General features: G+C 65.8%; 48 protein-coding genes, 1 tRNA gene and 1 pseudogene (1 of these 50 running past the window's edge). 10 read left to right on the top strand and 40 right to left on the bottom strand.

What is annotated here, in order from left to right:
- Window positions 1–120: 120 nt before the first annotated feature.
- The 5 genes and pseudogenes from KBZ14_RS10245 to KBZ14_RS10225 form a co-directional block, all read right to left on the bottom strand.
- Window positions 121–408, bottom strand: coding sequence for a transposase (locus tag KBZ14_RS10245; protein WP_255118230.1), 288 nt, complete (start codon window positions 406–408; stop codon window positions 121–123).
- Between the two features lie 77 nt (window positions 409–485).
- Window positions 486–1,061 carry a hypothetical protein gene (locus tag KBZ14_RS10240; protein WP_255118229.1) on the bottom strand — a complete coding sequence of 192 codons (576 nt, stop codon included), beginning with the start codon at window positions 1,059–1,061 and terminating at the stop codon, window positions 486–488.
- A gap of 103 nt (window positions 1,062–1,164) precedes the next feature.
- Window positions 1,165–1,404: pseudogene (locus KBZ14_RS15990) on the bottom strand (transposase); the annotation flags it as partial.
- A gap of 494 nt (window positions 1,405–1,898) precedes the next feature.
- Complete coding sequence (locus tag KBZ14_RS10230; RefSeq protein ID WP_255118227.1) at window positions 1,899–2,072, bottom strand: DUF1651 domain-containing protein; 174 nt, start codon at window positions 2,070–2,072, stop codon at window positions 1,899–1,901.
- 9 nt (window positions 2,073–2,081) lie between these two features.
- Window positions 2,082–2,375: a galactose oxidase gene (locus KBZ14_RS10225; RefSeq protein ID WP_255118226.1), complete on the bottom strand. Its 294-nt coding sequence runs from the start codon at window positions 2,373–2,375 to the stop codon at window positions 2,082–2,084.
- A 96-nt stretch (window positions 2,376–2,471) separates the two neighbouring features.
- Here KBZ14_RS10225 and KBZ14_RS10220 point away from each other — a divergent pair, with 96 nt between their 5' ends.
- The gene (locus KBZ14_RS10220) at window positions 2,472–2,798 is read left to right on the top strand and encodes a hypothetical protein (RefSeq protein WP_255118225.1); all 327 of its coding nucleotides are present in this window, start codon (window positions 2,472–2,474) and stop codon (window positions 2,796–2,798) included.
- A gap of 35 nt (window positions 2,799–2,833) precedes the next feature.
- Here KBZ14_RS10220 and KBZ14_RS10215 read toward each other — a convergent pair whose 3' ends face one another.
- From KBZ14_RS10215 to KBZ14_RS10180, 8 genes are all read right to left on the bottom strand, one after another.
- A complete protein-coding gene (locus tag KBZ14_RS10215; RefSeq protein ID WP_255118224.1) occupies window positions 2,834–3,628 on the bottom strand; it encodes a site-specific integrase in 795 nt (264 codons plus the stop codon).
- Window positions 3,629–4,147: 519 nt separating this feature from the next.
- Window positions 4,148–4,221: transfer RNA gene (locus tag KBZ14_RS10210), tRNA-Met, on the bottom strand.
- Window positions 4,222–4,281: 60 nt separating this feature from the next.
- Complete coding sequence (locus KBZ14_RS10205; protein ID WP_315856141.1) at window positions 4,282–5,322, bottom strand: M23 family metallopeptidase; 1,041 nt, start codon at window positions 5,320–5,322, stop codon at window positions 4,282–4,284.
- 201 nt (window positions 5,323–5,523) lie between these two features.
- Window positions 5,524–5,997, bottom strand: a complete 474-nt coding sequence (locus tag KBZ14_RS10200; RefSeq protein WP_255118222.1) for a tRNA (cytidine(34)-2'-O)-methyltransferase — start codon at window positions 5,995–5,997, stop codon at window positions 5,524–5,526.
- A gap of 4 nt (window positions 5,998–6,001) precedes the next feature.
- Entirely contained in the window at window positions 6,002–6,565 is a 564-nt protein-coding gene (gene cobU, locus KBZ14_RS10195) for a bifunctional adenosylcobinamide kinase/adenosylcobinamide-phosphate guanylyltransferase (RefSeq protein WP_255118221.1), read from the bottom strand.
- A gap of 4 nt (window positions 6,566–6,569) precedes the next feature.
- Window positions 6,570–7,712, bottom strand: coding sequence for a proton extrusion protein PcxA (pxcA, locus tag KBZ14_RS10190; protein WP_255118220.1), 1,143 nt, complete (start codon window positions 7,710–7,712; stop codon window positions 6,570–6,572).
- Between the two features lie 7 nt (window positions 7,713–7,719).
- Window positions 7,720–8,394, bottom strand: a complete 675-nt coding sequence (gene psb32 / locus KBZ14_RS10185) for a photosystem II repair protein Psb32 (protein WP_261349012.1) — start codon at window positions 8,392–8,394, stop codon at window positions 7,720–7,722.
- A gap of 32 nt (window positions 8,395–8,426) precedes the next feature.
- Window positions 8,427–8,858 carry a tellurite resistance TerB family protein gene (locus KBZ14_RS10180; protein ID WP_255118219.1) on the bottom strand — a complete coding sequence of 144 codons (432 nt, stop codon included), beginning with the start codon at window positions 8,856–8,858 and terminating at the stop codon, window positions 8,427–8,429.
- A 96-nt stretch (window positions 8,859–8,954) separates the two neighbouring features.
- On the opposite strand from KBZ14_RS10180, the gene KBZ14_RS10175 reads away from it, so the two are divergent.
- The gene (locus KBZ14_RS10175; protein WP_255118218.1) at window positions 8,955–9,614 is read left to right on the top strand and encodes a cofactor assembly of complex C subunit B; all 660 of its coding nucleotides are present in this window, start codon (window positions 8,955–8,957) and stop codon (window positions 9,612–9,614) included.
- Here the strand turns inward: KBZ14_RS10175 and lptC are convergent.
- Window positions 9,550–10,707, bottom strand: coding sequence for an LPS export ABC transporter periplasmic protein LptC (gene lptC, locus KBZ14_RS10170; RefSeq protein ID WP_255118217.1), 1,158 nt, complete (start codon window positions 10,705–10,707; stop codon window positions 9,550–9,552). The genes KBZ14_RS10175 and lptC overlap by 65 nt on opposite strands.
- The gene (gene metG / locus KBZ14_RS10165; RefSeq protein ID WP_255118216.1) at window positions 10,704–12,272 is read right to left on the bottom strand and encodes a methionine--tRNA ligase; all 1,569 of its coding nucleotides are present in this window, start codon (window positions 12,270–12,272) and stop codon (window positions 10,704–10,706) included. The genes lptC and metG overlap by 4 nt, the downstream gene beginning before the upstream one ends.
- 64 nt (window positions 12,273–12,336) lie before the next feature.
- On the opposite strand from metG, the gene KBZ14_RS10160 reads away from it, so the two are divergent.
- Window positions 12,337–14,151, top strand: a complete 1,815-nt coding sequence (locus KBZ14_RS10160; RefSeq protein ID WP_255118215.1) for an FAD-dependent oxidoreductase — start codon at window positions 12,337–12,339, stop codon at window positions 14,149–14,151.
- On the opposite strand, the gene KBZ14_RS10155 is transcribed toward KBZ14_RS10160, so the two are convergent.
- Genes KBZ14_RS10155 through rpmG form a run of 3 tightly spaced genes read right to left on the bottom strand, consistent with a single transcriptional unit; the run spans window position 14,134 to window position 16,648 of the window.
- Complete coding sequence (locus tag KBZ14_RS10155) at window positions 14,134–16,164, bottom strand: ribonuclease catalytic domain-containing protein (RefSeq protein WP_255118214.1); 2,031 nt, start codon at window positions 16,162–16,164, stop codon at window positions 14,134–14,136. The two genes, KBZ14_RS10160 and KBZ14_RS10155, sit on opposite strands and share 18 nt — an antisense overlap.
- 17 nt (window positions 16,165–16,181) lie before the next feature.
- Window positions 16,182–16,403 (bottom strand): 30S ribosomal protein S18, encoded by a 222-nt coding sequence (gene rpsR, locus KBZ14_RS10150; RefSeq protein WP_006041316.1) that lies wholly within the window; start codon window positions 16,401–16,403, stop codon window positions 16,182–16,184.
- Between the two features lie 50 nt (window positions 16,404–16,453).
- Complete coding sequence (gene rpmG / locus KBZ14_RS10145; protein WP_094591577.1) at window positions 16,454–16,648, bottom strand: 50S ribosomal protein L33; 195 nt, start codon at window positions 16,646–16,648, stop codon at window positions 16,454–16,456.
- Window positions 16,649–16,766: 118 nt separating this feature from the next.
- Here rpmG and pheT point away from each other — a divergent pair, with 118 nt between their 5' ends.
- The gene (gene pheT / locus KBZ14_RS10140) at window positions 16,767–19,232 is read left to right on the top strand and encodes a phenylalanine--tRNA ligase subunit beta (RefSeq protein ID WP_255118213.1); all 2,466 of its coding nucleotides are present in this window, start codon (window positions 16,767–16,769) and stop codon (window positions 19,230–19,232) included.
- A gap of 3 nt (window positions 19,233–19,235) precedes the next feature.
- Here the strand turns inward: pheT and rlmD are convergent, their stop codons facing one another.
- Complete coding sequence (gene rlmD, locus KBZ14_RS10135; RefSeq protein WP_255118212.1) at window positions 19,236–20,597, bottom strand: 23S rRNA (uracil(1939)-C(5))-methyltransferase RlmD; 1,362 nt, start codon at window positions 20,595–20,597, stop codon at window positions 19,236–19,238.
- Between the two features lie 113 nt (window positions 20,598–20,710).
- Here rlmD and KBZ14_RS10130 point away from each other — a divergent pair, with 113 nt between their 5' ends.
- Complete coding sequence (locus KBZ14_RS10130) at window positions 20,711–21,205, top strand: allophycocyanin subunit alpha-B (RefSeq protein ID WP_255118211.1); 495 nt, start codon at window positions 20,711–20,713, stop codon at window positions 21,203–21,205.
- A gap of 818 nt (window positions 21,206–22,023) precedes the next feature.
- Here the strand turns inward: KBZ14_RS10130 and KBZ14_RS10125 are convergent.
- The gene (locus tag KBZ14_RS10125) at window positions 22,024–23,091 is read right to left on the bottom strand and encodes a J domain-containing protein (protein WP_255118210.1); all 1,068 of its coding nucleotides are present in this window, start codon (window positions 23,089–23,091) and stop codon (window positions 22,024–22,026) included.
- A gap of 24 nt (window positions 23,092–23,115) precedes the next feature.
- A complete protein-coding gene (locus KBZ14_RS10120) occupies window positions 23,116–24,696 on the bottom strand; it encodes a DUF3370 family protein (protein WP_255118209.1) in 1,581 nt (526 codons plus the stop codon).
- Between the two features lie 240 nt (window positions 24,697–24,936).
- Between KBZ14_RS10120 and KBZ14_RS10115 the strand changes: the two genes are divergently transcribed.
- On the top strand, window positions 24,937–25,119 hold the full coding sequence (locus KBZ14_RS10115; RefSeq protein WP_255118208.1) for a tektin family protein: 183 nt from the start codon (window positions 24,937–24,939) through the stop codon (window positions 25,117–25,119).
- On the opposite strand, the gene KBZ14_RS10110 is transcribed toward KBZ14_RS10115, so the two are convergent.
- From KBZ14_RS10110 to KBZ14_RS10085, 6 genes are all read right to left on the bottom strand, one after another.
- A complete protein-coding gene (locus KBZ14_RS10110; protein ID WP_255118207.1) occupies window positions 25,076–25,765 on the bottom strand; it encodes a sigma-70 family RNA polymerase sigma factor in 690 nt (229 codons plus the stop codon). The two genes, KBZ14_RS10115 and KBZ14_RS10110, sit on opposite strands and share 44 nt — an antisense overlap.
- Window positions 25,766–25,858: 93 nt before the next feature.
- Window positions 25,859–26,734 carry an ATP adenylyltransferase family protein gene (locus KBZ14_RS10105; protein ID WP_255118206.1) on the bottom strand — a complete coding sequence of 292 codons (876 nt, stop codon included), beginning with the start codon at window positions 26,732–26,734 and terminating at the stop codon, window positions 25,859–25,861.
- Window positions 26,735–26,737: 3 nt separating this feature from the next.
- A complete protein-coding gene (locus tag KBZ14_RS10100) occupies window positions 26,738–27,616 on the bottom strand; it encodes a SpoIID/LytB domain-containing protein (protein WP_255118205.1) in 879 nt (292 codons plus the stop codon).
- 56 nt (window positions 27,617–27,672) lie between these two features.
- Window positions 27,673–28,569: a PhzF family phenazine biosynthesis protein gene (locus KBZ14_RS10095; protein WP_255118204.1), complete on the bottom strand. Its 897-nt coding sequence runs from the start codon at window positions 28,567–28,569 to the stop codon at window positions 27,673–27,675.
- Window positions 28,566–29,513: an NAD(P)H-dependent glycerol-3-phosphate dehydrogenase gene (locus KBZ14_RS10090; protein ID WP_255118203.1), complete on the bottom strand. Its 948-nt coding sequence runs from the start codon at window positions 29,511–29,513 to the stop codon at window positions 28,566–28,568. Before KBZ14_RS10090 ends, KBZ14_RS10095 begins: the two co-directional genes overlap by 4 nt.
- A gap of 7 nt (window positions 29,514–29,520) precedes the next feature.
- A complete protein-coding gene (locus KBZ14_RS10085; RefSeq protein WP_261349008.1) occupies window positions 29,521–29,835 on the bottom strand; it encodes a DUF2237 family protein in 315 nt (104 codons plus the stop codon).
- Between the two features lie 175 nt (window positions 29,836–30,010).
- Between KBZ14_RS10085 and KBZ14_RS10080 the strand changes: the two genes are divergently transcribed.
- The gene (locus KBZ14_RS10080; RefSeq protein ID WP_255118202.1) at window positions 30,011–30,238 is read left to right on the top strand and encodes a DUF8667 family protein; all 228 of its coding nucleotides are present in this window, start codon (window positions 30,011–30,013) and stop codon (window positions 30,236–30,238) included.
- A 3-nt stretch (window positions 30,239–30,241) separates the two neighbouring features.
- Here KBZ14_RS10080 and KBZ14_RS10075 read toward each other — a convergent pair whose 3' ends face one another.
- The 3 genes from KBZ14_RS10075 to KBZ14_RS10065 are packed head-to-tail and all read right to left on the bottom strand — an operon-like array spanning window position 30,242 to window position 35,188.
- Window positions 30,242–30,514 (bottom strand): small RNA NsiR4-regulated ssr1528 family protein, encoded by a 273-nt coding sequence (locus tag KBZ14_RS10075; protein WP_255118201.1) that lies wholly within the window; start codon window positions 30,512–30,514, stop codon window positions 30,242–30,244.
- 43 nt (window positions 30,515–30,557) lie between these two features.
- Complete coding sequence (metH, locus tag KBZ14_RS10070; RefSeq protein ID WP_255118200.1) at window positions 30,558–34,271, bottom strand: methionine synthase; 3,714 nt, start codon at window positions 34,269–34,271, stop codon at window positions 30,558–30,560.
- Window positions 34,271–35,188, bottom strand: coding sequence for a branched-chain amino acid transaminase (locus KBZ14_RS10065; protein ID WP_255118199.1), 918 nt, complete (start codon window positions 35,186–35,188; stop codon window positions 34,271–34,273). Before KBZ14_RS10065 ends, metH begins: the two co-directional genes overlap by 1 nt.
- A gap of 103 nt (window positions 35,189–35,291) precedes the next feature.
- Between KBZ14_RS10065 and cobN the strand changes: the two genes are divergently transcribed.
- Window positions 35,292–38,987 (top strand): cobaltochelatase subunit CobN, encoded by a 3,696-nt coding sequence (cobN, locus tag KBZ14_RS10060; protein WP_255118198.1) that lies wholly within the window; start codon window positions 35,292–35,294, stop codon window positions 38,985–38,987.
- A 15-nt stretch (window positions 38,988–39,002) separates the two neighbouring features.
- Here the strand turns inward: cobN and KBZ14_RS10055 are convergent, their stop codons facing one another.
- The 6 genes from KBZ14_RS10055 to KBZ14_RS10030 form a co-directional block, all read right to left on the bottom strand.
- On the bottom strand, window positions 39,003–39,533 hold the full coding sequence (locus KBZ14_RS10055; protein WP_255118197.1) for a hypothetical protein: 531 nt from the start codon (window positions 39,531–39,533) through the stop codon (window positions 39,003–39,005).
- A gap of 29 nt (window positions 39,534–39,562) precedes the next feature.
- Complete coding sequence (locus tag KBZ14_RS10050) at window positions 39,563–40,258, bottom strand: PHP domain-containing protein (protein ID WP_261348993.1); 696 nt, start codon at window positions 40,256–40,258, stop codon at window positions 39,563–39,565.
- Window positions 40,203–40,793, bottom strand: coding sequence for a protoporphyrinogen oxidase HemJ (hemJ, locus tag KBZ14_RS10045; RefSeq protein ID WP_255118195.1), 591 nt, complete (start codon window positions 40,791–40,793; stop codon window positions 40,203–40,205). Before hemJ ends, KBZ14_RS10050 begins: the two co-directional genes overlap by 56 nt.
- 54 nt (window positions 40,794–40,847) lie before the next feature.
- On the bottom strand, window positions 40,848–42,398 hold the full coding sequence (locus tag KBZ14_RS10040) for a cryptochrome/photolyase family protein (RefSeq protein ID WP_255118194.1): 1,551 nt from the start codon (window positions 42,396–42,398) through the stop codon (window positions 40,848–40,850).
- 347 nt (window positions 42,399–42,745) lie between these two features.
- On the bottom strand, window positions 42,746–44,827 hold the full coding sequence (uvrC, locus tag KBZ14_RS10035; protein WP_255118193.1) for an excinuclease ABC subunit UvrC: 2,082 nt from the start codon (window positions 44,825–44,827) through the stop codon (window positions 42,746–42,748).
- On the bottom strand, window positions 44,828–45,310 hold the full coding sequence (locus tag KBZ14_RS10030; RefSeq protein ID WP_255118192.1) for a flavin reductase family protein: 483 nt from the start codon (window positions 45,308–45,310) through the stop codon (window positions 44,828–44,830).
- Window positions 45,311–45,414: 104 nt separating this feature from the next.
- On the opposite strand from KBZ14_RS10030, the gene coaD reads away from it, so the two are divergent.
- Both coaD and KBZ14_RS10020 read left to right on the top strand, forming a co-directional pair.
- Window positions 45,415–45,909 (top strand): pantetheine-phosphate adenylyltransferase, encoded by a 495-nt coding sequence (gene coaD, locus KBZ14_RS10025; protein WP_255118191.1) that lies wholly within the window; start codon window positions 45,415–45,417, stop codon window positions 45,907–45,909.
- The gene (locus KBZ14_RS10020) at window positions 45,909–46,850 is read left to right on the top strand and encodes a coiled-coil domain-containing protein (RefSeq protein WP_255118190.1); all 942 of its coding nucleotides are present in this window, start codon (window positions 45,909–45,911) and stop codon (window positions 46,848–46,850) included. The genes coaD and KBZ14_RS10020 overlap by 1 nt, the downstream gene beginning before the upstream one ends.
- On the opposite strand, the gene KBZ14_RS10015 is transcribed toward KBZ14_RS10020, so the two are convergent.
- The 4 genes in view from KBZ14_RS10015 to KBZ14_RS10000 are tightly spaced (at most 55 nt apart) and all read right to left on the bottom strand, a layout consistent with a single transcriptional unit that may run on beyond the window.
- Complete coding sequence (locus KBZ14_RS10015; RefSeq protein WP_255118189.1) at window positions 46,851–48,149, bottom strand: D-alanyl-D-alanine carboxypeptidase/D-alanyl-D-alanine-endopeptidase; 1,299 nt, start codon at window positions 48,147–48,149, stop codon at window positions 46,851–46,853.
- 1 nt (window position 48,150) lies between these two features.
- Entirely contained in the window at window positions 48,151–48,666 is a 516-nt protein-coding gene (locus KBZ14_RS10010; RefSeq protein ID WP_255118188.1) for a DUF4330 domain-containing protein, read from the bottom strand.
- Between the two features lie 55 nt (window positions 48,667–48,721).
- Window positions 48,722–49,414: a DUF1995 family protein gene (locus tag KBZ14_RS10005; RefSeq protein WP_255118187.1), complete on the bottom strand. Its 693-nt coding sequence runs from the start codon at window positions 49,412–49,414 to the stop codon at window positions 48,722–48,724.
- Between the two features lie 48 nt (window positions 49,415–49,462).
- A protein-coding gene (locus tag KBZ14_RS10000) for a cysteine desulfurase family protein (protein ID WP_255118186.1) crosses the window boundary here: on the bottom strand, window positions 49,463–50,155 show its 3' portion. The gene runs 519 nt beyond the window's last position; 693 of the gene's 1,212 nt are visible here — the last part of the coding sequence; its start codon lies beyond the right edge, outside the window; it ends in the stop codon at window positions 49,463–49,465.

Below are 50,155 nucleotides of genomic sequence, written 5' to 3'. Positions count from 1 at the left end.
TCACGCACCGCTGTCGGTCGGTAGTAGAGCGTGGATCTGGGCAGGCCGAGCAGCGCACATTGGCGGTTGATGCTGAGCTCAGGGTGGTCGTGATCGACCAGCTTGCGTCGTTCACGGGCATCAGAGCCGCTGAGATTTTTTTTTGAGCCACTCCAGCTCCATCTGCAGCTTGCCGATCTGTTGGAACAGCTCAGCCTCCTTGACCTGACCCTCCTCCTTGTCCTTGGTTTTCTTGCCCCTGGTGAACAGCTCGCTGGCGCCATCCAAGAGCTGTCTCTTCCACTGGCTCACCTGGATCGGGTGGATGGCGTGGTCGGCAGCGATCTCCTGGATCGTCTTGCGGCCACTGATCGCCTCCATGGCGACCCTGGCCTTGAATTCGGGACTGTGGGTGCGGCGCTTACTCATTGACGGGAGCCCCGATCAGGGGCGGTACCCCGCCTCAGAGACTAACGATGGGGCCTGTCCAGAAAAACCAGTCCACCTCAGATCAGGGGGTTGAACAGCGGGGAATGATTAGGCCCAACGGGCCGGGGCCTCACGCCATAGCCAAGCACCAGCGCGGTGGTGAACCAGCTGTGCTCATCAGGGCTCGGCAGATCAACACGCGCCAGATAGCGGGAGGAGAAGTCGGCCAGAAGGGCGATCGGCGGACCCTCGTTCTGCACGATCCCGGGGAGGAGTTCAAAGAACCGGGCAACGCTCGCGCAGGCACGTCCGTTTTGATCCCACTGGAGGCCAAGGAAGGCAAGACCCTGGAACTCAGCTGCGAGATCAAGGCCGTCGCTGAGGGGAAGGGAGAAGCCATTGACCGGATCGAACGCCAGCACATGGGCAATACCTGCTGAGCGGAGCAGCTCCGCGAGATAGTTCTGCAGAGCCAGAGGTCGGGCCCGCCCCTGCTCCACCTGCAGTGGATAGCGATCACGCACATTCCCACTCAGCAAAAATTGGCTCTTGAGGGGCAGAAAGCGCACTAGATCCCTGCTCCAGCGCGGCTGTTGCTCGCCTAGCACCAGCTCTCCTTGCGTTCCAAGATCAACGTGTGGGGTTGCGGCCATCACGGTCTATGTCGTTGCTGCGAAGCCTGGATCGAGCAATCCCCCTTTAGCAAGAAGCAAGAGCGGCGTCCCAGGGCTTGGTGTAGGTATCTAGGACGCGGGCCGGGAGAGGGAAGTGGCGGAAGGCCAGCACGTCCTCGCGGGCCTTCGTCATGAGCTCAGCCACTCTGGGGAACTTGGCGGCGAGCGCGGCGAGCATGGTGCTCACCTGATCCCACTGCTCCAGCACCGCGTCCTTGCTTTGTTGCGCAAACACCGAGCGCAGGGCGGCAACCACCATCTCCTGATGGGCTTTGGGAACGGTCTGGAGCAGGTTCCTGGCGATATGAAACCTGCAGCGCTGGCAGCAGCTGTGGCCTGGGCCCTGCTGTTTGCACCGCAGGATCCCCGTTGGAGTGAAATTGCAACCAAAAACCCCCGAGCAGCGCCCGAGGGTCATGGATCAATCACGAACATTCCCATAACAGTGGAGCGAAGCTGCTGGCGTTGGCGCCTGGGGCCGAACGTTCCAGGTGTGGGTTGTTTTGTCTCCTGGGGCACCTATGGCGGTGCAAACGGAGTGTCGACGGTTCAGACGAACATTCGGTGTCCGAACTGACGACCCGCCCACGGTTGGGTGAAGACTGTTGGAGCAGGGGCCTGCAGTCAGCGGTGCTTCTACTGCCGCTGGGGTGGGGTATCAGCCATCGGTGGCGCCTCCCTGGGTTGGTGCACACAGATTCGCTCCGCCGAGCGCCCTGAGCAATCCGTTGTTTCACGCATTGCCTTGCCCGCTGAGCAGGAGCAGCGTGGTTGGTTTGGCCTTGTTTCTCAGCGCCAGTACTCCATGCGCGGTGGCTAGGGTGGCTGCCATTGCGGGGCGCAGGGTGTCCAGCCCTCAGCGCGGCGTTGGCGCCACAGCTCAACGGCCTTGTCACGGCTGAGCCGCTGGCGGCGCTCCAGCAACGGCGCGGCCTGATCACTCAGCCAGGCCTCAGCCGGAGAGGAAGGGATTCGCTGTCCCTGGTGCACCCACACGGGTCAGCCCGCCTCCGGTGCCCAACCCCGCTGGCGGGCCATGGCATCGGTCCAGCCCTGGCAGCGACTGATGAGGTGCTCGCCCTGGGCGACCAGGCCCTGGTGCAGCTGGCAGGTGAGCACCGGGATGCACTGGGCTCCGGCGTGATGCCTGAACCAGTGGCAGGTCATGCAGACCTTGCGGCTGCGGCTGGCTAGCAGCACGCCCTCATCCAGATACGGCCAGGCCTCGCAGTCGTCTGCGGCCTCAGCCGCTGCCGCCACAGAGCGGGCTGACCTTGAACGGGAGAGCGCCATGACCGAACCCCTGCGATGCGTACACCTGTACTAGCAGGGATTGGGGTGGCTGGCCCGTGGAGTGTCGGAACCCTTTAGGGCCTTACGCACGCTCCCTTGCTTCTCTTCCTTCAGCGCATCACGGCCCACCTCCGTTCGCTCGTTCAGCGCCAGAGCGCCTGCTCCTCGCATCTCGGCGTCCTTCCCGACCAACAGCACCACGCCCTTGCTGCCTTGGAGCAGGGCGACTGGCTGGCGGAGCTCGATCTCCTGCAGCTCGCCAATGCCCTGCAGCGCACCGCCCTCGTCCGCGGCGGCTACGACGGCCGCTCCTTTGATCTGATGTTCGCCATCGCCGACGTTCTGGAGGCCGATCACGGCTGGAGCTTTGAGCAGTCCGATGCTTGGCTCGAGCGCATGGGGCTCTGGGAGGAGGAGGTCTGAGGGTTAGGCCTATCCCTGATGCTTGCGGCCGAGCCTCAACCGAGGCCGGCCGCTTTCAATGTGAGGGCCATCTCAAGCAGCTCTGGCGTGATCCCCTCAGGCAGAGCCATGGGTGGCTCCGACGCCTGGCCAGGGGTGAACGGTTGGATCCGGTTCAAAGCAGCCCCGCCACCACGCCGTCTCTGCAGCGATTCCTTGCGCCGGCTGGAGCTGAGCCACCGGAGGTAGATCCGGCGGTGCACATCCAGCCCATGGCCCATCCAGGTGGCCATATCGTCGTCAAAGGCGTCCGCTGTCTCAGCTGAGGTGGCGCAGCGAATCGCGTAGGCGTGCCGGAGGTCGTAAGGGCGTACCCAGTCCATCCCCTCGCCATCGGCCACCGGCGCCCAGAGCTTCTGCAGGCCTTTGCGCCGGAATTCCTTGTACAGCGAATTCGACACCGCCACGTTGTTGACGGCGATCTTGACGCCCGAGACATCCACAAATCGAACGGTCCAACGGGCATTCAGCTGCCCGTGGAATTGCTCCCAGTTCTGGCGCAAGCCATAACGCTCCACCCAGGCCTCCGGGACTGGCGGCGCGACGTGCTCGCCGGTCTTGGTCTTCATGTCGCCCGGGATGCTGATCCAGCCCTGGCTGTCGATCCCCTCGGCGTGCCAGAGCTCATGGGGCCGGAGCCCATAGGTGGCGAGGCAGCCAAACACCCACTGATGGAAAGGCTCGAGGCGGTCCAGCCAGTGCTGCAGGTCTTCATGGGTCGGAATCACCCGCACCCGCATGGAGGACGCCTTACGGATCTTCTCGGCTGCTCCCTTGGGGCGCATGGTCACGGAGGCGTTGCAGCTCAGCGGTCAGGTCCATCTGGCCACTGCGATGGATCTGGCTGAGCGTCTCGATCCGTCGGTTGAAGCTCTTGAGCTCCAGACGTGGGTCGTGTTCCAGCACCCAGGCCTGAAGGCGCTTGGCGTCGACAGATCCTTAGAAGTGGGCAATCCGCTTGCGCAGATCGTTGATGGCGTGGGCCCGGCTGCCCTCTTTGCACCCAGGGCCTGTCGCCCCTGTTTCCGCAGACTGAGGTGCCGGCCAGGTGCCTTGCCGGTGGCCCTGGATGCAGAGATCAGCGTCGCACCTTGAGCTCCTGCACGCACTGATCCCAGAACGGAAGGCTTGGTGTAGCTGTCTCAGGCATGGGATCCGAGAGCGGCGGGACCCTGTCAGTGTTCCCCAAAAACATGCAAAGCACTTGTCACGTTTGGGCTACAAGTGGCTCACACTGGTCTCAGTTGTGGAATCCCCGACAACCCAGGCCCAGACAGCAAAAAACCCCGCCGAAGCAGGGCACAAAGCAGTGGCTCGGGGGAGACTTGAACTCCCGACCTTGGGGTTATGAATCCCACGCTCTAACCAGCTGAGCTACCGAGCCGCGTCTTGAGGATTGTAGACGATGACTGGGCTGTGACCGGTTCGCCCACCGCGGAGCCGCTCAGGCTCGGGCTGGAAGGAACTGGAGGGGGTTAACGGCCCCACTCCCAGCGGGAAGAATCTCAAAGTGCAGGTGTGGGCCCGTGCTGCGCCCGGTGCTGCCCATGTGGGAGATCATGGTCCCCTGAGCCACCAGGTCGCCGGGGCGCACCAGGATCCGGCTGTTGTGGGCGTAGCGGCTCAGGGAGCCGTCGTCGTGGCGGATCTCCACCATGTAGCCGTAGCCGCCATCATTCCAACCCGCAGTCACCACCTGGCCGCCCTTGGCCGCATAGATCGGGGTGCCCACATTGTTGGCCACATCGATGCCCTTGTGCATGCGCCCCCATCGCCATCCGTAGCCGGAACTGAACACGCCGGTGGTTGGCCAAATCCAGCCCGTGGTGCTGGTGGGCTGGCGGAAGCTGGGCGAGTCTTGGCCATCACCAAAACTGGGGGTATCCGGCCAACTGAGGCCACCGCTGCCCGTGGGCTTGAGCCCGAGCACCATGCGACTGCGACCAGGAGCTGACTGGGCGAGCCGGATCTGAGTGCCCACCACCAGTCGGGCGGCCTCGAGGCCGGGATTGAGCTTGAGGAGCTCCGAGATGGTGAGGTTGTAGCGCTGGGCGATCTTCACCAGGCTGTCCCCGAATTTCACCCGGGCGGCGTCCTCCACCGCCGGAGGACCGGACACAGGAGGGGAACGACGCAACTCACTGGTGTCAATGGCAGCCAGCTGCTTGGCCCGCTTGCTCGACTGGCTCGGCAGCACCAACCAGTCGCCCTGGCGGAACTGGTGATCCTCGTTCACGTCATTGAGCTTGGCCAGCCGTGTTTCATCGAGGGACAGCTGGCTCGCCAGCTGTTCGATATCGGTCTCGGCCCGCACCCTCACCCAGAGGCGATCGCTGAAGGTGGGCAGAGAGGCCACCAGGGGCTCAGAGGGGGAGGCCTCAGGGGATGTCTCCGCTAAGTCGAAGGAGGGCCTGGAATCGGCCAGACCTGGAATGGTCACGCTGGCGACGCCGCCAAGGGCCGTCGCGCTCGCCAGCGTGGTCAATAAGAAGTGGTAAGGCTTCATGCAGGTTCACCCGTCGGACAAAACCCGGCGGAGAAGCCAACATCCCCGGGTCGGGCAGAGAGTAACGGCTGGAACCTTCCTCGGCAAGTCGCCGTGGTCACTGTTTTGGTCGGTTCAAGGCAAAAAAAGGGTGTTAAGGCAGTGCTGGCAGGGATTCAGCCTGATTGGCCGCCATGGCGCTTAACGGGGCTCCAGCTGCCTCAGGGCCTCAAACAGCACCACCCCAACCGCCACGGAGAGGTTGAGACTGCGCACCCCGCCACCGTGGCGCACGGACCCCGGCATCGGGATCGTGAGACAGGTCTGGGCCTCCTCCACCAGCGCCGCGGGCAAGCCATCGGTTTCCCGGCCAAACAGCAGCCAATCCTCGGGCTCGTACTGGATCTGGTGATAGCCCTGCTCGCCGTGGCTGCTGAGGGCCAGCAGCCGGCCACCGCGCGCGAGGCGGTGCGTCTGAAAAGCCGCCCAGTCATGGTGGCGCTGCAGTTGAACCCAGGGCCAGTAGTCCAGGCCCGCTCGCTTCACAGTGCGATCGGAGATCTCAAATCCAAGCGGCTCGATCAGGTGGAGCTCGCAATCCGTCGCGGCGCAGGTGCGCGCCACATTGCCGGTGTTGGGTGGGATCTGGGGCTGAAACAGAACAATGCGGGGCATGGCGTCAGCGCAGCGGAACGGCATGGCCCAGGGCATGGAGGTCTAGGGCTCGGCCCTGAACCACCAGCCAGGCGGCGGCACTCTGCGCCATCAGGCGCTGTTGCAGAGCTCCGAGGCGATCACGGAACAGCCCTCCAATGGCCGTGGCCGGCACCACACCCCACCCCACTTCCTCGCACACCAGCACCACGGGCAGCCGCAGGTTGGCCAAGGTGTGCAGGAGGCTCTGGCACTCCCGTTCCCAGGCCGGCTCGGAGAGATCGAGATGATGGGCTAGCCAGGTGCCCAAGGCGTCCACCAGCAGCAGCGGCTGGGGCTGCGGGGGGGCTTCCAGCAGCTGGGCCAGGGCAGAGCTCAGGTTGCCGCCCACCTCGAGGGTGGTCCAGTGGTCCGGCCGGCGTTGGCGGTGCAGGGCCAGCCTCTGCTGCCAACTGGCGTCATCGGGCCGCAATGCACCTGTGGCCACGTACACCACAGGCTGGCCGCTGTTGGCGGCCAGGTGCTCCGCCCAGCGGCTCTTGCCACTGCGGCTAGGCCCACTCACCAGCACAAGGCCAGCCTGGACCATGGGCTCAACCACCACCGTTCATGTTGCGCAGGGTCGCCACGGAGGAGGGAGAAACGCGGTTGAGATAGCGGAAGATCCAGTACTTGAAGATCGTTGCCAACACCACCGGGAAGGTGGCAATGAACAACATGATGAAGTTCTCCTGGTGGGGCAGACCGAAGTGGTCTTCGATGCCCTCGAGAAGCACGGTCCAGCCCTCAGGGCTGTGAAAGCCCACGAAGATGTCCGTGAACAGGATGATCGTGAAGGCCTTGGCGCTGTCACTCAGGCCATAGATCGCCTCATCAAGGAACCCCCGCAGCACCTGGATATCCCTGCGCCCCACCAGGCACACCAACAGGAAGCCCACCAACCCAGCCACGTCGGCGAGGATGTTCTTCACCGCCTCTAAGCCTTCACCATCGGAGTCCTGCTGGAGCTCCTTGGCCTTCTGGGCCAGGGCCTCATGCATGACATCCCGGCTTGGGGGATCTTTCCCCTCCAGCAGGGCCTGGAATTCCACCTCCTGTTGGAACAGCCGCAATTTCTCAACGGCCTTCTCCTGAAGGTGGGGTTTCGGATAACTGAGGAAGGGAACCTCGGGGGCAAAGCGATTCACCAGTGGGGAAATCACCACGGTGCGGCTCACCTGCTGCACGATCAGCGGCACCAGGATCATCAGCAGCAGAATCCGCAGCGACACCAGCGTGGAATCACGGCGACGGCGGAAGCCGGCCACGAGGGAAGCCTCAGCTTCAGGGTCCAGCTGGCGACGCACCCCATCGAACACACCCAGCAGGCTGCGCGGCAACATCTCCGGCGACCGGCTGATGCTGGGCAAACTGCGGCGACGGCTGTAGCGGCTGGTCACAGTTTCCACCAGCTGCAGCTGGCGGAGTTCCTGGCTGTCGAGCTCGCTGCGGTGCGCCTCGATCGATTCAATCGTCTGCCGGCAGATCTCCAGAGCAGTCCGAAAACGGCGCAGCATCTGAGCCTGGGCCTGACGCGGAATACTCAGCTCGAGTTCCGGGCGCACGGGGCGATCGTTGTAGTACTCGAGTTCAAAGCTCTGGATCAACAGAGCCGACTCGTAGGCCTTTTCGAGGTTCAGGCTCACATCAGTCGTGCTGGCACGGTCGAACGTGCCCATCCAGTCGGTCAACCCCATGGCGTGCTCAGCGGGAGAAGACCCACCAGGTGATCATCGGCACCAGTGTGCCAACCACAAGCAACACGACAACCCAGGTGAAGGCATTGCTGGAGGCTGTTTCCTCCTTGGTGGGGATGTTGGTCTCCAGGGGCAGACGCTCGAGCAGTTGCGGGGGACCGGGGTCTTCACCCCCCTGCAACACCACCTCCAGGCGATCCATGGCATCCACGCTGGCCTGGCGGTAGCGAGCCCCTTCCCGCAGCGGCAAGCCCATGGTGCTGATGGCTGTACTGGAGAGGAGTGTCTGGGGCAGCTGCTCCAGCAGGTCTGGGGAGGCCACCACCGCGGCGCTGTTGTTCTGGGACTCGATCAAGAACAGCAGCTGGGAGCGGTTGGGATCCGCGGGGCTCCAGCGATCAATCAGCTGCTGGCCCAGAGCGTCGAGGCTGACGCCGTAGTCCAGTCGCCGCAAGGTGACCAATCGGGCCTCGATGTGGTCGGCAGCGAAGGCCTGCAGTCGATTGTCCAGATCCGCGCTGGCGGATCGACTGAGCAGGTCCGCCGTATCCAGCACCTGGGTCGCGGGGGGATCGGCAGGGAAATCCTTGAGGCCAGTGGCCAGGGCCGCTGGGGGCAGCGCCAGGCCGAGCACCAAGAGCAGAGCAACCAGCAGAGTGCGAAGCGAACGCAGCAGCACCAGAATCCCGGGGAAAGCTGCTTCCCAGTTTGCCGTTAGCTGGCCAGGCTGTCGCGATTGAGTACGGCGATCACCTCGAGGATCTGCTCCGCGCGACCCGCCTCCAACTCCATCAACTGTCCCAGCTGCTCAAGAAAGCTGGATTCCAGGGGGCTCAGCTGCTGATCAGCCCGGGTGAGCTGGGCGGCCATGGCCAGGGCCGTTTCCCGTTGTGGCAGGGAGAGCACCGGAACCGCGGACCGCATCAGGGCGCCACAGCCCTGGCCGCGTATGAGCTCCAGTAACTGATCCAGCAGGTCGCCCATGGCCTCCTCGGAGAGGTCGCCATAGGGCGTGCGGTTCTCCAGTTGTTGCCGCAGGCCCTGGGCCTCGCGGCGCTCCAGTTCACCGTCACAGGCCACGGCCGCCAGGGCAATGGCGGCAAAGGCCTGCATGGGTGTGAGCCCTGTGGCGATTGCACTGCTCAAGGCTGATAAGGCATCTGCGTGCATTTCAGCAAGCACAACCTCCAGGCGGGGCAATGGTGTGGCTGTGAGAACGTGACGGCACTTCCGACATGGACCATGGGCCGCTCTGCACAGCTCTGCCTCACGGCCGGCGTGCTGGGCCTGGTGCTGTGCGTAGCCAATCAGTGGACGGCGCCCGCGTTGACGCCCGCGCTTGAGCGGGCCGGGGTGCTCGCCAGTTTTCTGGCGGTGGGGCTGATGTTGGTGGCCATTCTCTGGACCAGGGCCATGCCCCTCGCCCCCGAGCGGGTGGCCCTCACAGGTGAACAGGGACTGGTGCTCGATGGGACCCTGCCAGGGGATCTGCGGCAGGAACTGGCCTGGGGCTCCCAGATGCTGCTCACGGCCACCCCGGCCGCCAGTGTGCTGCTGCACTGGCGGGGCAGAACCCTGCTGCAACGGGGGGTGCTCGGCGAGCAGCCGTTCACGCCCGCGGCGATCACAGCCCGGGCTCAGCAGAGCGGCAAGGCGGTGTCGCTGGTGAACCTGGTGCTCTATCCCGGCCGGGATGAGTTCGTCGGGCTGCCGCCGGGCATCCCCGCCGTGATCGTTCAGCCGATCGGCAGTGAGGGGGTGCTGCTGGTGGGGGGCTGGTCGCCGCGCTGCTTCAGCCGCAGTGATGAAACCTGGGTGGCTGGCTGGGCCGCCAAAATCAGAACTGCACTGGAGTCGCTGGCTTGCGACGCCCCTGTCCCTGGGAGTTCGGGGGAAGCGTGAACAGCGATTGCACCCGGGCGCCCGGCGACGTGAACACGGCCACACCCTCCTCCCCGAGCCGTCCCTGCAGCAGCGCCGATCGGGTGATCTGCTTGTAGGCCTTGCGCTGCAACTCCACGTTGCCCTTGGCCTCGAAACGCCCATCGGGCCAATGCCACAGGCAGCTCTGGGCCCTGAGGCGCTGATCGGGTTGCTGCAGGGAACAGGCCTGGGGGATCACCACCGTTTCGGCCTTGAGGTCGATGTCGAACAGGGCCCCCTCAACGGCGAGCTTGTTGATCTGGCCCCGGAAGGGCTGGTCGCTGCGCAATCGCTCGTCGTTGATCAGCCAGCGGGTGCGCTCAGCCTGGATCCAGCCCTTGCCACCCCTGTCATCGACGCGGACCGGCGCGAGCAGGTCCACATACCCCTCCCGCAGGTTGCCATTGAGGCCGCTGGCCGTGAGCAGCTGGCCGCTGGCGGGCTGTCCGTTGCGCCGCTCGCCCCGCACGGGGCCCTGGGCCACAAAACCACCGGCTGCGGGCTTCCAGTTCACGCTGGTGGTGGTGATCACCACAGCGGCGGGCCCCTTGTCCCGCTGGCCGTCCCACTGCTGCAGGCTGGGGCTGCCCCGGAGCTCGATGCGGTCGTCCTGAATCAGAAAGCGGGCCGTGCGGGCACTGAGGCGGGAGCGGCGATCCGTGGCTGTGGGGCGCCGATCGATCAGCATCAGGTCCTGCCGCGGCAGCCAACGCACCTGATCTCCGCTGATGCGCACCGAGTCCTTGCCCAGCAAGGTGATGGCCACGGCCCCTTCAAGCTGAATCGCCTCGCCATCGCCCAGCACCGTGCCGCTCTGGGCCGCGATGGAGTACCGGGGCTTGCCGCGCAGATAGATCACCCCGCGGGGTTGGCGCACCTGGGCCAGGCGCCGGTTGATGTCGTACCGGGCCTCCGGACTGGTGAGTTCCCAGGCCGGTGCCCCGAGCTTGTCCTGTTGGCGCAAGTTGAGGGAACGGAACACGAAGGGTTCCGGAGCCTCCTGCCTGATGGGCTGACTGGCGCATCCCGCCAGCAGGAGCGTGGCGCCGCAGAGCAGGAGCCGCAGTCTCACAGGGGCGCATCCAGCTCAAGCCGGGCCATCACAGGGGAAGGCTCCGGAAGCAGGGCTCCAGGCTCCAGTCCCCCCCATTCCAGCTGCTCCAGCCAGGGGCGCTCGTTGTGGCCAGCAGCACCGGAGTCCAGGGGCACCTGTCCCAGTTGCAGCAACATGCGGCTGGAGAGATCGGGCAGCAGGGGAGCCATCAGCACAGCCACGATCCGCGCCGCTTCCAACACCGCATAGAGCTGGTCGGCCACCTGCTCCCGCGTGCCCTCCTGCTTCATCAGGCTCCAGGGGGCCTGCTCATTCAGAAAGCCATTGGCGCTGATGGCCAGCTGCAGGGTGGCCTCCGCTGCGCTGCGGAAGTCCAGGCCGTCGAGGGAGCCGATCACCGTGCTGCGGGCTGCCTCGGCGGCGAGAGCCAAGGGGTGGCTGGCAGCGGCGGCAGTGGTGCGCGCTGGCACACAGTCCTCGAACCAGCGCCGGGCCATGGAGCTGGTGCGGTTGAGCAGGTTGCCGATGGTGTTGGCCAGGTCGTTGTTCACCAGGTCGCTGAAGCGCTGCTGCTGAAAATCGCCGTCCTCCCCAAAGGGAATGTCACGCAACAGATACCAGCGCACGGCATCACGGCCGCAACGCTCGAGCAGATCGACGGGATCGAGCACGTTGCCCAACGACTTGCCCATCTTCTGGCCCTCGCGGGTGAGGAAGCCGTGGCCAAACACCTTGCCGGGAAGATCAAGGCCTGCCGAGAGCAGCATGGCGGGCCAGTACACCGCATGGAAACGCAGGATGTCCTTGCCGATCACATGCACCGAGGCCGGCCAACCGTGGCTGAGGGCAACGGCGAGATCCGGCGCTTCATCGGGTTCCAGCAGGGCCGTGATGTAGCCGAGCAGGGCATCGAACCACACGTAGAAGGTGTGACCCTCGTGGCCTGGCACCGGGATGCCCCAGGGCAGGTTCACCCGGGAAATAGAGAAATCCCTCAGGCCCTGCTTCACAAAATTCTCCACCTCCCGGCGGCGACTAGCGGGCTGAATGAAACCGGGCTGGGCGATCAACGCCTCGATCTGCTGCTGATACCGCGAGAGGCGGAAGAACAGGTTCACCTCATCGCGCCATTCCAGGGGCCTCTGATGAATGGGGCAATGGGGCGCCGTGGCCTCGGCGGGATCATCCTTGAATTCCTCACAGGCCACGCAGTACCACCCCTGCTGGCGGCCCTCCACCACATCGCCATTGGCTTCCACCCGGGCGAAGAACTGGGCCACGATCTGATGGTGGCGCGGATCGGTGGTGCGGATCAGCCGGTCGTTGCTGATCTGCCACCGCTCCCACAGATCGCGGTATTGGGCGCTCACCGCATCGCAGTGGGCCTGCGGACTCAGCCCGGCCGCCTCGGCCGTGCGCTGAATCTTCTGGCCATGTTCGTCGCAGCCGGTGATGAAGATCACCCCCTCCCCCTTCAGCCGCTGGTAGCGGGCCAACGCGTCGCAGGCCAGCGTGGTGTAGGCGCTGCCCAGATGCGGCTTGTCGTTGACGTAATAGAGGGGGGTGGTGAGGGTGTAGGTCATCGGCGGGATCCTACGCAGCGCTTCCCCTGGCAGCCTGGGTTGCCACAGAGGAGCAAGCGGGTCCATGCCGAGCAACAGCGCCCAGGCCCAGGTGGTGGTGTGGGGTGGCGGCACCGGCGGTGTGGCGGCTGCGCTGCAGGCCGCCCGCGGTGGTGCCGACACCCTGCTGCTCACGCCCGGGCCCTGGCTGGGCGGCATGGTGAGCGCGGCGGGGGTGTGTTGCCCCGATGGCAACGAACTCAGCCCCTGGCAGACCGGGCTGTGGGGTGCCTTTCTACGGGAGCTGCAGCGGCGCGAACCCGACGGCTTGGACCAGAACTGGGTGAGCTGTTTTGGCTACGCCCCAGCCACCGCTGAAGCGCTGTTGCGGGAGTGGTGCCATCAGGAATCGCGTCTGCGCTGGTGGCCCGATGTGCAGCTGCGCGCGATCGCGCGGCGCGCCGATCGGCTCGAAGCCGTGGAGATCGAGCGCCAGGGCGAAACCATCCGGGTGGCCCTGCAGGTGCTGGTGGATGGCAGTGATCGCGGCGATTGCTTTCCCCTGGCGGAGGCCCCCTACCGGCTGGGCTGGGAAGCCCAGGAGCAGTGGCAGGAGCCCAGTGCCCCGGGGGCCCAGGCCCTGGCCACCGATCCCTTCTTCCAGCGCCAGCCCGTGCAGTCCCCCACCTGGGTGGTGATGGGCCAACTGGCGGATGGCATCCTCCCTCCCGCCGCCAAGGGCCAAGGGGTGTTGCCAGCGCCGTTTGAGGCGGCCAGCGACGCCTTTGGGCTGGAACGCACGATCACCTACGGCCGCTTACCGGGCGGGCTGGTGATGCTCAACTGGCCCCTGCACGGCAACGACTGGCACGGTGAGCTGCAGCGTGCCTTCGACCCTGACGCGGCTGTGCGTGCCGCTCTCTACGCCGATATGCAGGCCCATAGCCAGCGCTTTGCCTCGGCCCTGGAGGAGGCCACGGGGGGGTGGTTGCAACGGGGGCGCTGTTTTCCGGCCCATGGCGCCGAGGCCTCCAGCGGTGCGCTGCACGGCGGCGAAAACCTGGCTCTGATGCCCTACTGGCGTGAGGGACGGCGGCTGGTGGGACACGAGCTGGTGATCGAACAGCAGCTGCTGCCCCAGGCTCCCGGGGAATCGGTGGCACCGCTGCCCCTCGATGGGGCCGGTGCGCTGCAATCGGTGGCCGTTGGCAACTACGCCAATGACCATCACTACCCAGGCGAGGACTGGGCCTTGGCCCCCAAAAGCACCCGCTGGGGAGGGCGTTGGAGCGGCACGCCCTTCTGCATTCCCTATGGCGCTTTGGTGTGCAACGGCGTTGAGAATCTGTTGGCGGCCGACAAGTGCTTCAGCTGCAGCCACATGGCCAACGGGGCCACGCGGCTGCAGCCCCTGATCTTCAACATCGGCCAGGCCGCTGGAGCCGCTGCAGCCCTGTGTGCCATGCGGGGCCTCAACCCCGGCGACCTTCCCGTGCGGGAGGTTCAGAACCAGCTGATCAGTGATGACAGGGCTCCCGCTGGCCCCGTGCCGTTGTGGGATACCCCATGGCATCACCCCCTCTGGGCCGAGCGTCAGCGGGAGGCCCTGGATGACCCCTCGCTGGTATCTGCCCAGGGCACCCTTGCCGGCCGGCCAGCGCGGCTCTGCCCCGATCGCGGGCCTTCGGAACCCAATGAGCGCCTGTGGAGTGGGGAGCTGAGTCCCGATGGCATGGGCGGCTACAGCTTCCGCGGCGCCCAGGGCCCATGGCCTGTGATCACCCTGGAACCGGCGCTTCACCACTGGCTCCAGCAGCTGGACGGCCCCAGGCCTGTGGAGTTGATCGGCTGCCTCAACCCCTGGGGGCCCTGGCTGAGGGCCTCACGTCTGGCGCGCTGAGCGCTGGGCCACCAGCCGCAACACATCGCCATCGGGGTCGCTCTCCTTCACCTGCACCACAACGCCATCACCAGCCGTGCAGCTGTCGTGCACCACCACGGGCAGATCCATGGCGAGCTGATCGAGGCGCACCAGGGCCAACCCATCCTGGGGCCGTAACCAGCGCAGGAACAGGCCTTCCCAGCGCTCGCTGCGGTGCTCGGCAAACCACACCTGCTGCCAGTGGCGTTGATCCTCACGGCTGATCTGGATGCCCTGGCGAATGGCCGGGTCCAACTGGTCCAGCAGCTCGCTCACCTGATCGGCACCCAGGGGTGAGCCGCCCTCCAGCTGGGCGGCGAGCTGGCGCTGGGTGAGCAGGTCGCCATAGCGGCGGATGGGGGAGGTGGCCTGCACGTAGGCCTCGAGTCCGAGGCTGAAGTGGGGCGAAGGCTGGGGCGCGGTGAGTCCGCGACTCAGGCCCTTGCGCAGGGCCGCATGGCGCACGGCCCCCGGCGGCAGGTTGTCGAGCTCCGCTGCCGTAGGCAGGGTGCAACTGGGCTGACTGCGGTACGGCAGAGCCAGGCCAGCGGCCCTACCGTGCTCAGCCACAGCCGCTCCCGCCAGGATCATGGCCTCAGCCACCATCGACCGCGATGGGCTCGGTTCCACCACCTCCAGCTCGGCGTGCTCGTCGCAGCGGCGGAAACGCCCCTCCGGTTGATCCATCAACAGAGCACCCTGGGATTCACGCCAGCGGCGGCGGACCCCCAGCAGGTCGTGCAATTCAGCCAGGTCATCGTCCTGGGGGGGGGCGTACTCGATCAGCTCATCGGCATCCTCATAACTGAGGCGATAGAGGGGCTGAATCCAGGAACGGTGTAGGCGCTGCTCAGCAATGGCGCCCGTATCCGTGAGCCGCACGCCCACGCTCCAGCTGGCGCAGCGGCGGCCCTGGTGCAGGCTGAACACCCCTTCAGACAGACAAGCCGGGAACATCGGCACGTTGCCCTGGGCTAGGTAAAGGCTGCTGGCCCGGCGTTGCGCCTCCTGGTCGAGAGCCGAGCCAGCCGCCACCAGCCGCCCCGGGTCGGCCACATGAATCCAGATCCAACGGCTGCCATCGGGGCAGCGCTCCAGGGCCAGAGCATCGTCCACATCGCGGGTGTCCGCGTCATCGATGGTGACACTGCGCTGGTGACAGAGATCCAGCCGCCCTGCATCACTGGGATGGGGAGCGTCAGCCGCCTGCACCAGGGCCGCCGCTTCGGCTTCTAATTCAGCGGCGAATCCAGCAGACCAGGTGGTGCCCTCCAGACAGCGCAGTTGATGGCGCTGCCACTGGCCTAGGTCGGCCAGCAAACGGCGCACATCGCCGAGTTGGGGCGGGCACTGACAATCGAGCAACAGCTGGCGCAGGGCGGGGGAGAGACCGTCGCTGGGGTCAGTGGCGAACTGCAGCAGGGCCTCCAACTGGTGGCGGGCCTCTGTCGGAAGCTGATCCATCGCCAGGGGTTGCCGCTGGGCCAGCGTGTGGCGCCACTCCAACTGATGGCGCTGGCGCAGCACCTCGCCATGACGCTCACGCCGCAGGCTGCGCAGATCCTGGAGGCTGCGGGGTTGGACGCTGCCCTGCTTGCAGCGGAACAGATCCTGGTGCTGCAGCAGCAGCCAGGTGGAGGAAAGGGCGAGCGGTTCCACCCTGGCCACGAGCAGCTCGGTCAGCGAGGCCAGGGATAACCAACTCTGGTCACCACTGAGCAACAACCAAGCCGCTGCGAGGTCACGCCGCGATGGGCTGGCCGTGTCAAGGGCGGCCTGGGTGACATTCCAAGGGGCTTCGGCGATCGAGGCTGCGGGATCACCGTTGCTGTTGGACGGACTGCTGATCAGTTCAAGCTCGCGGAGCGCCCAACGCTCCGTCTTGGCTTGAAAGCCGACGCGTAGGGAAGCTTTAGACCCCTGGATCGAGGTGATCAGGGCAAGACATGGCCCAGAACGGGCATGAACGCCAACCAGATCACCAGGATTCAAGGGTCTTCAGGAGGGGATCAGCCCTCAGGGTTCACGAAGGGAAGCAAAGCCACGATGCGCGCGCGCTTCACGGCGTTGGTGAGGTCGCGCTGCTGCTTGGCGGTGAGGCCTGTCAGACGGCGGGGCAGGATCTTGCCACGCTCGGTGATGAACTTTTTCAGCAGATCGACATCTTTGTAATCGATCGGATCGCCGGGCTTGATCGGCGACAGGCGCTTCTTGAAGAAGGAACTACTCATGACTGAACGGATGGGGTTGGGTGCAGAAGGCTCAAATCACACGCGAGAGATCACTTGATCTCTTTGTGGACCGTCGACTTGTTGCAGTGGGGGCAGAACTTCTTGAGCTCAATCCGTTCAGTGGTGTTGCGGCGGTTCTTCTCTGTCGTGTAACGGGACACGCCAGGAGACCGCTTGGCGGGGTTGGACCGGCATTCGGTGCACTCGAGAGTGATCACGATCCGGACGCCCTTGTTCTTAGCCATAAAGGACGTTGCGCCGCTGATGCGATGCGAGTTGACAGTGACTAACGATACCTCCTCGTCTTCCCCTGCCTGCTCCGGGGCCGATCATTAGAGTCTCCCTTCCTCCGTCGATCGGGCAATGCGGGTCTCGCTCCAATGGCTTCGGGAGCTGGTGGCCTGCGATTTGCCCCCGGAGCAACTGGCTGAACGCCTGTCGGTGGCTGGCTTTGAAGTGGAGGAGATCGAGGATCTTGCCGCCCGGGCAGCCGGCGTAGTGGTGGGCTTCGTGGAGGCACGAGAGCCCCATCCGAATGCCGACAAGTTGAGTGTCTGCCGCGTAGCCGTGGGTGCTGCAGAGCCTCTGCAGATTGTCTGCGGAGCCAGCAACGTGCGCGCCGGCATTCACGTGGCGGTGGCCACCGTGGGGGCCTATCTCCCAGCGGTGAACCTCACGATCAAACCAGCCGAGCTGCGGGGCGTGGCTAGCAGCGGCATGATCTGCTCGCTGTCCGAGCTGGGCCTAGCGGACAGCTCGGACGGCATCGTGATCCTCGATGAGGTGCTCGAGCAGAGTCCAGCCGTCGGAAGCGCCGTGGGCCCCCTGTTTGGCCTCGATGATCAGGTGTTGGAGCTGGCCATCACCGCCAACCGGCCCGATGGGTTGTCCATGCAGGGCATCGCCCGAGAGGTGGCGGCCCTCACCGCGGCACCGCTGACCCTGATGCCTGCCGCCCCCGCGATCCCCGCGGAGCCCTTGCCCATCGGCCCAGCGGATCAGAACGCCATCGAAGACGGTGGCCTGTTCAGCCTCACGGCCCTCACGGGCCTGCGGGTGGGTCCGTCACCCCGATGGCTGCAGACCCGTCTGGAGCGGGCCGGGTTGCGGCCCATCAACAACGTGGTGGACATCACCAATCTGGTGATGTTGGAACTGGGTCAGCCCCTGCATGCCTTTGATCGCGATCGGCTGGTCGCGCTCCGTGCTGGGCCGGCCGACCCCCAGGCGATCGGCCTGCGACTGGCCCATGCCGGCGAAGCCTTTACCGCCCTCGATGGTTCCAGCCACAGCCTGGATGCCGATGCCCTGGTGGTGACCTATGCCGACACGCCGGTGGCCCTGGCCGGTGTGATGGGCGGCGCCAACTCAGCAGTACAGGACAACACCACCAACATCTGGCTGGAGGCGGCGATGTTTGCCCCCCAGACGGTGCGGCGCAGCGCCCGCAGCGTTGGTCTGCGCACCGATGCCAGCAGTCGGTTTGAAAAGGGCTTGCCCCGGGAGATGACCCTCCTCGCCGCCGACCGGGCTGTGGCCTTGTTGCAAGAGATCTGCGGCGCCCAGTTGGAGGGGCGCTGGCTGCATCAGCGCATCGACCCCAGCCGCCCCGCCCTGGACCTCAACCGCGACGCCGTCCACAACCTGCTGGGTCCCGTGGATCTCGGCGACGGTTACGGGGATCTGCCCGATGCCGACATTGAGCAGATCCTCACCTCCCTTGGCTGCGTGCTGCACAGCCACGAGGAGGGCTGGAGCGTGGAGGTTCCCCCCTCCCGGGCGATGGACCTGCAACGGGAGGTGGATCTGATCGAGGAAGTGGCGCGCCTGGTGGGGTACGACCGCTTCGCCAGCCACTTGCCTGACCCCATTGCCCCCGGCGGCTTGAGCGCCAGCCAGCAGGCCGAACGACGTCTACGGCAGGCCCTGGCGCAGGCCGGTCTGCAGGAAACCTGCAGCCTGTCCCTGGGTCCCGCCCAATCCCAATTGCCCCCCACGGGCGATCTGCCTAGCCAACGGCTGCCCCTGGCCAACCCGCTCTTGGCTGACTACGGCCATCTGCGCGACAACCTGCTGGAGGATCTGCTGCTGGCCGCCCAGCGCAATCTGCAAGCGGGGCGCTCCGGGTTCTGGGCGTTTGAGATCGGCCATGTGTTCCGGCTGGACGCCCAGAAGGAACGCCAGAGCCTCCAGTTGGCGGGTGTGATCTGTGGCTCCCGCCAGGCCGAGCTGTGGAGCAGCAGCGGCAAACCCCAAGCCCCCGACTATTTCCAGGCCCGAGGCGTGCTGCAGCGTGCCCTGGGAGCACTCTCCCTGCCCACCGAAGACCGGCCACTCACCAGCCATGCCTGGCTGCATCCCGGTCGTGCCGCCCAGGTGGTGGTGGAAGGCCGGCCGGCCGGCTGGTTCGGCCAGCTGCATCCAGAGCAGGCGGAAGCGTTCGATCTGCCGCCCCACACCTACGGATTCCAGCTGGATCTGCCCCTGCTGCTCATGGCCGCCACCCGCAGCAACCGCTGGCAGCCCCGCTTTGCCGCCTACCCCACAGTGCCCGCCTCCGAACGGGATCTGGCCCTGGTGGTGCCCAACAGCACCGCCAGCCACCAACTGCTGAACGCCATCCGCAAAGCCGGCAAACCCCTGCTGGAGCAGGCAGACCTGGTGGATCGCTACGAGGGGGATCAGGTGGGGGCTGGCTCTTGCAGCCAAGCCTTCCGCTTGCGCTACCGCGATGCCAAGCGCACCCTCACCGACAGTGAAGTGGACGCGGCCCACCAGGCGATTCGGGTGGCCCTGGAGAAGCAGTTCGGCGCGCAATTGCGCGCCTGACGCTCAGGTGCGCTCCAGTAGGGCCACGGTTTCCACGTGGCTGGTCTGGGGGAAGAAATCCACCGGCTGCACCCGGGTGAGCCGGTAGCGGTTGTCCTGGCACAACAGCCCCAGATCCCTGGCCAGGGTGGCGGGGTTGCAACTGATGTAGGCGATCCGGGAGGGCAGGGTGGTCACGATGGCCTCGATGGCTTGCTCGCTGAGACCTTTACGCGGCGGATCCAGCAACAGGCCATCAGCGGCCTGCAGGCGACTCGCCAGCACGGAGGCCACATCGGCCTCCTCGAACAGGGCACGCTCGAGGCCATTGCGGGTGGCATTGGAGCGCGCCTGCTCCACTGAGCCGCCGTGCACCTCAAGGCCCAGCACCTGGGCACCAGCTGCGGCGAGGGGCAGGCTGAAGGTGCCGATGCCGCAGTAGGCGTCCACGATCGTGCGGTTGGCCAGGGGTGCCAGACCCTCCTGGAGCAGGGGCACGATCCGCTCCGCCTGCGGGGTGTTCACCTGGAAGAACGTGTCGGCTGCAATGCGCAGCGCCTGGCCGGTAAAGCGCTCCTGCAGCCAGGGGCGGCCGCAGATCGTCTCGGTCACAGGCCCCATCACGGCGTTGGAGGCCTTGGGTTGAAGATTGAGGCACACGCCCACCACCTCTGGCCAGCGTTGCTGCCACTGCTGGGCCAGGTCGGTGAGACCAGGCAGCACAGCGTGGCTGCTCACCAGGGTGATCAACACCTCACCGGTGTGATGACCAACGCGCAGGGCCAGATGGCGCAGACCACCCTCGCCACTGAGATTCACATCCACGGGCCAGCCGCTGGCCTCCAGATCAGCCTTGATCGGGGCGATCAGGCCATCGATGCGTGGATCCAGCACCGGACAGCGGGACATGTTCACGATCTTGTGGCTGCCGCGCCGGTAGTAGCCAGCGCGCAACACACCGGCGTCGGTCCGCTCGAGTGGGATCAGGGCGCGGTTGCGGTAGCCCAAGCCATTGACGGCAGACCAGATGGGATCCACGGCCACATCCAGGTGACCGATACGGCGCAGGGCCTGAACGACAAGATCGTGCTTCCAGCTGGCCTGAGCCGCATCGGTGGCGTGCTGCAGGGTGCAGCCACCACAGCGGTCCGCCAGGATGCAGGCGGGTTTCTGGCGGTTGGGGCTGCTGCGCTCCACGCCCACCAGGTCGGCCTCGAGATGCCGCTTGGCCAGCCTGCGCACCCGCACATACACCCGTTCGCCCGGTAGGGCCCCGGGGATGAACACGGCCATGCCCTGCCAACGGCCCACGCCCTGGCCGTCATGGCCGATGCCATCGATCTCCAGCTCCAGCTTCTCGCCAATGGCAGCGGGGTGTTGGGCCATCAGCACAGTGCCTGTCGCGCAACCCTGACCCTATCGGTGCGTAAACACCTGGGCTTCCGGACCCGGCTCAGAGCCCCGATCTGGATAAAGTGGGCGGGCGCAAGGTGGTATCGATGAGCGTCGTTCGGGATCTGATCCTCCAGGCAGACGATCAACTGCGCTATCCCACCGGCGGCGAACTGCGCTCGATGGTGGACTTCCTCTCGGCAGGCACCAGCCGCTTAACCGTGGTTCGGGTTCTCACCGAGAACGAGAAGAAGATTGTCGATGAGGCCGCCCGCCAACTGTTCAGTCGCAAGCCTGAATACGTAGCCCCGGGTGGCAACGCCTACGGCCAGAAACAGCGGGCCCAGTGCCTGCGCGATTTCAGCTGGTACCTGAGGCTGGTCACCTACGGCGTCCTGGCCGGCAGCACGGAGATGATCCAGAAGATCGGTCTGGAAGGAGCCCGCGAGATGTACAACAGCCTCGGCGTGCCGATGGCCGGGATGGTGGAGTCGATGCGCTGCATCAAAGAGGCCTCCCTGGTGCTGCTGAACAAGGACGATGCATCCGTGGCTGCTCCCTATTTTGATTTTCTGATTCAAGGCATGCAGACCCCCACCTGAGGCATAGGCCCAGCGTGCAGCAGATCGAGCCGGCCGAAAGGCCGGCTTTTTCATGACCTGGTAGCACCCCGTAGCACCCCACGCTGATCCCTTAGGTCTGGCATGGGACAAGAAACGAGACCCATAGTGTGTCTCAGGCGAGATAAAAGACTCACAGAGGGTTGCACGTCCGCGCAGCCGACCTGAGCCCAGGCGGTCCAGCCAATGCACAAGCGTCTCACGATTCGGGACGTGGTCTCGTACCTGGACTCATCGCATGGCGCATCTGAGACTTACTAGACCAGCTTGCAATGGTCTCGTGCACCCGCTCCGCCCTGATGCTGTCAAGCAACGGAGGAGCAAGTTCGGATAGCTCCTATAAGACGCAGTCTTAGACTCGATTCCAGTCCCATTCAGGACTACCGGAATCAGCGTCCGCTGCACCCAACGGACGCCCAGCATTCGCGTCAGAAATAACCGGCCCATAGGACCGCCCCTCGCGCACCGTTCGGGCCAGAACCGTCTGCGTACCTGTGTCTACAGCAGGTACGCGAGCCCTTAAAAGCTTGCAAATACAGGCTTTTGAGCCGTGGCCAGGGCCGCTGGCCAGGGGGACCGCTCAGCCTTGGACAGCCCACAGGCCAAGGCACCAGGCCCTGCCCATCCTGGATTGCCCGTGAACCTGCGGTGGACCCCGCTAATAACTATGGATCGCGCAAATGAAATCGACGATTTTTAAGGCTTTGCCGCGCCCAGCCCTCCGCACGACTGACGAGGACCGGGCGTCTCAGCTGAGACCCTGAATAAGTCTTAGCTTGCGTCTCAGATGAACAGGCTGATTATGCGGCTCGCCAATAGCGATCCTTGAGGAATTGGTAAGCCTCGTTCAGCCGGCGCATCGCATCAGCAGAGCCACCTGCATCGGGATGGTGCGACTGGGCCTGCTCCCGGTACGCCTCGCGAATGTCCTGCAGGGTATAGGGGCGGTCAGCCACCGTGGGCAACTCCAGCAATTTGAGGGCGCCGTGAACCGTCATGGCCTGATCGATCGCCTGGAACGAGGTGCCCCGCTTCTGGCGGCTGCGGGCCCGTTGCACAAAGCGGGTGATCAAGGTGGGAACCCGCACAGCCAACGTGTCGCCGCTGAAGGGGTCTTCAAGAATGCCAGCGGCAACGATCACCCGCTCAAAGCTCGTCTCCCCATCCGACCAATCAGGAGCGAAGGAGCGCATCACCTGTTGCGTGAGACTCCAAGTGAACGGTCGCCCATCACTCTGGTCGGACTGGGGCCAGATGTCCTTGGCAAGCCAAACCATCGAGGCCTCAAGAACCGGTGGCGAGGGCGGTTGGCTGTACACGTCCAACCAGTGCTGCTGGGCTGCACTGATGGAGCTGCTGAGCTGGTCGCCGCTGATCAGGGCAAGGCCCCTCTCAAACTCTGGAGCCGCTGGCCGGGGATGCAGGCTGCGCCTGAGCTGACTGGACTGGCGCCGCACGAAACCCGGTAGCTGGATGCCCGTTCCGGGTGAGCCCCGCCGCTGCACTGGCGGCGGCTCGATACTCTCAGATGAGACACTATCCTGGTCTAGTTCTTGGACCAGGTCGGAATGGATGAGCACGATGGCCGTTGTCTCGTTCAGCTCGGCCGCAGCTGAACTGAGCTCCCCGGCGGATTCCGTTGCTGTCGATGCAGCTTGGTCAGAAGCGTTTGGCGACTCCTCGGCCAGATGCTCGAGCTCCTGCTCGTCATCGGCGTCCTCCTGGCCAAGAACCTCACAGAGCAACCGCTCGAGGATCTGTCCGCGGTTACGGAGACCCCACTCCGCTTTCAGCTGATCGATCGTGTCGATCATCGACTTGCTGAGGTCGAGGGTGATTCGCTTGGTTTCGGATTCCCGCTGACCCACGCGCCGACCCTGACCCCGCTGAGACTATCGGCCCATGAGGCTGTTCATGAACTGCTGTTGGGCGTCCACCGCCTGCTGATAACGATCCAGTAGGGCCTGGGACATCCGCTCTGAGGAGGGTGACCCAAGGCCGGACTTGGGCAATGGGGAGCTGTTGACCGGCGGAATCGGGGGAAGGGTATCGATCCAACCCGGTGCCAGCACTGGCTGACGCGGTGCAGGAGCGGGGATCGCCACTGGTGCCTGGGGAGTCACGGCGAGTCCCGGAGGGGCCGGAGGTGGGGTGCGTTGCCGGCTCGTTTGGGATTCGGCTGCGGCCTTGGCAATCAGAATCTGGCGCTCCCGCACCCGGGCCAGCTGCTGGTCCGGAACTACACTCAGCAGGTGGCCTGGTGTCGCATCCGCGGGATAAACGAGACTCACCTTGACCGGATTGTTCTGGCCCGGCTTGAGGTTCAGGGACGCCAGGGAGAGGCTTTCTCCAGATTTCATGCCCACGTGCACCTCCTGGTAGCCCTCGTCGCTATTGATGCCGATCGAGCCGCGAAAAGCGACAAATGGACGTCCACCGGTGGGAGTGGGATGGCTCAGCACAAGCTGGTGGGGGCCGGCCCCGGAGAGGTTGAGGGTGACGTCGAAGCGGACGCCGTAGGTGCCGATGTTGTTGACGGATGAATCGAGCATGCGACTGGCCAGCGGATTCACCTGCTGCTCTCCGGTACCGAAGTTGTGCCGGTTCGTACTGGTCAGGGGCACATGCAGGGCCCCCTGGCTGAGGTCATGATTGAGGCTGGCCTCGTAGGTGTCCCCAAGGGCCACGCCGGCAACCCGGGAGAAGACCGTGCCGTTCTGGATCTGCCCCACCCGGTTCAGGTAGATCCGGCCAGGGGCGAGCCTGCCGCTATCCATCTCCGCGATGATGTCCTGGTCGCTCTTGGGGTCTTCGGCCGCAACCACGGCCATCTGAAAGGGACCATCGCTACGCCCTTTCAGTAAGCCATTGGCGATGCCGCGGGCTGGCAGCTCAGTGCTGAACAACACGGTGCGGCTGTAGGGGGCGATGGTGATGGTGTCGGAGAGCTTGTGGTCAAGCTTGCCCCGCAGCATCTGCACAGCCGTGGCGTCACCAGGGCCGGTGTTCCAGGGTCTGGCCCCGAGAGGTTTGACGCCCATCAGGTAGTTGGGCAGGTAGGGAGCCTCAAAGCTGTTGCGCACCGCCCCCTGTTGGAAGCGGATATGAACTGGACGAGCCCCAGGGTTGATCAGGATCGTGGCGAGGGTCAGCTTGCCCCTCGGACCAGTGCCGCGACCCATGCGGCTGCGGTCCTCCGGGTAGTACTTGTGATGGACGTGCAACCCGAAGTCACCATTGAAGGTGTAAGTGGCGTTGTCCAGGGGTTGGTTGGTCTCTGCGGCCATGGCGGAGCCAGGGGTGGTGCTGACCAGAATTCCCGGCCCATGCACCTCTTCGGGCTGGTTGGAGTGCAGCACCGGCACGTTGTTGAAGTTGCCCTTGAGCGGGCGGGCTGCCTGACCGGCCATGAGGGCGACGTAGGCGCGCGCTGGCACGCCGACCAGGATCACGCCACCCACCAACGCGAGCATGAAGGGCCGCATGAGACCTATGGGACCAACTGCTCTCAAGATGCGAATAAAGACGGTGTGCGGTGGGATCAGGCTGGAATTGCTTCAGCTCCTGATGGACTTGGTGGCGGCAACAACCCTGCCGGATCCTGAAGATCACGGGCTGACCCGGGATGAAGGGCGCGGGGGCCCTAGACAGATTGGCAACGTCGCAGCCAGAGGAGTCTGGCCGCTAGAACAGCGACTTGCTGACATTTTCCCATGCTCCCGCCGTTCTTTTGCTGTGGAGAGGGCGGAACCGCTGAGCAGTTCCGCCGCCGTCACCAGGATCGCAAGCTGCAAACCCTCACCTTCTGGCGCGATGGCCTCGAGCGTCAGCTGGCTGCGATCAATGCGGCCATCAGCACGCTGCAGAAGCAGATGGGGGAGACAGCAGACTCCTGAGTTCCGCTAGGCCCCGATGCAGGTGGCGATGCACGGTGCTGGGGCTCACCCGCCAGCGCGTTGCAACCTGCCGCAGGCTGTGGCCTCCCATCACCACCTCCTGAATGGCCTGGCGTGCCTGCTGATCAAGACGCTTGACTGCCTGTAGCAGCTCCTCGTACTGCCGTTCACCGCTGAGGGGAGTTCCGGGGGCAGCCAGATCGTTGGCGGCGTCGAGGGACACCATCCGAGCCTTCGGCATCTGAAGCTGCTGCTGCCAGCGCTGCAGGCTCAGGCCACAGGCCGCCCTGAGCTCGTTGTCCCTGGGTTCGCGGCCCAGCTCAATCACCAGCCTCTGACGTTGCTGGCTCAGTTGATGGGTCAACTCCTGCTGGCGCCTCGGCTGGCGGATGGCGGGGGCCAGATCCCGCAGGTAATGCAGGATGGCACCGCGGATGTGGGGCCTGGCAAACACGGCGAAGGGCACCTGCTCGGCACTGCGATAGCGCTCAGCAGCCCGGATCAAGCCCAGTAAACCCACCTGTTGGAGATCATCCCGCGACTCGGGGCAGACCCTGGCGTAGTGCCGGGCGATGGGTTGAACGAGGTGCAGATAGGTCTCGATGCGGGCATTGCGCCGTTGAATCGTTGACTGACATGTCGCCATAGCGGTTGAGGACAAACGGATGTAGGGGGGAACCGTGGCACCGACTCCCTTCACCACAAAGCCAGCCTCTGGATGCTCTCTACATCCGAGAAATCACCGGACTTCTGCCGCCACCGCCCCCAGTAAGGCCAACGGGCCATGCCGCTCCAGCCAATGCTGGTCGGAGTGGTCGGTGAGCAACAGGGAGCCAGCGAACCCCAGGGCATTGACGCTGAATCCCGCCCACTGCTCCCGCGTGCGGCGGACGGTCATGAACCACTGGTCATCGAAGAGCAGGTTGTAGGGCTGCCGCGGAGCTGGGTCCTGCTGCGGGGTTCCGAGGTCGAGCGCAGCGCTATGGCGGAGATAGAGGCTCGCCAGTTCCGCGGCCGCAGCGTCCACGCAAGCCCTGGCCTGCTGGCGTGGGCTGATGCGGTAGTGCCATGGCCAGGGGGACTGCTCACCCCGCAACTGGGCCTGGATGCTGGGGGCCAGCGGGCAGCTCACCGCACCGTTGCGTCGGGGCAGCAATTGCAGGTGGCGATGGGGCTGACTAGCCCCAGCCGCCGCACAACTGTTGAAAAACCACAACCCGCCTGTATCCGCGCTGATCGCTGCGACGGCCCGCCAGTCGGAACCGGTGAGCCAGCCGGCCTGGGGCTGCCACTGCTGACTGATCAGCAGGATGTGCCCCTCCTGGACGGGGTATTTATTCAGCAGAGCTAGGTGGGTCGTGCCTAGACGCTGCACCTCCAGCTCGGGATCCCAGGGAAGGAAGGGATTCGGCTTGGGGCCAGCACTGCGCAGGTGTTTGGGGGTCTGCGAGAGCAACCGACGCACGACAAAAGGCCCTGGGATATCCAGCGGCACCAGTGCCGTGCTCAGGGGCATCAGGGCGCCTGAGCCCAGGGCTGAGGCACTCCGATCAAGCGCTGCTCGCCAGAGCAGCTCGGCTCTGGGGACGCCGCTGCTGGAGAGGATGTTGGCCACGGCTCAACCGCTGCCCGCCCGGAGCCGCGCCAGGGAGGCTCCGGTGTAGTAGCGAGCCAGGATCTGGTTATAGCGATAGCCCTGACGAGCCAGGGCCTGAGCCCCTTCCTGGCTCATGCTGGCGCCAAGGGTGCCATGGGCCTCCCAGCTGATCTGGCTGTTGGCCGCGTAGAGGCTTTCCACAATGCCGCCCTGATAGCTGAGGATCAAACCGGCCGTCTCTGCCGCCGCCCGGCGCGTGCGGTCGTTGCTGCTTCCGAACCCGCGGTAGGCCTGCCAGCGGGTGGTGTCCCCCAGGTGCCAGTGCTGGCTGGCGGGGCGGGCCATGTGGGCCAAGGCATAGGACCGGGCCGCCACAGCCTGGGCCTTGAGGGCCTCCATGTCCCAGGAACTGGGCATTTCCGCTCCCACCACCGAGGCGATGTACTCCTCGAGAGGTAGGTGGTTCACCACCTGGAACCTGCTGCCCTCCTGCACGAGCCGCAGCCGACCGCTGTAGGCGCTGCCATTGAGGCGCACCCGCTCGCCGGGATTGGTTTCCAGCCACAGTTCGGCCGGCAGGCCACCACTGGCCGCCACCTCCAGGGTCTGGTCGTGCCCTCCACGCCGCAGCACCTCACCATCACGGCGCCGTAGCCACCAGGGTCCAGTGGCACCCAGCTGCACCTGCCCTCCGGCCGACAACAGCGCCACCCGAATTTCAAGGTTGAGCGGTGTTCCCCTAGCCGGCTCACCCAGGGCCAAGGCCCCTGGCTTGGCCGTCCGCTCTGCAGCCACTCCCCGTAGATCGTCACGGGCGCTGGCCCGGGGTGTTGTGTGGGCCGGAGGGGTCTCCAGCATCGCCTCCAACATGGGCCCGCTGAGGGTGGCAGGAGTGGGCATCAGGCCCTGCACCGCGAAACCCACACCCAGAGCACTCAGGCCCAGAGGAGCTGTGATCAGCAGCCCTTGCAGACGGACCAGTCGCCCCCTGCGAGCGGCATCCCACCAGCGTTGATGAGCCCGTCCCATAGGAGATGGCCAGACCCGGTCAGGCGGACCAGGTCCGCTGCCGGAGATTCGCAAAGCATTCCACCACGGCGTGCAGAGGGCTGCCAGCCCACCACCTGCGATCGATCCAGGGTCGTCAACCACCAAGGAGCCACCAGCGCATGGGCGGATCCCGTCACGGGGTCCTCTGGAATGCCCAGGCCTGGCGCAAAGAAGCGCAGCTGATAGTCAGCGGATTGGCCGAGAACCCGGGGGCGATCTGCACTGTCGCCGCTGAAGGCCTGCATCAGCACCAGCCCCGGACGCTCCTGCGCCTGTAGTGCCCCTGGGTCGAACGCCAGCGCCTCGAGGTCCACAGCCTCGTCCAGCAGCGCCACGCGGTAGCCGAGGGCGGAACCCCAGAACTGAAGGGGTTGGCAACCAATCAAGGCGGGGAGATACTCCGGGCATGGAGCCGACTCCAGGCCACCGCCGGGCAGAACCAGCGATGCCGTGCCTGATGGATCCGCCAGCAGGCTCACCGCCAGCGGACCGCTGCGGCTGGCCAAGCTGACGGACATCCCGGGGGCCAGCAGCTCCCAATGGCCCAGAGCAAGGGTGGCCGCCAGGGTGGCGTGGCCACACAGGGGGACCTCACAGCTGGGGGTGAACCAGCGCAGGGCCCAGCCCCCGGACTGCTGCGGCAGCAGGAAAGCTGTCTCCGACTGCCGAAAGCTGGTGGCCAGGGCCTGAAGCCATGGATCTGGCATGGGCTGCTCCAGCAGCACCACAGCGGCGCCATTGCCTTGGCACGGCTGGGCCGCGAAGGCCTCCACCAGCACAGCCCGTAGCCTCGGTCCAGTCATGGCAGGAACCGGCCCGTGGCCAGCTTGGGCAGCCCTTCGGCCTTGAGCTCCCGTTCCATCAGCTGCCGCACCGCATCCAGAGGCGTGAGCTCACCGGCGATCAGCGCTGCCACCTGATGGCTGATCGGCAGGTGCCAGCCTTCACGGCCCGCCAGCTGCTGCACGGCCTGGGCGGTGGGAACGCCCTCCACCGTGCCGCCCACCCATTGCAGGGCCTCTTCGGTGGAGCAGCCCTGGGCCAGTTGCAGGCCGAAGCGGTAGTTGCGGCTGAGGGGGCTGTTGGCGGTGGCCAGCAGATCCCCGAGCCCCGCCAGCCCATAAAGGCTGGCGGGTTCGCCCCCAAGGGCTTGAATCACCGAGCCCATCTCCAGCAGGGCACGGCAGAGGAGCGAGGCCTTGGCGTTGGCGCCGAGGCCCAGGCCATCGGACACCCCAGCGGCAATCGCCATCACGTTCTTCAGGGCACCCGCCACTTCGGTGCCGATCGGATCGCTGTTGGTGTACAGCCGCAGGCGATCGGATTTGAGTGCCTGCTGCAAGCCTCGGGCCAGCTCGGTATCCCCACAGGCCAGGACACTGGCGGCGGGAAGGCCCTGGGCCAGTTCCTGGGCCAGGTTGGGGCCACTCAGCACGAGCACCCGCAGGCTCGGGTTCTGCTGCTGCCACAACTGCGATGGCGTGTAGCCCTGCGCAAGGTCGATTCCCTTGCTGCAGCTCACCAGGGGCAATCCCTCGGGCCAACAGGGCCCCAACGCCCTGGCAAGGGCGCTGACTCCCGCCATCGACACCGCGGCCAGCACCAGGTCGGCTCCGGCGAGCACCTGGGCGGGATCACCCCCCTGGCGGCGGCTCCAGCCCTGGATCCTGTGACCCTGGTCGGCCAGCAGGTCCGCCAGGGTGCTGCCCCAGGCGCCTAACCCCAGGACTCCGATCTGCAATCCCATGCCGCCACTATGCGGCACCAGCGGCGTGTTGCTGCAACAGCTCCAGGGGAATCACGCTGAGGGTGCTCTGCTCACAGGCCTGCAGGACCACCCGTGGGGCCATGCCGTCCTCGAAGGCCTCCAGCCAGCGCTTGGCACACACGCACCAGTGATCCCCAGGCTTGAGGCCAGGAAAGTCGTAGGCGGGCATCGGGGTGGACAGGTCGTTGCCCTGGGCCCGGGTGTAGCTGAGGAATGCCTCATCCACCACGCAGCAGACGGTGTGCAGGCCCAGGTCTGCGCCATTGGTGCGGCAACTGCCGTCGCGGAACCAGCCGGTCATGGGGGCACAGCTGCACACCACCAGGGGTTCACCGAGCACGTTGAGAGCCGTTTCCACGGGATTGGCCAAGGCAGTGGTGGCGGGCAGTCTGACGAAGGACTGGCACAAAAAGGGGCCAGGAGGTTGACGGATTCGGGGGGGCAGGCGTTAAAGGTCTTTCAGCAGACCCCCCTACATGAGCTGGGACTTCACCGAAGACGCCGCCTTCATGGCCCTGTGTGACGCCTTCAAGGAGAGCGGTGAACGCTCGGCCATCGAGTTCCTGGCCAATGGCGAGGGTGCGTTCCATTTCCAGGAACTCACCCAAAACGCCGCCGGCGAGGGCATCGATCTGAGCGACTCCACCGAGCTGGAGGAGTTTCAGCAGGAAGTGATCGAGACCCTCGAGGACATGTGCAGCTGAGTCTCAGCTGTAGAAGAAGGCGATCTCCTTGTCCTTCAGGCCCTCCCAGCCTGCGGCCTTCAGGCGGGCATCGAGGGTCTGCTGGTCGAAGTGCTTGCAGCCGGTCTTGACGATCCGGTTGCGCATCGATTTCTTGACGCCGCTGCGCGCGCGCTTGCTCTCCAGGTCCATCACCTCGGTGTAGAGGCTGATCATCTCGGCTGGAATTGGTGTTCCGTCGAGATCGATGCCTGAGGCGATGGCGTCATCGACGCCGCCGGGACCGGCAATGGCCATGGGTTGGTGATCGGGGCCCCGCGAGGCTAGGGACTGACGCCCTTCAGGCGCTGAAGTATCGGGCCTGGCTGTGCAGGGCCACCAGGGCTGTGGTGCTCTGCTCCGGCTCCAGCTGATCGCTCTCATCCATGCGCAAGCCGATGCGCTCTGCCTGGAGCCAGGAGAGCTGCTGGCGCGAATCGGCCACGTTCGGGCAGGCCGGGTAGCCGAAGGAATAGCGACTGCCGCGGTAGCGCTGGGCCAGGACATCACGCAGGGCCTCAGGTTCCTGCTCGCCGAAGCCCATCTCGCGGCGGATCCGGGCATGCACCCACTCGGCCAGGGCCTCAGCCATCTGCACTCCCAGGCCGTGGAAGTAGAGATAGTCGCTGTATTGATCAGCCTGGAACAGCTCCTGGGCGAAGGCTGTGGCCTTCTCTCCCATGGTCACCGCCTGCATGGGCAGCACATCCGTGGCCTGGAGGACAGTCGAGTCGGCAGCGGAGGCGTCGCAGTAGAAATCGGCGATGCAGTAGCGGTTGCCCGAGCGTTGGCGCGGCAGGGCAAAGCGACCCAGTTCCAGCAGGCGGTTCTGCGGATCGAACACCACCAGGTCGTTACCGCTGCGGCCGCAGGGGAAGTAGCCATAGGCCACCCGCGGTGTCAACAGCCCCTCGCGAATGCAGCGCTCCTTCCAGGCCTGCAACACGGGCTCAGCCTTCTCCGCCAGCATCGCCTCATAGGCCTCACGGCTCTGCTGCTGGGTCTTGCGCAGTTGCCATTGCCCCGCAAACAACGCATTGCGATCGAGGTAGGTGAACACCTCCTCGATGGGAATGTCGGCTTCGCTCAACAGCTGTGTGCCCCAGAACGGTGGCTCGAGGGCGGGCTCCTCAGGCACAGCCTCGGAGCGGTGGTCGTTGGGTCCCGCTTCGCTGGTGGGGGCACTGGCAGCGGTAGCCGTGGCGGCGCCATCAACCTGCGGTTCGCTGACAATGTCGGGGGCGGGGCTGGCCTCCAGTCCGAGGCCCTCGGGCGCGCCGGCCAGGAAGCCGCCAGCGTTGTCCCATTGGCCTGCATCCCGGGCCGTCACGTAGGCGTCCATGAAGCGCAGATCGGCGAAGGCATCACGGCCGTAGATCACCTGGCCCCTGTACACCTCGCGGCAATCCTTGTTGACGAATCGAGGTGTGAGCGCGGCACCGCCCAAGATCACCGGAACATCAATGCCAGCGTCGTTGAAGGCGGCGAGGTTGTCCTTCATGAAGGCGGTGGACTTCACCAGCAGGCCGCTCATGGCGATGCAATCAGCCTGGTGGAGTTTCTGGGCCTCGATGATGGCCTCCACGGGCTGCTTGATGCCGAGGTTGATCACCTCGTAGCCGTTGTTGGTGAGGATGATATCCACGAGATTCTTGCCGATGTCGTGCACATCGCCCTTCACCGTGGCAATCAAGAACTTGGCCTTGGCGGAGCGCTGTTGCTGACTACCATCAGCACCCTCCAGTTTGTCCATCAGCGGCTCCAGAAAGGCCACCGCTGATTTCATCGTTTCGGCACTCTGCAACACGAAGGGGAGCTGCATCTGGCCGGAGCCGAACAGCTCGCCCACCACCTTCATGCCATCGAGCAGAAAGGTGTTGATGATCTCCAGCGGCTGATAGTGCTCTAGACCCATCTTGAGGGCCTCTTCCAAGCCGATGCGCTCGCCATCAATGATGTGCTGTTTGAGGCGCTCCTCCACAGGCAAATCCGCAAGGGAGGGGCCTGAGGCGCGGGCCTCCTTGGCACTCACACCTTCGAACAGCTTGGTGAGTTCGGTGAGGGGGTCGTAAACGCACACGCCGTTCTCGAAGCGCCGGCGGTCGTAGATGAGGTCACGGCAGACCTGCTGATGCTCCTCGCTGATCTTGACGAGGGGCAGGATCTTGGCGGGGCTCACGATCGCTGCATCCATGCCGGCCTGGCAACAGTCGTGCAGGAACACCGAATTCAGCACGATCCGGGCCGCCGGTGAGAGGCCGAAGCTCACATTGCTGACACCCAGCACCACGTGCACACCGGGTAGATCCGTGCGGATGCGCTGAATCGCCTCCACCGTGGCCGCACCGTTGAGGCGGTCTTCCTCGATGCCGGTGGAGATGGGCAGTGCGAGGGGGTCGTAGAAGATCTCGTGGGCCGGGAGCCCGAATTCGAGGGCATCCCGGTAAGCCCGCTGGGCGATGGCGAACTTGCGCTCCGCCGTGCGCGCCATGCCCTCCTCATCGATGGTACCCACCACCACCCCGGCGCCATAGGCCTTGGCCAGGTCCAGCACCTTGAAGAAGCGCTCGTCGCCGTCTTCGTAGTTGGTGGAGTTCAGCAGGCACTTGCCACCGGCCACCTTGAGGCCTGCCTCCATTTTTTGCCACTCGGTGGAGTCGAGCATCAGTGGCAGGTTCACATTGGTGACCAGACGGCTCACCAGTTCGTGCATGTCGCGCTCGCCATCGCGGCCGACATAGTCGACGTTCACATCGAGCACGTGGGCGTTCTCCTTCACCTGGCCCCGAGCCACGGCCACCAGGCCATCCCAGTCCTCTTCGGCCAGCAGTTCACGCACCTTTTTGGAGCCGCTGGCATTCAGCCGCTCGCCAATGATCAGGAACGAGTTGTCCTGCAGATAGGGCGTGGTGCCATAGATCGATGCCGCAGCCGGCTCGTAGCTGAGATGGGGCCGCGGATCGCTGCTGCTCAGCCGCAGCGCGGGGGTGCGTACCGCACGGCCTGCGGGGTGAAGTTCGCCGGCGAGCTGGGCCAGGGCTCCGATGTGCGCGGGCGTGGTGCCGCAGCAGCCACCAATCACCTGCACGCCGAGGTCTTCCACGAAGTGCATCAGCTGCATCTTCATCTCCACCGGAGTGAGGCGGTAGTGGGCCACCCCGCCGATGTTCTCCGGCAGGCCCGCATTCGGGATGCAACTCACCACGAAGGGGCTGTGCTCACTGAGGTAGCGCACATGCTCCTTCATCTGCTCCGGGCCCGTGGCGCAGTTGAGCCCCAACACGTCGATGGGGAAGGGCTCCAGAATCGCCACGACAGCGGCAATATCCGACCCCACCAGCATGGTGCCGGTGGTTTCCATGGTCACGCTCACCATCAGCGGACGGCGCTGCCCCGTACTGGCGAAGGCCTCCTCGATGCCCTGCAGAGCCGCCTTGATCTGCAGCACGTCCTGGCAGGTTTCGACGATGAACAGGTCGACATCACCGGCGATCAGTCCCTCGGCCTGTTCACGGAACGAGGCCTTGAGCGCATCGAAGCTCACGTGGCCCAGGGTGGGCAGCTTGGTGGTGGGCCCCATGGAGCCAGCCACAAAGCGGGGCTTCTCAGGGGTGCTGTAGGCCGCCGCCATCTCGCGGGCCAGCTCGGCGGCGCGCTTGTTGATCGCGAAGGCCTGATCCTCAAGGTCGTATTCGGCCAGCACGATCGAAGCTGCCCCGAAGGTGTCGGTCTCGATCACATCGGCACCCACCTCCAGGAACTGGCGATGCACCGCCTGCACCGCATCTGGCCTTGTGAACACCAGGTTCTCGTTGCAGCCCTCCAGAGCCGCACCACCGAAATCCTCTGCGGTGAGATCCATCTGTTGCAGCGAAGTTCCCGTGGCTCCGTCGAACACCAACACCGGGCGATCGGGGCTGTGTAGGCGCTCCAGAAAACCGATGCGCGGGCTGGACGTCGCCGCGGTGCGAACCGAAGTGTCGCTGGCGGTGAGGGGGGCGGTGCTGCTGCTCATCAACCGTTCAGGCGCACACGGGTAACCCAGTGGTCATAGGCGGGATCGCGGCCTTCTGTGATCGCCGTGAGGCGATCGCGGATGGCGTTCATGACCGGGCGATCACTCACCAGATCGGTGGTTTCCACCCGGCGTACCGGGGTCACCTTGGCGGCGGTGCCGCTGAGGAACACCTCATCGGCCACGAACAGCTCGGTCTTATCGACCGGTCGCTCCAGCGTGGGAATGCCCATGGCCTGGGCCAGCTCCAACACGCTGGCGCGGGTGATGCCCTCGAGAATGTCCTGGTCGACACCGGGAGTGATCAGCACGCCATCGCGCACGATGAACAGGTTCATGCCGCTGGCCTCACTCACCTTGCCGCGGCTGTTGAGCAGCAGCGCCTCATCAAAGCCGCTCTTCACGGCCTCGGTCTTGGCAAGGGAGCTGGTGATGTACGCGCCTGAGATCTTGCCGCGCAGGGGCAGGGAGCGGTCCTCCTGGCGGGTCCAGGAGCTGATGCGGCAGCTCACCCCCTCTGGCGACAGATAGTCACCCAACTCCAACCCATAGATCAGAAAATCGGTTTCGATGTTGTGCAGGCGTGGCGCAATTCCCAGGTCGCTGGTGTAAACGAAGGGCCGCAGGTAGACCGGGCAAGTGGGCTGGTTGGCCTGCAAAAAGGTGTGGATCGCGCTGTGGATCGTGTCTTCACTCAGCTCGGTGAGCAGCAGCCGGGCGCTCTGGCTCAGGCGCCGGGCGTGGCGATCGGCGCGGAACAGCAGGATTTCCCTGGGGTCCGCAGGATTGGGCAGGGCCCGCATGCCGCCGAACGCACCGGTGCCGTAGTGCAGGGCGTGGGTGGCCACGGAGAGGGTGGCTTCAGCAAAGGGAACGCAGCGACCACCGAACCAGGCGTAGGGGAGGAACTGATGCATTACGGGTGTGAGGTGCGGGCGGCGAGGTCGGCTGCGGCGTCCAGATGGCCGCTATGGCCATAGGTTCGGCCATCCTCTCACCGCCACCCGCAAGGATGGGGCCATGCATCGGCTCGCGGCGGTTCCCGGCAGCACCAGCTCCCACGAGGGGCCGGTCTTCATCGAGCAGCCCCCGGCGGCGCTGGTGGTGCTCAGCAGCGCCGACACGGATCTCACCGCCCTGGCCGCGCTGCTCGAGCAGCGCGGCGACCTGTTGGACGGCGGGACGGCCCTCCGGGGACTGAACCTGTCCGCGCTCCAACACCCCGCCGTGGTGGACCACTACATCCGCACCAGCCTGCGGGAGACGCGGATCGTGTTGGTGCGCCTGCTGGGGGGACGCGGTCACTGGAGTTACGGCCTCGAGCAACTGCAGGACTGGGCCCGGGCCCAACCCGATCGGCAGTTGCTGGTGACCGCTGGCACCGCCGATGAAGACGCTCCCCTGGCCTCCCTGAGCACGGTGGCGACGCCCTTGGTGGTGGCCCTGGGTCAGTGCCTGCGTGAAGGCGGGCCCGACAACCTCGCTGCGGTACTCCAGACGCTGGCTGCCCTGTTGCGGGCTGAGGAGGCGAGCCCACCCCAGCCCCAGCCCCTGCCGGATCCCAGCCCGTTCGACTGGCGGCAGGATCCTGGCCCCCGCGTTGGGGTGGTGCTCTATCGCGCCCTGCTGCAGGCCGGTGACCTGCAACTGGCGGAGGCCCTACTGGCGGCCCTGCGCGCACAGGGCCTGGCTCCCCGCGCCGTTTGGGTGAGTGGCCTGCGGCAGGAGGCCGTGCAACGGGGTGTGGCCGATTGGCTGGCCCATGAACAGGTGCAGGCGGTGCTGTGCACCACCTCCTTCGCCTCCGTGCAGTTCGAAGAGGCGGGGCTGGGCGCGCCGCTCTGGGAGCGCCTGGGGGTTCCGGTGCTGCAACTGCTGTGCAGTACCCAGGACCGCTCCAGCTGGCAGGCCAGCAGCATCGGCCTCGCGCCCCTGGACCTCACCCTGCAGGTGGCCATGCCGGAGCTCGATGGCCGCATCACCACCCGGGTGGGTGCCTTCAAGGAAGTGCGTGGCAGCGACGGACGGCTGGCCACCGCGCTGCACCACTACGTTCCTGACCCCGAGCGCCTGGCCTGGGTGGCCCAGCTCACGGCCAACTGGTGCGGGCTGCGGTCCACTCCCCCCGATGAGAGGCGCCTGGCCCTGGTGCTGGCGAACTACCCCACCCGCAACAGTCGGCTGGCCAACGGCGTCGGACTCGACACCCCGGCCAGTGCGGCCCTGATGCTCGGCTGGCTGCAAGAGGCTGGTTACACCCTGGGGCCGGCCCCCTTACCCAGCGATGGGGACGCCCTGATTCAGCTGTTGCTGGCGGGCCGCACCAACGACCCGGAAAGTGGCCACCGCCCGCCGCTCGCCCATCTGCCCCTGGCGGTCTATCAACAGTGGTATGCCCAGCTGCCAGAGCCAGGGCGCCAGCAGCTGGAGCAGCGCTGGGGCCCACCCACCAACGATCCCAGCCTCAGCGCCGCCGGGTTCCCGATTCAGGGGCTGCGCTTCGGGAACCTGTGCCTGTTGATCCAGCCCGAGCGCGGCTACGACCGCGATCCCAGCCTCAGCTACCACGCCCCGGACCTGCCCCCCACCCACCTGTACCTGGCGCAATACCTGTGGCTGCGTGAGGTGCACGGCGTGCAGCTGGTGTGCCATGTGGGCAAGCACGGCAACCTGGAGTGGCTGCCCGGCAAGGGGCTGGGCCTCTCCCAGCAGTGCTACCCCGAATGGGCGCTGGGGCCCATGCCCCACGTCTACCCCTTCATCGTCAACGACCCGGGGGAGGGCTCCCAGGCCAAGCGCCGGGCCCAGGCAGTGATCCTCGATCACCTCACGCCGCCCCTCGGTCGGGCTGGGCTGCATGGGGATCTGCGGGAGCTGGAGGCCTTGATCGACGAATACTGGGAAGCCACCCAGCTGGGTGCCGAGCGCAGTGAGGGACTGCGACAGCAAGTGATCCAGCAGCTGGCGGAGCTGCAGCTACCCGATCTCCTCTCGGGCTCAGAGGGCAGCGATCCCCTCGATGCCGCCGATGGCTACCTGTGTGAGCTGAAGGAAGCCCAGATCCGCACGGGTCTCCACCGTTTCGGACTGTTGCCGGAGCGGCCCGCCCTGGCGGAACTGTTGCTCTGCCTGGCCCGGCCGCCGGTGGCTGGCCAGCTGGGTCTCACCCAGGCCCTGGCCGTGGACGCGCAGCTCAGCATGGATCCCTGGGCTGACCCCGAAGAGGTAGCGCTAACGCCCGAAGACCTGCCGCGCCTCCAGCAGCTGGGCGTGGTGGGGGCGCGGCAGGTGGGGCACGGCGTTGCCTGGTTGGAGCAACAGGGTTTGGAGCTCTGTGGCCAGCTGCTCAGCGATGGAAAACCGGTGGCGCCAGGACCGGCCACCGCCGCTGTGCTGGAGCGCCTGCACCACACCCTGGTGCCGAACCTACTGCGCTGCGGCGATGCCGAACGCGCCTCGTTTCTGGCGGCCCTGGCTGGGGATCGCATCGCAGCGGGACCGTCTGGGGCCCCCACCCGGGGCCGCCCCGATTTGCTGCCCACAGGACGCAATTTCTACAGCGTGGACCTGCGGGGACTACCCACCGAGGCGGCCTGGGATCTGGGGCGGCGCAGCGCCGAACTGTTACTTGAGCTGCATCTACAGGAGCAGGGCGAACACCTGCGCCACCTGGCCCTCTCGGTGTGGGGCACGGCCACCATGCGCAATGGCGGCGAAGACATCGGCCAGGCCCTTGCCCTTCTCGGGGTGCGGCCGGTGTGGGATGGCCCCAGCCGCCGCCTGGTGGATCTGGAGCTGATCCCCCTGGGCAGCCTCGGCCGGCCGCGGGTGGATGTGACCCTGCGCATCTCGGGCCTGTTCCGCGATGCCTTCCCCCAGCTCGTGGCCTGGATGAACCAGGCCACAGCTCTGGTGGCCGCTGCGGATGAAACCAGCGAGGACAACCCCCTGGCAGCGGCGGCTCGCCAAGAGGGCCACAGTTACCGCGTCTATGGCTCAGCGCCCGGCGCCTATGGCGCGGGCTTGCAGGGCCTGATCGACAGCGGCCAGTGGGAGCAGCGCGCTGACCTGGGGGAGGCCTACCTCAACTGGAGTGGCTGGCGCTACGAGGGACTTGGATCCGGTGATGGGCGCCTAGACAGTCAGGCAGATCGCCGCGGGCTGGAGCAGCGGCTGGGCCAGGTGCAGGTGGTGCTCCACAACCAGGACAACCGCGAGCACGATCTGCTCGATTCCGATGATTACTACCAATTTCAGGGGGGCCTGAGTGCGGCGGTGGAATCCCTCACCGGCCAGGCTCCCCAGCTGTGGTTTGGCGACCATTCCCGCGCGCAGCGGCCCCGCCTGCATCGGCTGGAGCGGGAATTCGACAAGGTGCTGCGCTCCCGCGTCCTGAACCCCCGCTGGATCGAGGGGATGCAGCAGCACGGCTACAAGGGTGGCTTCGAGATGGCCGCCAGCCTCGACTATCTCTTCGCCTATGACGCCAGCACTGGGCGCGTGCCCGACTGGAGCTATGGGGCCATCACCGATGGCTGGCTGCTCGATCCCAGCGTGCAGGCCTTCCTCCGGCGCGCCAATCCCTGGGCCCTCCGGGACATGGCGGAGCGGCTACTGGAGGCCCACAACCGAGGCCTTTGGGAGGGAGCACAAAACAACCAGCTGGAGATGTTGCGCCAGCTGGTTCTGGAGGCCGAAGCGGTGGTGGAGAGCTAAGCCCCTTGCGGCTGCTCAGCTGCTCAGATCCTTGGCCCAGGCCTTGAAGGCGTCAATGTCACCGGGCTTGGAGGCCTGCTGACTGATCTGGGGTTGCCCCTGCGTGGAAGCAGCCGCGTCCTTCTCCTTCTTGATGGCGGCAGGGCCCCCGGGCACATTCACGCCCACGGCGGATCCCTTCATGCGATCTTCGAGTTCGGCCTTGCTCATCTGCTCGGCGAAGGTCTTCTTCACCGGCTTGGGCACACCGCCCGTGAGGTTGATCTCGGCCATGGCCTCTTCCGTTCCAGGCAAGCCGGGGCTACGCCGCTCGGTGCGAGCTTCCATCGACGCCACCTCGTCCACGATCTCCTTCATGCCAGGGCTGCTGGCGGTACCGGGGAAGGTGCGGCGGATGGTGTTCGAGCGCCGCATGAACTCCACGTTGCCCATGCTGCTGGAGGAGTCGGCATCCAGGAAGAAGGCCTCCTGCTTTGGGGCGGGCTTGGCGGGCGTGTTGCCGCCGGTGTCGGACTTCGAACCGAGCAGACGATCGAACAGGCCCATCGGCGTGGAGCGGAAAAGCTGCCAAAACCTTAGCGGCCACTGAGGTGCAGGCCATGGGTATCCGTGCCGCAACTACGCAAAAGTCCGAGATTGTCCAGCTGGCTGGCAATGGCTTCACACACCAGAGGCGAGGGCGCCCACTGCGGCTGCATGGCGTAGTCGTAGTAGGCCTCGGCCCCATCAAAACCCAGCAGCGCCGCTGCCTCGATCAGCCGCTGGAAGGGCAGCCGGTAGCGGGCGGGATGGGCCAACAGGGCCAGGCCGCCCGCACCATGAATCCGACGGCACACCTCCTGGGCCCGCAGGGCAGCACCCACGGGAGCGCTCCCCTGGCAGTAGGGCTCCAGATCGGCATGGCCGGCTTCAAAGCCGAGGGCGAGCACATGCACCAGGCAGCCCTCCAGCAGGCAACTGATCTCCACGCCGGCCCACAGTTGCGGTACCCGGCGGCCCTGCCCGGCCTGCTGTGCCAGCCAGGCCTGCAGGGGTTGGATGGCCTGAACGCTGTGGTGGTCGGTGACGGCGAAGTGGCGCAGCCCCAGGGCCACCGCCTGCTCGCCCAACTCCTTCGGCCGCAGGCTGCCATCACTGCAGATGGTGTGGCAGTGAAAGTTGAGCTCACCCGGGCAGCTGCCGGCGTGAACGCCAGCCAACACCTCCCGCAGGGCCTCAGCTGGCACCGGCTGCGGCCTCCCGTTCTGCCCGCAGGCGCCGCCAGCGGGCATAGAACTGAATCGAAGCAGCCATGAACACCACCAGGGCCACGATGAACCACGTGGCGGCACCGGTGGGGAACTGGTTCTTGAACACCACCAACATCACCACCACCACGAGCAACAAGGTGGGGAGTTCATTGAGGGCCCGCAATTGCTTGGGGCTCCAGCCACAGGTTCCCGCCTGCAACTGCCCCATGAGGCGATAACAAAAAGCGTGATAAGCCAGCAGGGCGGCCACAAACCCCAACTTGGCGTGCATCCAACCCTGGTGGAGCCAGGCGGGGTTGACGCTCAGCAGGCCTACGGCACACACCACGGCAACGGCCATGCCCGGAGTCGTGATGATGTTGGCCAGGCGCTTCTCCATCAAGCCGTATTGGGCCTGAAACGCCTCGCGCAGGGGGGAGGCGAGCTCCTCAGCCTCACGGTGATAGATGAAGAGCCGCACGAGGTAGAAGAGGCCGGCAAACCACACCACCACCCCCACGATGTGGAGCGTCTTGAACCAGAGGTAGGCCTCGGGGGGCAGGGCCGCCAGGGTCATCACCGACCAGAGCCAAACAGGCCATCAAGGTAAAGCTCGCACCCGCCGGACGGGTTAGGTCGGGGGGGCGAGCATGGCGGCACGGTGGATAGCCGCGGCGTGTCGTACAGCCTCCAACTCCTCCGCTGGCAGCTTCTGCAACTGCTTCAGCACCAGGGCCATGCGGGGGTTCCCCCGCAGCTCAGGCTCGTGGCGAGCCAGGAAATCCCAGTAGAGGCTGTTGAAGGGACAGGCGTCCGCCCCGCTGCGCTGCTTCGGGTCATAGCGGCAGTTCTGGCAGTAGGTGCTCATGCGGCGGATGTAATTGCCGCTGGCGGCGTAGGGCTTGCTAGCCAGGCGGCCGCCGTCGGCATAGACACCCATGCCCAGCACATTGGTCTGCATCACCCAATCGAAGCCATCGATGAAGGAAGCGTGGAACCAGGCGGTGAGGGCCTGGGGATCCAGGCCGGCCAGCAGTCCGTAATTGGCCAGCACCATCAGGCGCTGGATGTGATGGGCATAGCCGCGACCCCGCACCTCCCCAAGCACCGTGTCCAGACAGGCCAAGCCACTGCCCCCCAGCTGCTCGAACCACGGCGGCAGGGGCTGACTGGCCCTGAAGTGATTCAGTTGCCCGTACCCGGGGCCAAACCAGTGATAAAGGCCATGGGTGTACTCCCGCCACCCGAGTAGCTGGCGGATCACGCCCTCCAGGCTGGCTAGGGGCACCTGGAGTTCCAGACCGGCTTGCTCCAGCCGGCAGATCACCTCCAGGGGGTGCAGCAAGCCGATGTTCAGATAGGGCGACAGCAGGGCATGCCAGAGGGTGGGTTCACCGGTCACCATGGCGTCCTGGTAGGGACCAAAACCGGCCAGGCGGGTGGCGATGAAGTGGTCCAGCACCTGCAGGGCCTCGCGGCGGCTGACGCCCCAGCCAAACGGTTCCAGATCCCCAGGCAGGGAAGCCAAGCCCTGGGCCTGTCTGGCGTGATTGAGCTGGCGCACCTTCTCGATCACGGCACCGGTGATGCCATCGGGCTGAAACCAGAGGGGATCCGGTCCGCGCAGGCCCTTGGGTGGTGATTTGCGGTTGTCGTGGTCGTAATTCCATTGGCCACCGAGCGGTGCAAGGCCCGTGCCATCGGGCTGCATCAGAACCCCAAAGCGGCGACGGCCTTCGCGATAGAACAACTCCATCCGCAGCTGCTTGTAGCCCGAGGCCCAGGCAGCAAAGTCCTCCCGGCTCCAGAGAAACGCATTGCTTGGTAGCCACACCAGCGGGACAGGGAAGTGCAGGCGTTCGATGGCTGCGCGAAAGCCGCGATCCTCCGGTTCCATGATTCGGAGTTCTGTGATCTGATGGCTGGCTAGCCAGTTCGGCAAGACATCAGAAAAACAATCCGATTCGTGATAGTCCACGCGCCAGCCATGCGCGCCGAGATCAGCGGCAAAATGGCGCATCGCACTCCACACCAGCACAAGCTTCTGCTGGTGGTAGGCACGGTTGGACAGCACAGAGTTGCTCTCCACCAGCAACACCCGACTGTCCTCAGGCGAGGAGGAGCACAACGCCGCCTGGGATGCACTCAGCTGATCTCCCAGGACCCAGATCCCGATGGTCATGGGGTCAGAGAGCTGGAAGACAGACCGGACATAGGGTGCAACTCACGCAGCAGAGAGCTGGCAAGCCTTGCGAGCAATCGCTCGCACATGTCCCCGTTCCACCGGACCGCTGGCCGGACTCAGATGGCCGTCACGACAGTCCACAACAGTGCGTTCGTGATGACCTCGTTGATCGGTGACCCGCATGTGCAGCAGAAATGCATGGTTGGTGCCCCTCCGGATCTGGTCTGCACAGACCGGGCCAATGCACAACCCTGGAGAGGCCAACACAGGAGTCACTCCTGCCAGGAGCAGAACCATCCCCAAGGTGAGACCAAGGCACCGGAGCAGCAGCCCGCGTATCGCCATTATCCGACTCGCTCCAGGGGGCGTTCATTCTCCTGGGCGGTGACCGCCGCTGTGCCCAGATCTGCTGCTTCATCGCCATCGGCCTCAGGGTGGAAGTAGGCCCACACCACCTTGGCCAGCCCCGGACCCATGCCGGGAGCGGCCGCTAGGGCCGCCACGCTCGCTAGCTGGATGGCATCGATCGAGCGGAAATGGGCCAGCAACTCCTTGATCCGCTTGGGGCCAAGGCCGGGAATGTCCGACAGGCGTGAGCGCTTCATCCGTTCGCCCCGCTGCTGGCGGTGAAAACTCACCGCAAACCGGTGGGCCTCATCCCGCAAGCGACGCAACAACTGCACCCCCAGCTGTTCCGGCTCGCTCTCCAGGGGCTGCTTGGCGCCTGGTACAAACACCTCCTCCCGCTGCTTGGCCAAGGAGCACACCACCAGCTCCTCATCCAGATTGAGCTCCCGTAGGGCCTCCATCACAGCCGAGAGCTGGCCCTTGCCGCCGTCGATCATCACCACATCCGGCCAGTCATTGAGGCCACCCGTATGCAGGGCGCTGCCTGCAGCCCGCCGCAGGGCGCGCAGATCGGCTCCCTCCGCCTTGGCCTGGGCCCAGCGGCGGAATCGCCGGCGCATGATTTCCGCCATGGCCATGAAGTCGTCGGAGTGGCCAGCGTGGATGGAGCTGCTCTGGATCTTGTATTTGCGGTAGTGCTGCTTGGCCGGCAACCCATCGATGAACACCACCTGGGAGGCCACCGCATCACTGCCCTGGATGTGGCTGATGTCGTAGCCCTCGATGCGCCGAGGAGGAGAGGAGAGTTCGAGCATTTGGGCCAGGTCTTCCGTGGCCAAGAGGTTCTGTTCACTGGCCCGCTGGGCCCGCTGCAATTCATAGCTGGCGTTGCGTTCCACCAGCTCCACCAGATCGGCTTTCTGGGAGCGCTGGGGCACCGCCAATCGCACCTTGCGGCCCCGCAGGTCGCTGAGCCAGTCCTCGATCAGGCTCTGCTGGGGTAGGGGATGCTGCACCAGCAACTCCGGTGGGATTTCCACCCCTTCCACCTGGCTGTAGTGCTCCTCAATCACCCGTTGCAGGATCAGGCCCAGGCCCTGCTGCAGTTCAGGACTCGCCGGCAAGTCTCCGCCCGCACCCATCTGCGCAGCGGGCAGCCCCAGGGAATCGGCCGTGTAGCCCAGGCGCCCCACCAGCTTGCCGGCCCGCATCTGGAACAGCTGCACGGCGGCCACCCGCTCGTCGGCCGCGAGGGCGATCACATCGCGGCTCACGGAGCTATCGCCCAGGCTCATTTTCTGGTCGGCCGTGAGGGCATCCAGACCCTGCAACTGGTCGCGCACCCGGGCGGCACTCTCGTAATCAAGCCGCTCGGCATAGCGCTGCATCTGATCCCGCAGCAACTCCAACAACTCATCGTTGCGCCCCTGGAACACCATCGCCACCTGCCGCAGGGTCTGGTGATAGGCCTCCGAACTGATCTTCTCCTGGCAGACCCCTGGACAACGGCCGATGTCGTAGTTGAGGCAGGTGCGCTCGCGATACAGCGGCTGGGGCCGCTGGCGCAAAGGAAACACCCGTTTCACCAGGCCAAGGGTGCGCCGCAACAACCCCACATCCACGTAGGGGCCGTAAAATCGGTCCAGGGGTGAGCGAAAACGCCGCCGCCGCGTGATGAAGATGCGCGGGTAGGCCTCACTCCAGGTGATGCAGAGGTAGGGGTATTTCTTGTCGTCCTTCAGCAACACGTTGAAGTGGGGCTGATGGTTTTTGATCAGGTTGGCCTCCAGGGCCAGGGCCTCCGCCTCGCTGTCGGTGACGATGAATTCGATCTCGCACACCTGCCGCACCATCAGGGCGATGCGCGGGCTGTGACCATGGCCGCTGCCGCTCTGGAAGTAGCTGCGCACCCGTTGGCGCAACACCTTGGCTTTGCCGATGTAGAGGATGCGGTCCTCGCCATCGCGCATCAGATAACAGCCCGGCTCCGAGGGAATCTCCTTGAGCCGGGCCTTGAGACGGTCCGCTTGTTGCAGCAGGGGGCGCTGGCTGGCCCCCGCGGGCTCCGGCAGGGTCACTCAGCCGCCGTATTGCCAGCCGGTGCTGCTGAGTTCCAGAGCTGCTGCATCACGGTGGAGGGTGGCAGATTTCACCTCGCCGACGAACACGGTGTGATCGCCTGCGGCCACCTCACCCACCAGCTCACACTCCACGGCCCCAAGGGCATCGTTGAGGATCGGTAGCCCGAGCTCCCCCAGGCTGAACGGAGCGGCGTCGAAGCGCCCCCCGATGGCCTTCTGGGGCTTGAAGAACACCGCAGCCAAATCCTTCTGGTCTGCCGCAAGCACATTCAAGGCGAACTTGCGGGTGCGCTGAATGATGGCGTTGCTGGTGCTGTCGGCGCGCACGGCCATCACCACCAGGGGCGGCTCGAAGGAGCCCTGGGTCACCCAGCTGGCGGTGAAGCCATTCACCTCATCCCCCTCGGCGACACCGCAGATGAAAACGCCGTGGGGGATCTTGCGCAGGAGGGTCTTCTTGGCTTCGGCGTTCAGGGCCATGGTGGCGCTCTCGGGGCTGGAGCTGACTCTAGAAACCCCATCCCCCGCGGAGCAGGCCTCCATAGGATCCAGCGGCCCCGGACATCCCTACAGGGGGAGCGGCAATGAAGGCTCTCTATCCCGGCAGCTTCGATCCGCTCACGCTCGGGCACCTGGACCTGATCGAGCGGGCCTCCCAGCTGTTTGATGGGCTGGTGGTGGCGGTGCTGCAGAACCCCAGCAAGAACCCCTGCTTCACCGTGGACCAACGGCTGGAGCAGATCCGCAAGGCCACGGCCCATCTCCCCGCCGTGGAGGTGGCTGGTTTCGACGGTTTGACTGTGGACTTCGCCAGAGCCACCGGAGCCGGTGTGATCCTGAGGGGCCTGCGGGCCATGAGCGACTTTGAGTTCGAACTCCAGATCGCCCACACCAACAAGAGCCTGGCGCCCCAGCTGGAAACCCTGTTCATGGCCACGGCCACGGCCCACAGCTTCCTGAGCAGCTCCGTGGTGAAGGAAGTGGCCCGGTTTGGAGGTCCTGTGGCCCACATGGTGCCGCCGGGAGTGGCCAAGGATCTGGCCAGGCTCTTTAATCGGACATCCCCCGACCAGGTGTGATGACCGAGGCGCAGCTCACCTCCGTGCTGGATCAACTGGATCAGCTCGAAGAGATCGTGCTGGATGGCACTCGGGTGCCGTTCAGCGGTGGCCGTCTCGTGAACGAACAGGATGCCATCGAGGCGATGGATGCGGTGCGAGAAGCCCTGCCGTCCCAGCTTGCCAAGGCAGAGGATCTGGTTCGTCAGAAGGAGGAGTTCATCGGCCAGGCCCGCCAGCAGGCGGAGGACATCCTCAACCAGGCCCGCCAGCAACGGGAACAGCTGATCAATAGCCAGTCGATCCGCCAGGAGGCCGAGCGCCAGGTGGCGGAATTGCGGGACCAGGCCCGCCAGCAGTGCGAGCAGATGATTGGCCAGGCCCGCCAGCAGGTGGCCAAGACGGAGCAGGAGCATCAGGCGCGTCTGGCCCAGATGGAACAGCAGTTCGGCCAACGCCGACAGCAGCTGGAGCAGGAATCTCTGCAGCGCCGCCAGCAACTCGATCAGGAAGCCAGCGAACGCAGGCGCCAGCTCGCCGAGCAGCATGAACAGGCCCGCCAGCAAAGCCTGGTGGAACTGGAACAGATCCGCCAGGAATCCCTGCGCATTCAGCAGACCAGCCAGGCGGAGGCCGAGCGTCTGCACGCTGATGCCCTGCAATTCCGCCAGCAGACTCAGCAGCAGTGTGAAGCCCTGATCAGTCGTTCCCGCCAGGAGTCGGCCACGATCCAGGAGGGAGCCAACCGCTACGCCGAGCAGGTTCTGGGGGAGCTGGAAGGTCGTCTGCAGGACATGGGCAAGGTGGTGGTGGCCGGCCGCCGCGAGCTGGTGCGCCTGCAATCGGTGGATCCCACCGCACTGGTGCACTCCAACACTCCTGCCGAGGCTGCTGCCGTGCCCATCAGCCGGGCCCGGCGTGCCGCTGAGCGGCTGCGCCAGGCCACAGTCGGTCGGGGCTGATCAGTTGGCGGGGCAGAGCCCCGCCAACTGGCTCTGGCGCAGGATGGCCCCGATCGTTGTGTTGGGGGAGCTGGCTCCGTTGGACACCATGCTCACGAAACGGGGGCCTTCCGGGGTTTCGAGAATCCCGCTGATGGAGCGCACGCCCGAGATGGTTCCCGTCTTGCCGCGGAACCGCCCCTCGAGGTTGGTGCCGCGGTAAAGATTTCGCAAAGTGCCACGCTGGCCAGCAATCGCCATCGAAGCGGTGTAGTTGGCGGCGTAGGGATGCTGCGACATGCGCAGCAACAAGGCCGTGAGGAACCGGCTGGTGACCCGGTTGCCGCGATCAAGACCACTGCCATCCACGACAGAAACACCAGCCATGGGCAGGCCCTGGCTGGCGAGCCATTGCATGGTCACCTGCCGGGCCTGGGCCAAGTCCCAGCTGCCAGCTCCCTGGCGCAGCAGCACCTCCGAGGTGAAGTTGTGGCTATCCGTGTTGGCAAGGCTCAGCAGGCCGTGCATGCCCACGGAGCGTTCCTCGTGGAGCAACGCACCGTTGGCGTTGGGTTGCAGGTCTGCGGAAACCAGGCTGATGCTGGCGCTGCCCCCCTGACGGGCAATTTCCTGACTCAACAGGCGCTGCAAGCGGCTGGGAGGGTTGGGCACGGCCATGTCCAACGCATTGCTCGTCAGGGCCAGGCGGGTGATAGGGGCGCCATAGGCCTCGGCACGATCGGCCCAGTGCCAGCCCTGGGGCCACCAGCGCTGGGCGGGCTCCTCCGCCAACTGAATCCGCACGGGGCCAGGGGCGTCGCCCGGACCACCACCGGAACCAAGCGCCAATTGGGCGAAGCGCTTGAGCTGGACCAGGTCGAGATCGGGGTCACCCTCACCGGTGATGCGCAGGCTGCCATCGGGCTGACGCCAAAGCCGGGTGGTGAGGCGGTAATCAGGGCCCAGGCGATCCAGGGCGATGGCGGTGCTGATCAGCTTCTGATTGGATGCGGGAATGCGCGGGCGCTGGCCGTTGATGTCCGCTAGCAACCGTCCGCTGCCGTCGGCCACGCTCACGCTCCACACCGCCAATTCGGCTCCCACCAGGCTGGTGAGCCGTTGCTGCAGAGCTGGGCAGCTCACGATGGACTGCAACAGGGGCAGACCAACGGGCGGGGGTGCGGCCGGTAGGGAGGTGGCCGTGATCGTAGGGATCTGCGGATCCCACGCCTGAGCCAGGGCTGGCGCTACTGGGGAGGCACACAGGCCCAACCCCAGGCCAAGGGCCAGGTGTGCACGGTGGATCAGCGGGGAGCTCATCTCAGGAGGCCCCCAGGCGCAGGCCCGTAACGGACCCCATCACCCGAAAGTTCTGCCCTTCCAGTTCCACCGGGGCACCGATCTTGAGATTCTGATTGCCAAACACCACCCCATCGGCACCTTTGCGCCCTTCGCCCTCGAGCACAAAGCGGGCATCGAGGGTGCTGAACACCTGTTGATTGGGATCCGGGGCGGAGATCAATTTGCCGTCCGGAAGGAAGGCAGAAATCCGGCGGGCCAACGGCTTCACCTCCTTCACGGCCACGCTGCCGTGGGGTTGGTTGCGGATCACAATGGCCACCTTTCCGTATTCACGGGCGGTGGCGATCAGGGCAGCGGGGTCAGCCGCTGGGATCCCCCGCACATCCACGAGCACCGTGACCGGCTGCAGGGCACCGGTGGCCTTGGCCACGGCACCGCTGAGCTTCGGACTCCAAATCACACCCACTGCCGCCAGCGCAACCGCCACAGCGGCTCCGGCATCCACGAGTCCGAAGCGACGGGTGGTGGTGGCCATCAGGGATCAGCAGATGCCGAACAATACGGAGCCTGGCCAGGCGACACAAGGCGGATCAGCTGCGCAGCCCCTCGATGAAGCGATCCACTGCCTGAAGACTGCGGCCCACGCCAGGGGCAGCGCCGGCATCAAGCGCTTCAGCCTGCTGCTCGGCATCGGGCTTCAGCTCAAAGCTGGCCACAAAACGATGGCCGTCGGGATCGCGGCGGTAGAGCTCCCATTCGGCCGGGTAGGCGCGACGCAGGGCCCCTTCACCCGTGGGGATCAGGGCATAGGCGCTCTGCCATCCCGAGAGGAAGCCCTTGCGGCGATCTCGGGCCACCGTGCCAATCCCCACCGCGGCATCCTCCAACTTGCCGTTCAGCAACACAACCGAGCCCCGGTGCAGCGCACAGACCTGCTCCACGTCTTCATAATCGGCCGGTGAGGGAGCCACGAGCACCAGCAGGCCCTCGCTGCCCCCATCGGCCTGTTGCAGCCGCATCTGATCGCGCAGGCTGGCGAACTGGGTCGCGAACTCGGGGGCATCCCGCTGGGCCAGGGCCGTGGCGCCGGCATCGGGAAATAAGAAGCGCACACCGCTCTGGCTGGAGCTGAGGGCCGCGATCATCCGCAGAGCTACGGGCATGATCCGCAGTCCCTCGAAGCGAAACTCCACCGTCCACATCCCCTTGGCATCAGCCGCCAGGGCCGCGCCCAAGGAGTCCAGGGCCTCGGCTTCGGCGGTGCGCAGATCGGCGGGGAGCATCAGGGCTGATCAGGTCGGGCGACCCTAGGAGTTCGCCGACACGCTTACTCAGCCCACGGGTTCGCCAGCCAGCACCCGTAGCCGGCCGCGCTCCACGGCGCCCGGTACCCCCTCGAGATCCGCCGGTGTGAGCCAGGGCCCCAGGCTCAACCGCAGGCCGCTGGCGGCCTGGTCGTCTGGGTAGCCCATGGCCTGCAGGATGGGACTGGGGGCCAAACCCCAGGGATTGGCACCTCGGCCGCTGCTGCAGGCGGATCCACTGCTCACCGCGTAGCCCTGCTGCCAGATGGTCTGCACCAGGCGCCGGCCCGAGATGGGCTTGCCACCCGGGCTGGCCATCACCAGGCTGATGTGGTGGGGCAAACGCGCCGGAGCGGCGGGGTCGCGGGGATCGGGTCCACTGAGCCGCACCCCCTCCAGCTGCAGCAGCGAGGCCAGCAGCCCATCGCGCAGATCGGCGATGGGATCACGGTCGCCGTGGGCCTGTAGGCGGGCCGCACACAGATCCAGGGCGCGGGCGAAGCCGGCCACCAGGGCCACGGGCTCGGTACCCCCGCGCCGGCCCCCCTCCTGGCCACCACCGCCGAGGAAGGGCTTCAACGGGAGGTCGGGGCGCACCAGCAGAGCGCCAACCCCGCGGGGGCCCTGCAACTTGTGGGAGGCAACGCTGAGCAGATCGATCGGCAGGGCGTTGAACGCCACCGGCAGGTGGCCCACCACCTGCACCGCATCCACATGCAG

This window comes from Synechococcus sp. HJ21-Hayes (genome assembly GCF_024345835.1).
In the GTDB taxonomy this organism is placed as follows: domain Bacteria; phylum Cyanobacteriota; class Cyanobacteriia; order PCC-6307; family Cyanobiaceae; genus Vulcanococcus.
This window is presented reverse-complemented; position numbering and strand designations above follow the sequence as displayed.

Bases quoted from the DNA above. Each gene is read 5' to 3' on its own strand.
- KBZ14_RS10110 (WP_255118207.1), bottom strand. From the start codon at position 25,765: ATGGCGACATGTCAGTCAACGATTCAACGGCGCAATGCCCGCATCGAG.
- KBZ14_RS10130 (WP_255118211.1), top strand. From the start codon at position 20,711: ATGAGCGTCGTTCGGGATCTGATCCTCCAGGCAGACGATCAACTGCGC.
- KBZ14_RS10115 (WP_255118208.1), top strand. From the start codon at position 24,937: ATGCTCCCGCCGTTCTTTTGCTGTGGAGAGGGCGGAACCGCTGAGCAG.
- KBZ14_RS10095 (WP_255118204.1), bottom strand. From the start codon at position 28,569: ATGACTGGACCGAGGCTACGGGCTGTGCTGGTGGAGGCCTTCGCGGCC.
- pheT (WP_255118213.1), top strand. From the start codon at position 16,767: ATGCGGGTCTCGCTCCAATGGCTTCGGGAGCTGGTGGCCTGCGATTTG.
- KBZ14_RS10245 (WP_255118230.1), bottom strand. From the start codon at position 408: ATGAGTAAGCGCCGCACCCACAGTCCCGAATTCAAGGCCAGGGTCGCC.
- KBZ14_RS10065 (WP_255118199.1), bottom strand. From the start codon at position 35,188: ATGCATCAGTTCCTCCCCTACGCCTGGTTCGGTGGTCGCTGCGTTCCC.
- KBZ14_RS10010 (WP_255118188.1), bottom strand. From the start codon at position 48,666: ATGGCCACCACCACCCGTCGCTTCGGACTCGTGGATGCCGGAGCCGCT.
- KBZ14_RS10020 (WP_255118190.1), top strand. From the start codon at position 45,909: ATGACCGAGGCGCAGCTCACCTCCGTGCTGGATCAACTGGATCAGCTC.
- KBZ14_RS10120 (WP_255118209.1), bottom strand. From the start codon at position 24,696: ATGCTCGCGTTGGTGGGTGGCGTGATCCTGGTCGGCGTGCCAGCGCGC.
- KBZ14_RS10225 (WP_255118226.1), bottom strand. From the start codon at position 2,375: ATGGCGCTCTCCCGTTCAAGGTCAGCCCGCTCTGTGGCGGCAGCGGCT.
- KBZ14_RS10240 (WP_255118229.1), bottom strand. From the start codon at position 1,061: ATGGCCGCAACCCCACACGTTGATCTTGGAACGCAAGGAGAGCTGGTG.
- KBZ14_RS10055 (WP_255118197.1), bottom strand. From the start codon at position 39,533: ATGGGCCTGTTCGATCGTCTGCTCGGTTCGAAGTCCGACACCGGCGGC.
- rpmG (WP_094591577.1), bottom strand. From the start codon at position 16,648: ATGGCTAAGAACAAGGGCGTCCGGATCGTGATCACTCTCGAGTGCACC.
- coaD (WP_255118191.1), top strand. From the start codon at position 45,415: ATGAAGGCTCTCTATCCCGGCAGCTTCGATCCGCTCACGCTCGGGCAC.
- cobN (WP_255118198.1), top strand. From the start codon at position 35,292: ATGCATCGGCTCGCGGCGGTTCCCGGCAGCACCAGCTCCCACGAGGGG.
- KBZ14_RS10160 (WP_255118215.1), top strand. From the start codon at position 12,337: ATGCCGAGCAACAGCGCCCAGGCCCAGGTGGTGGTGTGGGGTGGCGGC.
- pxcA (WP_255118220.1), bottom strand. From the start codon at position 7,712: ATGGGGTTGACCGACTGGATGGGCACGTTCGACCGTGCCAGCACGACT.
- KBZ14_RS10080 (WP_255118202.1), top strand. From the start codon at position 30,011: ATGAGCTGGGACTTCACCGAAGACGCCGCCTTCATGGCCCTGTGTGAC.
- KBZ14_RS10005 (WP_255118187.1), bottom strand. From the start codon at position 49,414: ATGCTCCCCGCCGATCTGCGCACCGCCGAAGCCGAGGCCCTGGACTCC.
- KBZ14_RS10015 (WP_255118189.1), bottom strand. From the start codon at position 48,149: ATGAGCTCCCCGCTGATCCACCGTGCACACCTGGCCCTTGGCCTGGGG.
- KBZ14_RS10200 (WP_255118222.1), bottom strand. From the start codon at position 5,997: ATGCCCCGCATTGTTCTGTTTCAGCCCCAGATCCCACCCAACACCGGC.
- rpsR (WP_006041316.1), bottom strand. From the start codon at position 16,403: ATGAGTAGTTCCTTCTTCAAGAAGCGCCTGTCGCCGATCAAGCCCGGC.
- cobU (WP_255118221.1), bottom strand. From the start codon at position 6,565: ATGGTCCAGGCTGGCCTTGTGCTGGTGAGTGGGCCTAGCCGCAGTGGC.
- rlmD (WP_255118212.1), bottom strand. From the start codon at position 20,597: ATGGCCCAACACCCCGCTGCCATTGGCGAGAAGCTGGAGCTGGAGATC.
- KBZ14_RS10075 (WP_255118201.1), bottom strand. From the start codon at position 30,514: ATGGCCATTGCCGGTCCCGGCGGCGTCGATGACGCCATCGCCTCAGGC.
- KBZ14_RS10030 (WP_255118192.1), bottom strand. From the start codon at position 45,310: ATGGCCCTGAACGCCGAAGCCAAGAAGACCCTCCTGCGCAAGATCCCC.
- metH (WP_255118200.1), bottom strand. From the start codon at position 34,271: ATGAGCAGCAGCACCGCCCCCCTCACCGCCAGCGACACTTCGGTTCGC.
- KBZ14_RS10050 (WP_261348993.1), bottom strand. From the start codon at position 40,258: ATGCCCGCTGGCGGCGCCTGCGGGCAGAACGGGAGGCCGCAGCCGGTG.
- KBZ14_RS10040 (WP_255118194.1), bottom strand. From the start codon at position 42,398: ATGACCATCGGGATCTGGGTCCTGGGAGATCAGCTGAGTGCATCCCAG.
- KBZ14_RS10090 (WP_255118203.1), bottom strand. From the start codon at position 29,513: ATGGGATTGCAGATCGGAGTCCTGGGGTTAGGCGCCTGGGGCAGCACC.
- KBZ14_RS10100 (WP_255118205.1), bottom strand. From the start codon at position 27,616: ATGCCCACTCCTGCCACCCTCAGCGGGCCCATGTTGGAGGCGATGCTG.
- metG (WP_255118216.1), bottom strand. From the start codon at position 12,272: ATGACCTACACCCTCACCACCCCCCTCTATTACGTCAACGACAAGCCG.
- KBZ14_RS10085 (WP_261349008.1), bottom strand. From the start codon at position 29,835: ATGACCGGCTGGTTCCGCGACGGCAGTTGCCGCACCAATGGCGCAGAC.
- KBZ14_RS10175 (WP_255118218.1), top strand. From the start codon at position 8,955: ATGGGCCGCTCTGCACAGCTCTGCCTCACGGCCGGCGTGCTGGGCCTG.
- hemJ (WP_255118195.1), bottom strand. From the start codon at position 40,793: ATGACCCTGGCGGCCCTGCCCCCCGAGGCCTACCTCTGGTTCAAGACG.